61 protein-coding genes and 2 tRNA genes (1 of these 63 running past the window's edge) are annotated in these 56672 nt (G+C 57.8%); 41 read left to right on the top strand and 22 right to left on the bottom strand.

Annotated elements, in window-relative coordinates:
• The 9 genes from pepT to LBR61_03750 all read left to right on the top strand — a co-directional run.
• Positions 1-558: the end of a peptidase T gene (gene pepT, locus LBR61_03790; protein MDR1731195.1), read on the top strand. It extends 690 nt beyond the left edge of the window; the window shows 558 of its 1248 coding nt (coding positions 691-1248); the start codon falls outside the window, past its left edge; the stop codon is at positions 556-558.
• 68 nt (positions 559-626) lie between these two features.
• Positions 627-1421, top strand: a complete 795-nt coding sequence (locus tag LBR61_03785) for a glucose 1-dehydrogenase (GenBank protein MDR1731194.1) — start codon at positions 627-629, stop codon at positions 1419-1421.
• Positions 1422-1579: 158 nt separating this feature from the next.
• Positions 1580-2689 carry a RelA/SpoT domain-containing protein gene (locus tag LBR61_03780; GenBank protein ID MDR1731193.1) on the top strand — a complete coding sequence of 370 codons (1110 nt, stop codon included), beginning with the start codon at positions 1580-1582 and terminating at the stop codon, positions 2687-2689.
• Positions 2690-2903: 214 nt separating this feature from the next.
• Positions 2904-3506, top strand: a complete 603-nt coding sequence (gene plsY / locus LBR61_03775) for a glycerol-3-phosphate 1-O-acyltransferase PlsY (protein MDR1731192.1) — start codon at positions 2904-2906, stop codon at positions 3504-3506.
• A 165-nt stretch (positions 3507-3671) separates the two neighbouring features.
• Positions 3672-4499, top strand: coding sequence for a 30S ribosomal protein S2 (rpsB, locus tag LBR61_03770; protein ID MDR1731191.1), 828 nt, complete (start codon positions 3672-3674; stop codon positions 4497-4499).
• A gap of 31 nt (positions 4500-4530) precedes the next feature.
• Positions 4531-5127: a translation elongation factor Ts gene (tsf, locus tag LBR61_03765; protein MDR1731190.1), complete on the top strand. Its 597-nt coding sequence runs from the start codon at positions 4531-4533 to the stop codon at positions 5125-5127.
• A 250-nt stretch (positions 5128-5377) separates the two neighbouring features.
• Entirely contained in the window at positions 5378-6106 is a 729-nt protein-coding gene (gene pyrH, locus LBR61_03760; protein ID MDR1731189.1) for a UMP kinase, read from the top strand.
• Between the two features lie 128 nt (positions 6107-6234).
• Positions 6235-6792, top strand: coding sequence for a ribosome recycling factor (frr, locus tag LBR61_03755; protein MDR1731188.1), 558 nt, complete (start codon positions 6235-6237; stop codon positions 6790-6792).
• Positions 6793-6869: 77 nt separating this feature from the next.
• Positions 6870-7670 (top strand): protein-glutamate O-methyltransferase CheR, encoded by an 801-nt coding sequence (locus tag LBR61_03750; GenBank protein MDR1731187.1) that lies wholly within the window; start codon positions 6870-6872, stop codon positions 7668-7670.
• 98 nt (positions 7671-7768) lie between these two features.
• Here LBR61_03750 and LBR61_03745 read toward each other — a convergent pair whose 3' ends face one another.
• The 10 genes from LBR61_03745 to rpsT form a co-directional block, all read right to left on the bottom strand.
• A complete protein-coding gene (locus tag LBR61_03745; protein ID MDR1731186.1) occupies positions 7769-8389 on the bottom strand; it encodes a V-type ATP synthase subunit D in 621 nt (206 codons plus the stop codon).
• 16 nt (positions 8390-8405) lie between these two features.
• On the bottom strand, positions 8406-9827 hold the full coding sequence (locus LBR61_03740; protein ID MDR1731185.1) for a V-type ATP synthase subunit B: 1422 nt from the start codon (positions 9825-9827) through the stop codon (positions 8406-8408).
• A complete protein-coding gene (locus LBR61_03735; protein MDR1731184.1) occupies positions 9817-11610 on the bottom strand; it encodes a V-type ATP synthase subunit A in 1794 nt (597 codons plus the stop codon). The genes LBR61_03740 and LBR61_03735 overlap by 11 nt, the downstream gene beginning before the upstream one ends.
• Before the next feature lie 132 nt (positions 11611-11742).
• On the bottom strand, positions 11743-12081 hold the full coding sequence (locus LBR61_03730; GenBank protein MDR1731183.1) for a V-type ATP synthase subunit F: 339 nt from the start codon (positions 12079-12081) through the stop codon (positions 11743-11745).
• Complete coding sequence (locus tag LBR61_03725) at positions 12071-13060, bottom strand: V-type ATPase subunit (protein ID MDR1731182.1); 990 nt, start codon at positions 13058-13060, stop codon at positions 12071-12073. Before LBR61_03725 ends, LBR61_03730 begins: the two co-directional genes overlap by 11 nt.
• Before the next feature lie 22 nt (positions 13061-13082).
• Positions 13083-13655, bottom strand: coding sequence for a V-type ATP synthase subunit E (locus tag LBR61_03720; GenBank protein ID MDR1731181.1), 573 nt, complete (start codon positions 13653-13655; stop codon positions 13083-13085).
• A 15-nt stretch (positions 13656-13670) separates the two neighbouring features.
• Complete coding sequence (locus LBR61_03715) at positions 13671-14147, bottom strand: V-type ATP synthase subunit K (protein MDR1731180.1); 477 nt, start codon at positions 14145-14147, stop codon at positions 13671-13673.
• 31 nt (positions 14148-14178) lie between these two features.
• Positions 14179-16188: a V-type ATP synthase subunit I gene (locus LBR61_03710; GenBank protein MDR1731179.1), complete on the bottom strand. Its 2010-nt coding sequence runs from the start codon at positions 16186-16188 to the stop codon at positions 14179-14181.
• Positions 16175-16501: a cell envelope biogenesis protein TolA gene (locus LBR61_03705; protein ID MDR1731178.1), complete on the bottom strand. Its 327-nt coding sequence runs from the start codon at positions 16499-16501 to the stop codon at positions 16175-16177. The genes LBR61_03710 and LBR61_03705 overlap by 14 nt, the downstream gene beginning before the upstream one ends.
• A 145-nt stretch (positions 16502-16646) precedes the next feature.
• Positions 16647-16916: a 30S ribosomal protein S20 gene (gene rpsT / locus LBR61_03700; protein ID MDR1731177.1), complete on the bottom strand. Its 270-nt coding sequence runs from the start codon at positions 16914-16916 to the stop codon at positions 16647-16649.
• Positions 16917-17228: 312 nt separating this feature from the next.
• On the opposite strand from rpsT, the gene LBR61_03695 reads away from it, so the two are divergent.
• From LBR61_03695 to LBR61_03605, 19 genes are all read left to right on the top strand, one after another.
• Entirely contained in the window at positions 17229-19178 is a 1950-nt protein-coding gene (locus tag LBR61_03695) for an ATP-dependent DNA helicase (GenBank protein ID MDR1731176.1), read from the top strand.
• Between the two features lie 47 nt (positions 19179-19225).
• Entirely contained in the window at positions 19226-19573 is a 348-nt protein-coding gene (locus LBR61_03690; protein MDR1731175.1) for a hypothetical protein, read from the top strand.
• Between the two features lie 22 nt (positions 19574-19595).
• Positions 19596-20516, top strand: a complete 921-nt coding sequence (locus LBR61_03685; protein MDR1731174.1) for a hypothetical protein — start codon at positions 19596-19598, stop codon at positions 20514-20516.
• Positions 20517-20533: 17 nt separating this feature from the next.
• On the top strand, positions 20534-21067 hold the full coding sequence (locus tag LBR61_03680) for a hypothetical protein (GenBank protein MDR1731173.1): 534 nt from the start codon (positions 20534-20536) through the stop codon (positions 21065-21067).
• Between the two features lie 345 nt (positions 21068-21412).
• Positions 21413-22360, top strand: coding sequence for a pilus assembly protein PilM (pilM, locus tag LBR61_03675; protein MDR1731172.1), 948 nt, complete (start codon positions 21413-21415; stop codon positions 22358-22360).
• Positions 22357-22959, top strand: coding sequence for a hypothetical protein (locus tag LBR61_03670; GenBank protein MDR1731171.1), 603 nt, complete (start codon positions 22357-22359; stop codon positions 22957-22959). Before pilM ends, LBR61_03670 begins: the two co-directional genes overlap by 4 nt.
• Before the next feature lie 13 nt (positions 22960-22972).
• Positions 22973-23500 (top strand): type 4a pilus biogenesis protein PilO, encoded by a 528-nt coding sequence (pilO, locus tag LBR61_03665; protein MDR1731170.1) that lies wholly within the window; start codon positions 22973-22975, stop codon positions 23498-23500.
• Between the two features lie 6 nt (positions 23501-23506).
• Positions 23507-24130 (top strand): hypothetical protein, encoded by a 624-nt coding sequence (locus LBR61_03660; protein MDR1731169.1) that lies wholly within the window; start codon positions 23507-23509, stop codon positions 24128-24130.
• A gap of 34 nt (positions 24131-24164) precedes the next feature.
• Entirely contained in the window at positions 24165-25895 is a 1731-nt protein-coding gene (locus LBR61_03655) for a type II and III secretion system protein (protein MDR1731168.1), read from the top strand.
• A gap of 123 nt (positions 25896-26018) precedes the next feature.
• Entirely contained in the window at positions 26019-26591 is a 573-nt protein-coding gene (gene efp / locus LBR61_03650; GenBank protein MDR1731167.1) for an elongation factor P, read from the top strand.
• A 14-nt stretch (positions 26592-26605) separates the two neighbouring features.
• A complete protein-coding gene (locus LBR61_03645) occupies positions 26606-27034 on the top strand; it encodes a transposase (GenBank protein ID MDR1731166.1) in 429 nt (142 codons plus the stop codon).
• A 98-nt stretch (positions 27035-27132) separates the two neighbouring features.
• Positions 27133-27624, top strand: a complete 492-nt coding sequence (locus LBR61_03640) for an Asp23/Gls24 family envelope stress response protein (GenBank protein MDR1731165.1) — start codon at positions 27133-27135, stop codon at positions 27622-27624.
• 120 nt (positions 27625-27744) lie between these two features.
• A complete protein-coding gene (locus tag LBR61_03635; protein ID MDR1731164.1) occupies positions 27745-28224 on the top strand; it encodes a hypothetical protein in 480 nt (159 codons plus the stop codon).
• Between the two features lie 7 nt (positions 28225-28231).
• Complete coding sequence (gene nusB / locus LBR61_03630) at positions 28232-28732, top strand: transcription antitermination factor NusB (protein ID MDR1731163.1); 501 nt, start codon at positions 28232-28234, stop codon at positions 28730-28732.
• Positions 28695-29903 carry an exodeoxyribonuclease VII large subunit gene (xseA, locus tag LBR61_03625; GenBank protein MDR1731162.1) on the top strand — a complete coding sequence of 403 codons (1209 nt, stop codon included), beginning with the start codon at positions 28695-28697 and terminating at the stop codon, positions 29901-29903. Before nusB ends, xseA begins: the two co-directional genes overlap by 38 nt.
• 39 nt (positions 29904-29942) lie before the next feature.
• Positions 29943-30932: an S-methyl-5-thioribose-1-phosphate isomerase gene (mtnA, locus tag LBR61_03620; GenBank protein MDR1731161.1), complete on the top strand. Its 990-nt coding sequence runs from the start codon at positions 29943-29945 to the stop codon at positions 30930-30932.
• A 31-nt stretch (positions 30933-30963) separates the two neighbouring features.
• Entirely contained in the window at positions 30964-32208 is a 1245-nt protein-coding gene (locus LBR61_03615; GenBank protein ID MDR1731160.1) for an adenosylhomocysteinase, read from the top strand.
• A 33-nt stretch (positions 32209-32241) separates the two neighbouring features.
• Positions 32242-33549 carry an amidohydrolase gene (locus LBR61_03610; GenBank protein MDR1731159.1) on the top strand — a complete coding sequence of 436 codons (1308 nt, stop codon included), beginning with the start codon at positions 32242-32244 and terminating at the stop codon, positions 33547-33549.
• Between the two features lie 216 nt (positions 33550-33765).
• On the top strand, positions 33766-34266 hold the full coding sequence (locus LBR61_03605; protein MDR1731158.1) for a hypothetical protein: 501 nt from the start codon (positions 33766-33768) through the stop codon (positions 34264-34266).
• A gap of 123 nt (positions 34267-34389) precedes the next feature.
• Here the strand turns inward: LBR61_03605 and LBR61_03600 are convergent, their stop codons facing one another.
• Positions 34390-35484, bottom strand: coding sequence for a hypothetical protein (locus LBR61_03600; protein MDR1731157.1), 1095 nt, complete (start codon positions 35482-35484; stop codon positions 34390-34392).
• Between the two features lie 127 nt (positions 35485-35611).
• Between LBR61_03600 and LBR61_03595 the strand changes: the two genes are divergently transcribed.
• The gene (locus tag LBR61_03595) at positions 35612-36541 is read left to right on the top strand and encodes a ribokinase (GenBank protein ID MDR1731156.1); all 930 of its coding nucleotides are present in this window, start codon (positions 35612-35614) and stop codon (positions 36539-36541) included.
• Positions 36542-36609: 68 nt separating this feature from the next.
• Entirely contained in the window at positions 36610-37917 is a 1308-nt protein-coding gene (locus LBR61_03590; protein MDR1731155.1) for an EFR1 family ferrodoxin, read from the top strand.
• Positions 37918-38007: 90 nt separating this feature from the next.
• Here LBR61_03590 and LBR61_03585 read toward each other — a convergent pair whose 3' ends face one another.
• The 4 genes from LBR61_03585 to LBR61_03570 form a co-directional block, all read right to left on the bottom strand.
• Positions 38008-38937 (bottom strand): 2-dehydropantoate 2-reductase, encoded by a 930-nt coding sequence (locus tag LBR61_03585; GenBank protein MDR1731154.1) that lies wholly within the window; start codon positions 38935-38937, stop codon positions 38008-38010.
• 66 nt (positions 38938-39003) lie between these two features.
• Positions 39004-40179 carry an amidohydrolase gene (locus tag LBR61_03580; protein MDR1731153.1) on the bottom strand — a complete coding sequence of 392 codons (1176 nt, stop codon included), beginning with the start codon at positions 40177-40179 and terminating at the stop codon, positions 39004-39006.
• Positions 40180-40346: 167 nt separating this feature from the next.
• Positions 40347-40862 carry a GNAT family N-acetyltransferase gene (locus LBR61_03575; protein MDR1731152.1) on the bottom strand — a complete coding sequence of 172 codons (516 nt, stop codon included), beginning with the start codon at positions 40860-40862 and terminating at the stop codon, positions 40347-40349.
• Between the two features lie 3 nt (positions 40863-40865).
• Entirely contained in the window at positions 40866-41189 is a 324-nt protein-coding gene (locus LBR61_03570; protein MDR1731151.1) for a DUF1778 domain-containing protein, read from the bottom strand.
• A gap of 185 nt (positions 41190-41374) precedes the next feature.
• Here LBR61_03570 and LBR61_03565 point away from each other — a divergent pair, with 185 nt between their 5' ends.
• The 5 genes from LBR61_03565 (at position 41375) to LBR61_03545 (ending at position 43705) form a co-directional block, all read left to right on the top strand.
• Positions 41375-42085, top strand: a complete 711-nt coding sequence (locus LBR61_03565; protein ID MDR1731150.1) for a hypothetical protein — start codon at positions 41375-41377, stop codon at positions 42083-42085.
• Between the two features lie 340 nt (positions 42086-42425).
• The gene (locus LBR61_03560) at positions 42426-42653 is read left to right on the top strand and encodes a type II toxin-antitoxin system HicA family toxin (protein MDR1731149.1); all 228 of its coding nucleotides are present in this window, start codon (positions 42426-42428) and stop codon (positions 42651-42653) included.
• Between the two features lie 15 nt (positions 42654-42668).
• The gene (locus LBR61_03555) at positions 42669-43013 is read left to right on the top strand and encodes a type II toxin-antitoxin system HicB family antitoxin (GenBank protein MDR1731148.1); all 345 of its coding nucleotides are present in this window, start codon (positions 42669-42671) and stop codon (positions 43011-43013) included.
• Positions 43014-43270: 257 nt separating this feature from the next.
• Positions 43271-43429, top strand: coding sequence for a hypothetical protein (locus LBR61_03550; protein ID MDR1731147.1), 159 nt, complete (start codon positions 43271-43273; stop codon positions 43427-43429).
• Positions 43430-43432: 3 nt separating this feature from the next.
• A complete protein-coding gene (locus tag LBR61_03545; GenBank protein ID MDR1731146.1) occupies positions 43433-43705 on the top strand; it encodes a type II toxin-antitoxin system YafQ family toxin in 273 nt (90 codons plus the stop codon).
• A gap of 101 nt (positions 43706-43806) precedes the next feature.
• Here the strand turns inward: LBR61_03545 and LBR61_03540 are convergent.
• Positions 43807-43883: transfer RNA gene (locus LBR61_03540), tRNA-Ile, on the bottom strand.
• A 22-nt stretch (positions 43884-43905) separates the two neighbouring features.
• Positions 43906-44097 (bottom strand): ferredoxin, encoded by a 192-nt coding sequence (locus tag LBR61_03535; protein ID MDR1731145.1) that lies wholly within the window; start codon positions 44095-44097, stop codon positions 43906-43908.
• A gap of 209 nt (positions 44098-44306) precedes the next feature.
• On the opposite strand from LBR61_03535, the gene LBR61_03530 reads away from it, so the two are divergent.
• Positions 44307-44404 (top strand) — tRNA-Sec (locus LBR61_03530).
• A gap of 65 nt (positions 44405-44469) precedes the next feature.
• Here the strand turns inward: LBR61_03530 and LBR61_03525 are convergent.
• The 3 genes from LBR61_03525 to LBR61_03515 are packed head-to-tail and all read right to left on the bottom strand — an operon-like array spanning position 44470 to position 47345.
• The gene (locus LBR61_03525) at positions 44470-45501 is read right to left on the bottom strand and encodes a galactitol-1-phosphate 5-dehydrogenase (GenBank protein MDR1731144.1); all 1032 of its coding nucleotides are present in this window, start codon (positions 45499-45501) and stop codon (positions 44470-44472) included.
• A 37-nt stretch (positions 45502-45538) separates the two neighbouring features.
• Entirely contained in the window at positions 45539-46360 is an 822-nt protein-coding gene (locus tag LBR61_03520) for a sugar phosphate isomerase/epimerase (GenBank protein MDR1731143.1), read from the bottom strand.
• Between the two features lie 37 nt (positions 46361-46397).
• Positions 46398-47345, bottom strand: a complete 948-nt coding sequence (locus tag LBR61_03515; protein MDR1731142.1) for a 3-hydroxyacyl-CoA dehydrogenase family protein — start codon at positions 47343-47345, stop codon at positions 46398-46400.
• Between the two features lie 140 nt (positions 47346-47485).
• Between LBR61_03515 and LBR61_03510 the strand changes: the two genes are divergently transcribed.
• The gene (locus LBR61_03510) at positions 47486-48499 is read left to right on the top strand and encodes an alcohol dehydrogenase catalytic domain-containing protein (GenBank protein ID MDR1731141.1); all 1014 of its coding nucleotides are present in this window, start codon (positions 47486-47488) and stop codon (positions 48497-48499) included.
• 27 nt (positions 48500-48526) lie between these two features.
• Here the strand turns inward: LBR61_03510 and LBR61_03505 are convergent, their stop codons facing one another.
• On the bottom strand, positions 48527-49105 hold the full coding sequence (locus tag LBR61_03505; protein MDR1731140.1) for a redoxin domain-containing protein: 579 nt from the start codon (positions 49103-49105) through the stop codon (positions 48527-48529).
• A 172-nt stretch (positions 49106-49277) separates the two neighbouring features.
• Between LBR61_03505 and LBR61_03500 the strand changes: the two genes are divergently transcribed.
• The 3 genes from LBR61_03500 to LBR61_03490 all read left to right on the top strand — a co-directional run bounded on the left by LBR61_03500 (position 49278) and on the right by LBR61_03490 (position 52989).
• Positions 49278-50288: a J domain-containing protein gene (locus LBR61_03500; GenBank protein ID MDR1731139.1), complete on the top strand. Its 1011-nt coding sequence runs from the start codon at positions 49278-49280 to the stop codon at positions 50286-50288.
• On the top strand, positions 50281-51621 hold the full coding sequence (locus tag LBR61_03495; protein ID MDR1731138.1) for a 3-deoxy-D-manno-octulosonic acid transferase: 1341 nt from the start codon (positions 50281-50283) through the stop codon (positions 51619-51621). The genes LBR61_03500 and LBR61_03495 overlap by 8 nt, the downstream gene beginning before the upstream one ends.
• A 147-nt stretch (positions 51622-51768) precedes the next feature.
• Positions 51769-52989: a DUF3798 domain-containing protein gene (locus LBR61_03490; protein ID MDR1731137.1), complete on the top strand. Its 1221-nt coding sequence runs from the start codon at positions 51769-51771 to the stop codon at positions 52987-52989.
• Positions 52990-53082: 93 nt separating this feature from the next.
• Here the strand turns inward: LBR61_03490 and LBR61_03485 are convergent, their stop codons facing one another.
• Positions 53083-54039, bottom strand: coding sequence for a cysteine synthase family protein (locus tag LBR61_03485; protein ID MDR1731136.1), 957 nt, complete (start codon positions 54037-54039; stop codon positions 53083-53085).
• Between the two features lie 633 nt (positions 54040-54672).
• Here LBR61_03485 and LBR61_03480 point away from each other — a divergent pair.
• Positions 54673-56277: a hypothetical protein gene (locus tag LBR61_03480; GenBank protein MDR1731135.1), complete on the top strand. Its 1605-nt coding sequence runs from the start codon at positions 54673-54675 to the stop codon at positions 56275-56277.
• Positions 56278-56672 lie beyond the last annotated feature (395 nt).

Here is a 56672-nt window from a genome sequence, read left to right as displayed (position 1 = left end):
CCCGGCAAGTCCAAGGGGCTGATGCTGAACGCCGTCACCATGGGGCGGGAGTTCTGCGCCCTCTTCCCCCCCGCGGAGACCCCTGAGCATACGGAGGGCTACGAGGGATACTATCACTGCCTCAGCTTTCAGGGAACCACCGAGGCGGCGACGCTGAAGTTTCTCATCCGTGACCACGACACGCCCCGCTTCGAGGCGCGGAAGCAATTCATGGAGAAGGCCGTGAACTGGATGAAGGACAAATACGGCGGAGACCGGTTTACGCTCTCTCTGCGGGACCAGTACCGGAACATGGCCGATAAGGTGAAGGGGCACGAGCACATCGTCGAGACGGCCCTTGCGGCCATGCGTGAGCTGGGTATCGAACCCTTCATCGTCCCCATGCGGGGCGGCACCGACGGAGCGGCGCTCTCCTGGCGCGGCCTGATCACCCCGAACCTCTTCACCGGGGGGCACAACTACCACGGACGCTTCGAGTTCATCCCCGTCCCCTCTCTGGAGAAGGGCACGGAGCTGGTGCTGAAGATTCTGGAGCTGTACGTGAAAAAAGCGGCCTGATTTCGGAGGAATTGCAGAGGGGCGGGGCGGGCTCCGTCCCTCTGAGCTTTAATAAAGGAGGGGCAGAAATGGTGAACGGTGGAAGTGTTGCGGGCGAGGGCGGTTTTGCGAGTCGTTTTTCTCTGGAGGGTGAGGTCGCGCTTGTGACGGGAGGCGCCACGGGCATTGGGTTCGGCATCGCGAAGTCCATGACGGAGGCCGGTGCTAAGGTGGTCATTTCCGGCCGTCGGGAGGAACTGCTGAAAAAAGCCGTGGAGGAGCTGGGCAAATCGGCTGCTTATGTGACGGGAGACGTCACCAGCGCCGGAGAAAGCGGAAGTTTCGCGGAGCGCGTGACGAAGCAGTGGGGCCCCGTCTCCATTCTGGTGAACAACGCGGGCAACCATCACAAGCAGTTTTTCCTCGACACGGCTCTGGAAGATTTCGAGAAGGTTCTGAACACGCATCTCAAAGGGTCCTTTCTCATGACGAAGGCCTTTGCCCCCGGCATGGTGGAGCGCGGCCACGGCAGCGTCCTTTTCATCGCCTCCATGGCCACCTTCATGGGCCTGACCCAGGTTGCGGGCTACGCGGCGGCGAAAAGCGCCATAGGCGGTATGGTGCGGGTGCTCGCCGCCGAGTTCGGAGAGAAGGGGGTTCGGGTCAACGCGATTGCGCCGGGCTGGATCCATTCCGAACTGATGCATAAGGCCGTCAACGACGATCCCCCGCGGAAGGCGAAAATTCTGGGACGAACGCCCATGAACCGGTTCGGCGACCCCAGTGACATCGGAGACGCGGCGGTCTACCTCAGCAGCCCCGCGGCATCTTTTGTGACGGGCGTCATTCTGCCCGTGGATGGAGGCGCCGTCATCGGTTTCTGACCCCCGCGCCGCGAAGCGCCGCCGAAATTCTTTCGAGAATCGCAATTTGACGTTTGCAGAGCCTTTTCAAGCGGCGCTTCTTAAGGTATACTCCACTATAATAATATCCTCGCGACGTTTTGGGGCATATGATTTTCATTCTCGGGCGGTGATTGGGATTGGACAGACATCGTATTGACGAGCTTGGCATCAGTTACGTGGAAAAGCTTTCGCTCTACGAAGAATACTCTTCGCGGATCCGCAATCTGGTGCAGGATCTCGTAGAGCGGGAGGATATAGAAGTATGCAGTATCGAGGGATGGGCCAAGGCTCCCGCCGAACTGGTGAAGTCCCTGAATGCCCATTATGAGGGAGACGCCTCCTCGGGACTGGATTCCATATCGGACCTGGTGACGGTGCGGGTGCTGCTGCGCTTCCCGGAGGACGTGAGCAAGGTGGAGGAAATCGTCTGCTCGGAGTTCGAGGTGGACCTGGAGCATTCCGTTCCCTCCAGCGGGCTGGAAGATCCCTTCCGGTTCGGGTATCCCGCCGTTCTCTACACTCTGACGCTTTCCGAAAGCCGGTCCTCTCTGCGGGAGTGGCGCAAGTACAGAGGGCTTTCCTTCCGTCTGGAGCTGCGCACGGTGCTGCAGGAGGCCTGGGCGACGATCTCGCCTCGGGTGTCCATGAACGTGGACTCCATTTCGGAGAAGAAGCTGAAGCGCAGGCTGGTGCGTCTGGCGGCGCTTCTGGAGGAGGCCGACGAGGGTTTTCTGTCCCTGTGGGAAGAGGTAAAGGACGTGGCTGTTCTGGTCTCGCCCACCCCTGAACCGCGGACGGGGACCTCGGTGTCGGCGGAGCGCACCTACACGGAGGACGAGCTTTACGCCTTTTTCAACGAGGAAAGCGCCGTTTTGACCAAATGGAGCTCCATCGCGGTGAAGGCGGGATTTCCCATCTTCGTGCCGTCCCCCGGTTATCTGAAGGAGAGCTTCGAATATCTGTACAAGGTTTTCCGGGCGGCGGGAATAGATACCCTCTCCGAGGTGCGCCGGTTCCTGACGGAGCTGGACGAAGGAGACAAGGGCCTGCTGCAGCTTCGGACGATTCACGGAGCCTTCGAAAAGGAAAGCAGTTCCTGGAGGGTCGACGCGTTTTCCGCGATTTTCCTTCTGGTGCTGAACCTGAAGTGGGATGTTTTGAAGAACAGAGATCTCGTCCAGCTGGACATCAAGCGGGGTTCCGACCGCATCAGCGGAGTGGAAAGCGCCCAGCGGACGGCGGAATGACCTTTCTTTGCCTTTGGGCGGGTGAAAGAACTGAGGGGAGAGCGAGAGCTCTCCTTTTTTGTGCGCGGCGGGAATTTTGCCGTGATTTGCCGCGAGATTTGCTGCAGGATTTGGGATAAAATTTGGTATAAAATGAAAGTGTTCGAGGCTCATTCCGGGGACGGCGATTCGAGCGTTGTCGCCTTTTATTTTTTATTTCAGGGAGGGGTTACAGGTGAGAAGCGCGATACTGTGGATGACGGTTTCCTATTTTATCGGCTCCATTCCCACAGGCTACCTTGTGGTCAGGCTGGTGAAGGGACTGGATATTCGTACCGTTGGCTCCGGAAATATCGGCGCTACCAATGTAGGGCGCGTTGCCGGCAGAGAGTGGGCCATTTTCGTGACGGTCATGGACATGCTCAAGGGGGCTCTCGCCCTTCTCGTTACGGCCACTTCCGCGTCCATCGCGCCCGGGCTCCTTTCTTTGGCGGGTTTTGCCGTGGTTATGGGACATAATTTCCCGCTGTGGCTGAAATTCCACGGGGGAAAAGGCGTCGCGACCACCTACGGCGTGGTCTTTTTTCTCTGGCCTCCCCAGTCCTTCGCGGTGGCTCTCATGAGCGGCGCGATCTGGTACGCCGTCATGCGGACGACGCGATACGTCTCGCTGGCCTCCATGGCCTCTCTTCTGGCCCTGCCCGTCTTTTTCTGGATGCTGGAGGCTCCCTGGCCCTACATCGTCGTTTCGCTGATTCTTGCCTGTTTCGTCTTCTATCGCCACAGGTCGAATATCGAGCGTCTGGCCCGGGGGACGGAGAATCGGGTGGGCGCGTAAAAACGAGCCCCTCCTCCGGCGATGCCGGGAGAAGTTTTTGTGTTATACTGGGTTGCGTGTTAAATACACACACGGGGGTGTTGTGTCCTCTGAAAGGGTGTCCCGTTTCAGGCGGGATTTTCAGGGGATCTTCCGTGGAGGAAAAACCATCAGGAGGCTGAAAAAATGGCAGTTGTAAGTATGAAGCAGTTGCTGGAGTGCGGAGTTCATTTCGGTCATCAGACGCGACGATGGAACCCCAAGATGAAACCCTATATTTTTACGGAGCGCAACGGGGTTTACATCATCGATCTGCAGAAGACGGTGAGGGGTCTGGAGAAGGCCTACGACTTCATCCGTGAGGTTGCGGCCTCCGGGGGCACCGTGCTCTTTGTGGGAACCAAGCGGCAGGCGCAGGAGACCATTCACGACGAGGCTCTGCGGTGCGGGCAGCACTACATCAACCAGAGGTGGCTGGGGGGTCTCATGACCAATTTCCCCACCATACGCAGACGGGTGGTGCGTATGCTGGAGCTCCGCAAATACGACGAAAACAACACATGGGAAACTTTTTCCAAGAAAGAAGTGGCAACCCTCCGCAAGGAACAGTCCAAGCTGGAAAAATATCTGGGCGGCATCGCTAAAATGGACGGCGTGCCGGACGCTCTTTTCCTCATCGACCCCAGGCGGGAGGAGAACGCCATCGCCGAGGCCCGCAGGCTGGGGATTCCGGTGGTTTCCATCGTGGATACCAACTGCGACCCTGAGGTGATCGACTATCCCATCCCTGGAAACGACGATGCCATCCGCGCCATCAAGCTGATTGCCGGCCTCATGGCCAACGCGGTTATCGAGGGTCGTCAGGGCGAGGACGCCGTCGAGGAGCCGGAGACAAGGGAAGAAGCCCCGGCGGAAGAGGCGGCGCCTGCGGTGGACGTCAGTGAAGATGACATCATTGCCGTCAGAGAGCGCCTGCACGAGGCTTACGATCCGGAAAACACCGAAGACGCCTAGAGCGAGAACAGAGAGAGGGGAGCTTTTATAAATGGCTGAGATTAGCGCAAACGCAGTAAAAGAACTGAGAGACCGCACCGGATCGGGTATGATGGACTGCAAGGCGGCTTTGGCCGAGACGGGCGGAGACGTTGAAAAAGCGATAGATTACCTGCGAGAAAAGGGACTGGCGAAGGCGGCGAAAAAAGCCGCGAGGACGGCCAGCGACGGGCGTGTTTTTCACTACATCCACAACAATTTCAAGGTGGGGGCCCTGGTGGAGATCAACAGCGAGACGGATTTCGTGGCGAAAACCGACGAGTTCAACGAGCTGGGACATGAAATCGCCATGCACATCACTGCCGCGAATCCCCTGTATCTGAAGCCGGAGGACGTGCCGGCGGAGGATCTGGAGAGGGAAAAGGCCATCTACCGTCAGCAGCTTATCGACGAGGGCAAGCCCGCCGACCGCCTCGACAAAATCATCGAGGGTAAGGTGCGGAAATTTTACGAAACCACCTGCCTTCTGGAGCAGGCGTACATTCGGGATCCGGACAGAAAAATCAAGGATTTACTGGTTGATCTCATCGCCAAACTGGGAGAGAATATCGTCATAAAGCGATTCGCCCGCTTCATGATCGGAGAATAGCCTTATCTTGAAAACTAATCTTGAAAAATGAATTCTGAGCTTTTGAGATTATAAAAGAGCCTTATAAGCCTTATATAGGAAGATTGTGTTTTGAACTCCGGCGTGGGCGCTCTTCCGCGTCGGAGTATTTTATGAGCGAAGGACGTCGTTTCCGGGAGAGGTTGGGGGAGACCCCGAAGAGGCGGAGAGAAACAAGAGAGAAAAAATGGAAAAAAGACGCTTTCGCCCGAAATCTCGGAGGTGTTTTGCAATGCCTCGATATAAGCGGGTACTGCTCAAGCTGTCCGGTGAAGTTCTGGCCGGCGATAAACACTTCGGCCTCGATTTCGAGATGATGCGTCGCATTGGCGAGGAAATTGCGGCCGTGCACAACGCGGGAGTCGCCCTTTCCATGGTTGTGGGGGGAGGAAATATGCTGCGGGGCAGGGACATGGAAAAAACGGGCATCGACCGGGTTCAGGCGGACTACATGGGGATGCTGGCAACGGTGATCAACGCGCTGGCCCTGCAGGATGTTCTGGAGCAGCTGGGACTTCCCACCCGGGTTCAGACCGCCATCGAAATGCGGGCTGTGGCCGAACCCTACATTCGCAGACGGGCTCTGCGGCACATGGAAAAGGAGCGCGTGGTGATCTTCGCCGCCGGCACGGGATCTCCCTACTTTTCCACGGACACCACGGCCGCGCTGCGGGCGGCGGAGATGAACGTCGACTGCATGGTCAAGGGGACAAAGGTGGATGGCATTTATGACGCGGACCCCTGCGAGAACCCCTCGGCCCGTCTGCTCTCCGACATCACCTACAGGGAAGCGCTGGTCAGCAATTTCAAGGTTATGGACGCCTCGGCTTTTTCTCTCTGCATGGAAAACAAAATCCCCATTCTCGTCATGAATATACTGAAACAGGGCAACCTGGTCTCGCTGCTGGTTCGGGGAGACCGGATCGGAACCGTCGTCCACGATGAAAACGATGCAGGATGAAAACGACGCTCATGAAAATCAGGTAATTTCAGAACCAACAGCGGATTGCGTAATCGTGTGTACTGAAAAACGTGTATTAAAAAAAGACGAACAAAAATTTATGCAAAAAAAACGGGAGGGCCTGTACAATGCCGAAAACTGAGGTGAAACGCCTGCGGGAAAAGATGGACAGAGCTCTGGAGTTTTTGAAGGGCGAATATCTGGCCATACGCACGGGGCGCGCGCATCCGGGGCTGGTGAGCGACATCAAAGCCGACTACTACGGGACTCAGACGCCTCTGAAGCAGATGGCGAACATCACGATTCCGGAGAACCGCAAAATTTTAATTGCTCCATTCGACCGCAGCAGCCTGAAGGCCGTGGAAAAAGCCATTCTTGCCTCGAACCTCGGGATCACGCCCCAAAACGACGGAGAAGCCATACGGCTGACCCTGCCGGAGCTGACGAGGGAGCGCCGGGTGGAGCTGACGAAGCTGACGGCCAAAAAGGCGGAGGAGACCCGGGTCGTCATGCGCAACCACCGGCGGGATGCCGTGGAAAGTTTGAAAAAGATGGAAAAAGACTCCAAAATCACCGAGGATGAACTGAAGAAATACTCCAAAGAAGTGCAGGACATTACGGATGACTTCATCAAAAAAATAGAAGAAACCGCCAAAGTAAAGGAAAAAGAGATTATGGAAGAGTGACGCATCATACATAAGACCGAAAAACACGGCGCGCGACAAAAATTCGCTTTTTGAGATCCCGGGAGGTGATGACCGCGATGGAGGAATCCAATCTCTATAATTCTCCGGATTACGAGGTTTTTAAGCAAAAACTGAAAAAGATTATAGGCCTTGACCTGAACTCTTATAAGAATCAGATTCATCGCAGGGTTCATATGTTGATGGAACGATGGAACGTTAAAAACTACGATGAGTACTTCAGCATGATTCATGACGACAATCAGAAGCTTCGCGAGTTTTTGGACCATCTGACGATCAACGTGTCGGAATTTTTTCGTAACGATAAGCAATGGTGGAAGCTGCGAGACCAGTTGATTCCGGATCTGGTGAGAAAGCGGGGACATCGTCACCTGAAACTTTGGAGCGCGGGCTGCGCCACGGGAGAGGAGCCCTATTCTCTGGCTATTCTTGCCGCCGTTTCCGGCATCGAGGGCCCTTCGGTTCTGGCCTGCGACATCGATCAGGGCGCGCTTGCCATCGCGCAAAAGGGCGTGTACCTGAAACGCCAGCTTTTGAACGTCCCTTCCGAGTATCTCACAAAATATTTCACCACCTCCGACAGGGGGGAGACGTACCAGGTCACTCCGGACATCAGGCGACGTGTGACCTTTAAGCGGTTCAACATGATCGACGACGCCTTTGGAAGCGGTTTCGACGTCATTCTGTGCCGCAATGTGGTTATCTACTTCACCGCGGAAACCAAGGCGGCTCTGTACAAAAAGTTTTACAACGCTCTGGCGCCGGGGGGTTATTTCCTCGTGGGCTCCACCGAGCAGATTTTTGAGTACAAAAAGATCGGCTTCGACACGGCAGGTCCCTTTCTCTACACCCGCAGCTGACGAACCCCGCCGACCCGACCGACCCCACCGAAGAATGGACGAAAGACGGAAAAATCCCCCTCCCGGCTGTGAACGAGAGGGGGATTTTTATGAATCGATCACTTTCGAACGATTTCCTTGATCTTCATCAGGCGACTCAGGGTCGAACGGTCCTGTTCGTCGAGCTTCATAGTGATGTAGCGGATGGTTTCCGTCAGACTCGGGATCATGACGTACTCCAGGGCGTTGACCCGCCGCCGGGTCCGCTCGATCTCACCCGCCATGAGGCGAATGGCCTTTTCTTTGGCCGCCAGATCGAGAAGACGCAAAATCAGCTTTCCGAACTGCTCCAGCGCCACGTCCAGAAGAAGAGGGACGGAGGCAAAACCATAGTTCACCGCGGAGCCCTCCTGGCTGACGTCGTACTCCGGAACCATAACGCTCATGACGTTTTTCCATTTCACGGCAAGGCTGCACTTCGCCCCGGGAATCATCAGAGCCTGCTCCAGAATTTCCGGAGTCATTTGCGCTCTGGAAAGCACGAAGGAACCGTAACACTCCTTCAGCTCGGCCTCCACCTGCTCGCGCAGAACTTTCCCTTCGCGAGCGCGCTCCAGAAAGGCTTTGATCAGGGCGTCCTGTTTGTCTTTCAGAAGCTTATGCCCCCGTTTAGCCACCACGAGGCGTTTTTTCAGCTTCGAAAGCTCCATTCGGTTGGGGTTGACGTTGATGCGTGCCATCTCCGGCTGCCCCCTCTCAGTTCCTGGCGCCTGTGGAATCCGCCTTTGCTCCGAGCTTTTCGAGTCTTGGCTTCAGGTACTTTTCGATATACGCGTCGCGGATACGCTTCAGTTCCTTCGTCGGAATCATGGTCAGAAGCTCCCAGCCCAATTCCAGCGTTTCCTCGACCGTGCGATTCTCGTACTCACCCTGTCGGATATAACGGTCCTCGAAAATGTCCGAGAACTTCGCAAAAGCCTTGTCTTCCTCGGACAGAGCGCCTTCGCCGAGGATGACCGCCAGTTCCTTGGCCTCCTTGCCCCTGGCGTAAGCGGCAAAGAGCTGGTTCATCAGGTCCGCGTGGTCCTCCCGGGTTTTCTCCTTGCCGATACCCTTGTCCTTCAGACGGGAAAGGGAGGGCAGCACGTCCACCGGCGGGTAGATGCCTCTGCGGTGCAGGGCGCGGCTCAGAATGATCTGACCCTCCGTGATGTAACCGGTGAGGTCGGGGATGGGGTGGGTTTTGTCGTCTTCCGGCATGGTCAGAATGGGAATCTGGGTGATCGAACCCTTCTTCCCCTTGAGGCGTCCGGCCCGCTCGTACATCGTCGCAAGGTCGGTGTAGAGGTAGCCGGGATAACCGCGGCGTCCGGGGACCTCCTTGCGGGCGGCCGAAATTTCGCGCAGGGCCTCGCAGTAGTTCGTGAGGTCCGTGAGGATGACCACCACGTGCATATCGCATTCAAAGGCCAGATACTCCGCCGCGGTCAGGGCGATGCGGGGCGTGGTGATACGCTCGATCGCCGGGTCGTCCGCCAGGTTGACGTAGAGCACGGTTCGCTGCAGGGCGCCCGTTTTGCGGAAATCCTCCATGAAGAAGGAGGCCTCTTCAAACGTGATTCCCATTGCCGCGAAGACCACCGCGAAGTTCTCGTGCCCGCTGATGACGGTGGCCTGACGGGCGATCTGAGCGGCCATCCGGTTGTGGGGAAGTCCACTGGCCGAGAAGATCGGCAGCTTTTGTCCGCGAACCATCGGGTTCAGTCCGTCGATGGTGGAAATACCGGTCTGAATGAACTCGGAGGGGAAGTCCCGGGAGAAGGGGTTCATCGGCATTCCGTTGATGTCGAGGCGCTGCTCCGGAATCAGCTCGGCGCCGCCGTCGATGGGCTCGCCGCGCCCGTTGAAAACGCGCCCCAGCATGGTCCGCGCCACGGGCAGCGTCAGAACTCTGCCCAGGAAGTGAACTTTCGTATTGGAGATGTCGATGCCGCTGGTTCCCTCGAAAACCTGAACCAGCGCCCGGTTGGATTCGATTTCGAGCACGCGCCCCCGGCGTTTTTCGCCGTTGAGAAGCTCGATCTCCACCAGCTCGTCAAACCGCACGTCCGTCGTGTTTTCGACCATCATCAGAGGTCCGGAAAGGCCGGAAACGGTTCTGTATTCCTTAGGCAACATTTGCTTCACCACCTGCCGGGACAAGCCCGTTGATCTGTTCCTTCATTGTATCTCCCAGAGTGTCGATTTTGTCGATCTCCTTTTCCTCCAGATAGCGCATCCTGGCGATTTGCTCCCGGACGGGAAGATTGAAGAGCTCGTTCATGGGAGCGCCCTTTTTGAGGGCATCCATACCCAGATGGTGGAATCGGACGATGGTTCGAAGCATCCGGAACTGTTTATCCATCGAAGCGTAGGTATCCACCTCGTGGAAGGCGTTCTGGTGCAGGAAGTCCTCGCGGAGGGATTTCGCCGTCTCCAGAACCATCCGCTCCTCTTTCGAAAGGGCGTCGATACCCACCAGACGCACCACCTCACGAAGCTGGTCTTCTTCCTCCAGAAGGCTCATGGCCTCGATGCGCAGAGGACTCCACTCGTTGTCGAAGCGGTCGTTCCAATACTCGTCCAGAGTCGCGGTGTAGAGGGAGTAGCTGGAAAGCCAGTTGATGGCGGGGAAGTGGCGCTGGTAGGCCAGGTTCGCGTCCAGCCCCCAGAAGACCTTCGTCACGCGGAGGGTGTTCTGGGTTACGGGCTCGGAAAGGTCTCCGCCGGGAGGGGAAACCGCCCCGATGACGCTGATGGAGCCCTCCCGTCCGTCTTTGCCCTTGACGATGCAGCGTCCGGCCCGCTCGTAGAAGGAGGCCAGACGGGTTCCCAGATAAGCGGGGTATCCCTCTTCGCCCGGCATTTCCTCCAGTCGTCCGGACATTTCGCGCAGAGCCTCCGCCCACCGGCTGGTGGAGTCGGCCATGAGGGCCACGGAATAGCCCATGTCACGGTAATACTCGGCCAGGGTGATGGCGGTGTAAACGGAAGCCTCCCGGGCGGCCACGGGCATGTTGGAGGTGTTGGCGATCAGGGTGGTTCGCTTCATCAGAGGCTGCCCGGACTGGGGGTCTTCCAGCTCCGGAAACTCCAGAAGCACGTCGGTCATTTCGTTTCCGCGCTCGCCGCAGCCCACGTAGACCACGATCTGGGCCTGGGCCCATTTGGCGAACTGGTGCTGAATGACCGTCTTCCCCGAGCCGAAGGGGCCGGGCACGCAGGCCGTCCCTCCCAGCGCGATGGGGAAGAAGGCGTCCACGATGCGCTGTCCCGTGGACATGGGAACGTTGGGAGGAAGGCGCTTCGCCACGGGACGAGGACGACGCACCGGCCACCGCTGGAGCATCTTCACGCCCACAGAGACGCCGTCCCTGTCGAGAATGGCGATGTCCTCTTCAACGGTGTGCTCGCCGCCCCGGATTTCCCGGACGGTTCCCCTCACTCCAACGGGAACCAGGATGCGGTGTTCCACGACCACGGTCTCCTGCACGATGCCGAGAACGTCGCCTTCTTCCACCACATCTCCCACTTTGACCCGAGGTTCAAATTTCCACTTCTTCGTGCGGTTAATGGCCGGAACGCTGATGCCTCTGGAGATGAAATGGCTTTTCGCGGCCTTTTCGATGAGCTCCAGGGGACGCTGAATCCCGTCGTAAAACTGCTCGATGATGCCGGGGCCGAGTTCGACGGAAAGGGGTTCGCCGAGACCGACAACCGGCTCTCCCGGCTTGAGTCCCGATGTTTCCTCGTAGGCCTGGATGGAAGCCAGGTCTCCTTTCAGCTCGACGATCTCGCCCACCAGCCCGATTTCTCCGATCTGTACCACGTCGTACATACTTGCGCCGGACATCCCCTTGGCCACGACCAGGGGGCCGGATATTCGTTCGATAACTCCTTTGATCATTTTTTCGTTGGGCACGTTTATCGCCTCCGCAAGGGCCTGTGAGCCCCTTTTTTTACTGTTCTGCAATTTTGGATCGGGATCCCGCCTCCGGCAATCGGGCGTCTGCCCTCAGAAAGCGGACCCGGTTTCCTTATCGTATCCACCGCGCTATCTTTCCGCAAAAATATCCATGCCTACGGCTTTTTCGACGCTGTTGCGAATCGATGCCAGGCCGGCGCCTGTGCTTCCCATAAGGCCGGGAAGGGGCAGAACGCTCGTCGGATAAGCGTCGTTGATTTCCTCGATTTTTGCGGTGAAATCGATGAACAGGTCCTCCTGGATGAAGACGACGCCATAATTTTCCCTCGCCAGTTTCTCGAGGATATGCTCGAAGTCGCCGCGGTTCGACGCGTTCAAAACCACCGGCTTCACTCCTGCGGCCTGAAACGGCAAAACCATCTCGTAATCGCCGATAGCCGCCATCGGCAGAGAAACGCTATCGGCCATGACCCAGCAACCTCCTTGCAAACTCGCGATTCAGTCCATTTGCGACGCAAACCAGGACGGTCCTGAGATTGCGAACCTCCATATCCTTCTGCAGAAGATAGAGAAGGACGTTTTCCGGCGCGTCCGAAATGTATTTTGCCTTTTCCAGCACCCGGATCAAATAATTGTCGAGGGCCTTCGTGAACTCGGAAAGGCTGACCTGCACGTCCGAATGATCCTGAAGCGTATCAAGGGTCGCGCTGATGCCGGCGTGGGAAATGGATTTTCCCCAGGATTCCAGCGGTTCCCCCAGAAGCTTCGCCACTTCGTCCGGCCGAAGGGTCCCCCCTCGATGGAAAAAGGGAAGGGCCGCCGCGGCGTCGAAACCGAGGCGCTGCAGACGAACGGCGTTTTTCAGGTTTTCCGCGTCCGTTTTGTGCCGCACCCACCGAACGACGGCGGGCATCTTCAGTTTTTCGGCCAGCTTCCGCATGGAGGCGAACAGGTGCTCGTCCAGAAGAAGCTCCACCTGACGGGTGCTTTTCGTCTGATCCCACAGCGTCCAGCAGCGGGGAACAACGTCGTTCAGCCCCCAGGGCAGCAGGCCGTACTCCTCCCCCTCGATCGCGAGAACCATTTTTTCCGTATCCATCGAGCCGAGATGAGAAAGGAGGTCGTAACGCCGCTCTCCGCTCTCTCTGGCCAGAAAAAGACTTTTCAGGATGACCTTTACGTTGTTGAAATCGTAGGGCATTCTGTAAAGGTCGAGCAGTTCCCTGTCCGGGACGAACTGCCTCAGTTCGTCGAAAAGGTGCCACAGCTCCTCGTCGATGATTCGGTCGAAATTAACCTCGTTTCCGCCCGAAAACCACTGAGAATAAGGAGTTTCCCCCAGTGTACGGAGGGCGTCCTCCGTGGTGACGCTGTCGAGGAGTCTCAGAAAAAACGAGGGTTCCAAAAAACGGTTCTCCATCCCCCGGAGCCGCGCCACCGTGTACATGTAGCTCACGGTCGACACCTCCTCAGGAGAACAGCCGTTTGACGACGTCGGCTTCCAGGTCCGGACGGATATCCCTCACCAGCATATCCCATGAACAATTGGTGTCGATATTCCCCTGCTTCAGAACGAATCCTCCCGTGATGGGAAGGCGCTCGCTCGCCAGAGAAAACCCCGTTTTGTGAGATCCGTTGTACGCTTCAAGCCATCCGGCGTCGATGTGCTTCTCGTTTTTGCCGATGAAAAGCGCGCCCTCGCCGGAGATCTGTTCCAGCAGCTTTTGAACGAAGGAGAGGTATTTATCCTTCGGCAGCTCCGAAAGCTGGCGCAAAGCCGCCTCGAAGGACTCGCCGATCAGGCGCTGCTTCACGCCCAGATCCACCTTGTTGGCGTCGAGCTCCGCCACGATCTGGCGGCGTTTGAGGATCTCCGGCTCTTCTTTCGCGAAGCGGTTCTTATACGAGGTCTGAAGTTCCCGTATTTCGTTGTCCGCTTTTTGTGCGACCGCCGACACCTGAGCGTCGTTGTCGCTCTGAATGGCCCTGATCCGGGCCTGCGCTTCCGCGTTTATCTTCGCTTTGATATCGGCCAGTGACATGAAACCTCACCTGCCTTAAAGCTTGATGTAGGTCAGCATGATGATGCTCGTGAGAAGCGAGAGCACCGCGTAGGTTTCCACCATGGCCGGCAGCACCATCGACGTCGCGAAGGCGTCCGGTTTTTTAGAGATCAGCTGAATGGACGAGGCCGACGTTTTGCCCTGAGCGATGGCGGAAAGCCAGCAGACCAGCGCCACGGGCAGACAGGCTGCGAAAATCAGAAGTCCCTGAGCCCAGGTGAGGGCCGCCGGCTGACCGCCCAGAAGTCCCACCTTGTTCAGAACGACAAACACGATCAGCAGGCCGTAAATTCCCTGCGTGCCGGGAAGAGCCTGCAAAGCGAGGCATTTCACAAACTTGTCGGGGTCCTCGGACATGACGCCCGCCGCACTGTCACCGGCAATGCCGATTCCAATAGCCGAGCCGATTCCCGCCATTCCTCCGGCGAGAGCTGCGCCCAACAGAGCCAGAAAAAGTCCCAGTAATTCCACAGTAAGCACTCCTTTCCTTAATTAAGACCCGTTATTTCGAGTCAGTCACCTGTATATACTGCGTCGAAAACATCAGCGGCCTGAAAGCGACGCCGCCGCCCGCATAAAATTTGCTGAAGAACTCCACGTACTGCAGACGCATGGAGTGTACGAAAGCGCCCAGCACGTTCACCGCCAGGCTGAAAAGATGGCCTCCCGCGACGATGACGATGGCGATCAGCCAGCCCACGTAGGGAATTTCCGCGGCCATTCCGCTGAGGAGGTTGATGATCGAGGCGATGACCGCCGACCCCAGGCCCAGCGCCAGAAGGCGGCTGTAACTGAGGATGTCGCCCAGGTAGGACGTTCCGCCGTAAAGGGCGTACAGTCCGGAGCCCACCCGAAGCAGAATGTTCTTCGTTCCCCTGCCCGCGTACAGGAAGATGATGATGGCCCCCGCGCCCGCCATGACAAGGCCCGTCAGGCGAATCAGTTCGGGAGCGGCGCCCGCGGCTCCTGTTCCAAAAAAGATGAGCCCCACCACGAAAAGAATCCAGGACACCTTGCCGCCGACGGCATCCACGGGGTTCCCTTTGCGGAATTCATCGTAAGCCGCGATGGCAAGACCGAACATGAGATGGATAACTCCCAGCAGAAGGGAAAGCCCCAGAATGGCCATGGGGTTCGCCAGAGGATCGATGACGAACAGAGCCTGTTTCAGAGGACGCAGAGGCGCCATGAAGAAGAAGGCGTCGATGAAGTCCCCGAAGAAGCTTCCCGTAACCGCGCCATAAATGAAGGTCGTGACGCTGCAGATGGCGAAGAGTTTGCAAAACTCCCCGACGTTCGCCGGCATTCTGCGGTATTTTTTGAAGAGCATCCAAAGGACGGCCCCGATCACCAGCGCGTAGCCGGCGTCTCCCAGACACATTCCGAAAAAGATGTAAAAGAACGGCGCCAGAAAAGGCGTGGGTTCCATCTCCCCGTAAGGAGGAGGCGAATACAGATAGGTCAGTACTTCGGCGGGTCTTATAAAGGCGTTGTTGCGCAGCAGCACCGGAGGATGGTCGTCCTTCTCCGGGGCGGAGACGGCAAACGCCGTGTTGGGACTGATGGCCTCCACCTGCTTCTGAAGAGCGGGCAGAGCGTCCGCGGGAATCCAGAAACACGTCCGCACCGTGGTGTCCGTCGCGGCGCTGGTGGAAAGAGCGTGATAGCGATCGTGCAAAATACGCTCGTAATCGGAGAGCTTCTGAATCACCGGCATCCATTCGTCCGCCATGCGCTGCAGATTCTCCTGAATTTCCGCCTCGCGGTTTTTGCAGTTCGCCAGACGCGCCGCGATTTTGGCGGATTCTTCCGCAACGGTTCCCGACAGGTAAGACGGCAGATCGATGAAGGACATGCCGCTGCGCAGACAGCAGTCCAGAGCCTGCTGTTCATGTGTACGGGCGTACAGAAGTACGGCCTGGATTTCCTTTGCCTTCGAATCCCGGGCTGAGACGAAAAGCTCCGTCTCGGCGCTGCAGGGCGTCAGTTCCTTTTTGAGCTCCGCCACCCGCTCCGCCGGCAGCGTGCCCAAAACACCCTTCAGCGTTCGGGTCCCTTCTCCAATAACATCCAGCGTATAGGGAAAATCTCCTATTTTGGAGAGCACGCCGGTGTCCGCTTCCAGCTGCGAGACCTCGATTCGCAGCTCGTTCAGGGCTGTTTCCGCTTTTTTGACGGACGAGGCGAGCCCTTTCAAATCCGTCTTTTGCGCTGTTTTCGTCAGCTCCGCCAGAGAGAGAAGAGGTTTCTCTCCCAGCATCCGGTCCACCGACGAGACGGGATCTTTGTAATATCCCCCCAGCGTGTGAAACAGGTATCGAATGTGAGTTTCATGCTCTTCGCACTGCCGCAGTTTCTCGGCGATATTTGCCATCTCCGCGCCAGGTCCCGACGCCGTTTCCGCGTCTTCGATGATCTGACAGACCCCGCTGCGCTGAAGAGCCGCCGCAATGTCTTCCTGAACGGATTTGTGATAGTAAAGTTCTGCTTTTCTGAGCTCAGCCACGCCCATATCTGCTCATCACCTCTTCCGTTATCCACGCCGCAACTCCTGCGACTTTGTCCCTGTGTTTCGCGTAAAACGTCTTAGCCCCTGTTTCCCGTTCGGTTACGATGCTTTTCGCCTTTGCCTCAGCGGTGCGCTCCGCCTGCTGAATTTTTTCCCGGAACTGCCGGATTGCCGACTGCCGGGCCTCCCGGACGGCGTTTTCAGCGTCGGTGGCCGCCTGGTTCAGTTTTCCGGCAGCTTCGACTCCCGCTTCCTGTACGCTCTTTGCAGCTTTTTCTTCCACAGTCTTAATTTCGTCAATAAGATTTGTTGCCAACCCATTCACCCCCTCTCAGGGCGTTTCGAAACACAGCCTCATTATCTCCATCCACTGACACAAAATCAAGTTACGATAACGTAACGGAGACCTTCGCTCTTTCGAGACAGATCTCCGTCGCTATTTTCTTCCCGGGGCGGGGAACTCAGGCTTCCACAAGAGTTTTAAGACGCCTGGCCATCATTTTTTTGCGTCTTGCGGCCGTATTGCGGTGCATGACTCCCTTCACCACAGCTTTGTCGATGACGCTCTGGGCCTCATCGAAGTGTTTGGCCGCCACGGGACTGTCTTTGGCCTCTACCGCCTCCAGCACCTTCTTCACCGCGTTTTTGCAGCGCGTGGTCCAGTAGCGGTTGTAGATGCGATTGCGTTCGGCGACTCGAACCCGTCTTTCCGCCGATTTTTTGTTGGGCATTGGTAAATCACCTCCCTGCTTCTGCTATATATGGTAAAAAGACATTCGAATACATTTTTCCGTCCGTCTCTTTTCCGCCGTAGAGACAAAAGGCATTGTAACATTGGCCCTCACGGGTAGCAAGGCAATTCGCGAAAAATAAATAAATTTTCGCATATCTTTACATGCCTCCATCTTTACATGTTTTCACCTTTACATGCTTTCATCTTACATGCCTTCATCTCCTTTTCATTTGCTTTCATTATAATATAATGCAGTCGACATTTTTCGGGATCTCTCCGGAGCTCCGGCGGGTATCCTCTTCGCATCGAGGTGAAGCGTACCACGAAAAGACCGCTGACGGAATTTTTCACTCCTTCCGGCATTCTGGCCTCCCGTCTCAGGGGATATGAGCACAGGCCTCAGCAGATGAAGTTCACCCTGGCCGTGGACGAGTTTCTTCAGGCTCCCCTTGAGAGGGTCATGGCGGCGGAAGCTCCTCCCGGCGTGGGGAAGACCTTCGCCGTGCTGATTCCCGCCATTTTGAGGGCGGAAGAGGAAGGAAAGCGCATTCTTTTTCTCACGGCCAGTATCGCCCTGCAGGAGCAGCTGATCGAGAAGGACCTTCCCGCCCTGGTTTCCATTCTGGGATGGCCGTTTTCCTACGGAATCTTAAAAGGAAGAAACAATTACGTCTGCCTCAGAAAAGCGGCGGCGCTGTCGGACGGAGATCTGTGGCTTCCCTCGGAGAAGGGCGGCTCCGGTCCGGACTTTCATCGCTGGGTGGAGGAGACGGACTCGGGGGACATGGCCGAGCTGTCCCTGACGCCGTCGCATCCCCTCTGGGGGCAAATCTCCGCCACGGCCCGATCCTGCCTGGCAATGGTCTGTCCCTTTCGCGAACGCTGTTTCGTGACCCGAACGCTGCGCCACGCTCAGGACTGGGACGTGGTGGTGGCCAATTACCACCTCTTTTTTTCTCACGTTCTCGGCGGGCGGGGCTCCTTTCCCGTGCCCTTCGACTGGCTGATCTGCGACGAGGCCCATCGAATGCCCGACGCCGTCCGCAACGCCTCCACGGTGGAGTTCAGCGCGGAGAACGGCGCCCAGCTTCTGCGTCCCCGGACCCTCGCCGCCTTCGACCCCCTGTTCGTTTCCCGGGGGATGGACGGCGCGGCCTTCCGGGAGCGGGCGGAAGAGTGCCGCGGAGCGCTGGATTCCCTGTTCGCCCTGCTGGAGCTCCACTGTCGTCAGGGGGAGGGGATCGTGAAGCGCAGCGAAGAGGTTTATCACAAAGGAGAAGAGCTTCTCTCGAAGGTGGACGCCCTCCTGTCGCAGATTCGAGGGATTGAGGACCACTTCATGGCCGGGGGCTTCGAAAACGGCTCCGCCCTGGGGGAGGCCGCGGCCCTGGTCAAATGGGCGGACGAGCTGCGGGAATTTCGGTCCGCCGCGCTCTGGTGCCTGGAGGTGGAGCATTATCCCTCCTGGGACTACTGGCGGGGGGCGAACGCCCTGATGAGCGCGCCCGTTATCTGCTCGGACATCGTTCAGAAGGCCCTCGCGGCGGAAGCTCCGGAAAAAAGCGTCATGATTTCCGCCACTCTCTCCATCGCCGGGGACTTCACCTTCTGGTCCCGGGAAACGGGGGTGGAGCCCGACAGAACCCTGGTGGCGGAGTCCCCCTTCGACGTCGAAAACCAGATGGAATTTCTGGTGGTGGACGTGGGGATTGCCGTGGCCTCCGAGGGCTACGACGGGAGAATCTGCCGGATCGTGGAGCGGCTCTGCGACGAAAACGGCGGGCGTTCGCTGGTTCTGCTCTCCTCCATGCGCCTGCTTCGGGCGGCGGGGGCCCGGATGAGGAAGCAGGAGCGGAAATACGAGGTGCTGGTGCAGGGCGAGCTTCCTCAGAGAGAGCTGCTGAGCCGGTTTCGGGAGGACGAGACCTCCGTGCTGATCGGCAGCGTTTCCTTTCGGGAAGGGGTGGATATTCCCGGAGACGGCCTGACTCAGGTCATCATTGATCGAATTCCCTTTCCCCATCCCCTCGACCCTCTGGTGCAGGCCAGAAACGCGCTTGAGGGCCAGAAAGCCTTCGTGAAGGTCACTTTGCCCAACGCCAAAATGTTTCTGAGGCAGGCGGTGGGACGCCTGATCCGCAGCGGCACGGACCACGGGCGGGTTGTTTTGCTGGACGGGCGGGTGCTGGACCGCAGGGAGTGGAAAATTCCGGAAAGTTTACCTGCATGTAAATACCGACGTTTATCCGTGAGAGAGTGATTAAAATTACTCTCCGAAAGAGCTTTGATGTTCGGGGAGTGATGGAGATGCGCGGGAAATTCACGGGAGGCAGCCTGGTGGAGGTGCTGACGTCCCTTTGTATCCTGGGATTCGCGCTTCCGGTCTGTCTGGAGGCGCTGGGGATGCTTTTTCTCCTGGGGCTGCGGATCAACGGGTACGCGGACAGGGCTTTCGGGGTGGACTGGTGGTTCAACCGGCTGGAGCGTCCCGTGACCCTGTCCTCCCTGGAGGCGATGCCCCGGCGGGGTCCCTCCGGGAAGCTCCATTTTCAGTGGGAGGCCCGTGTCGGGGACAATGGAGCCGTCGCCGTGACGCTGTACGTTTCGGACGGGCTGAAGTGGGCCGGCCCTCTGGTGGAAAGCCGTGTTTACTGAAAAAGGCCGGGGGGCCTTCTCTTTGACGGAAACGCTGTGCGCGGCCCTGATTACCGCGGCGCTGGGGGCGGCGCTTCTGCAGGGAGGACGGCATATTCTGCTTCTGACCACGCGTCTTTCGAACCGCACCCTGGCCTGGGAAAGAGGACAAAACGCCCTGTCCCTTCTGGAACCCCGGGTGACCCACGCCGGACTGGGCCTTCCGGGAGGGAGCACTCAGGAGCTGAGGCAGGCCTTCGGGGCCGGACAGTCCTCCGCTCCGCCTCCGGCCTTCTGGTCTCAGGGGCCGGTGCAGGTCTGGGAGGGATACCCCACCCTGTGGAATCCCGTCCCGGAAAAAGAAAACGTGCGTCGGGGAAGGGGGCTGGTGCTGCTTTACGCGGTTCCCTCGAGGCTGCAGGCAAAACTTCGGGAGGGACGGCCTCTCGCGATGGAGGCGGGGGTCTCCTGCTCTCTGGAGCTTTTTCCGGCGGAGGCGATGACGGGGGCCGCCGACGGACTTCGGCCCGGTACGAGGGACGACCTCTGGTCCTGGGTCGTCTTTCCGTTTATGAAACTTCCGCTTTATCTGAGCGGCCGGTTCGGAAATACCGTGGTTCTTCAGGCGGCAGTCTCCGCGAAGGCGCCCCTGCTGCCCTGGGATGAGATGCATTTTCTGCGGGGCGAGCGTTTTCAGGTCCGGCACAGCACGCTGTACGGGGAGACGCTGAGGCGGCGCTGGGAAGCGGGGCAGCCTCTCCTGGACGGAATACTGGAGATGTGGTTCGAGTGGACGCCGTCGAAGCGCCTTCTTGAGGCATGGGTCCTGAGCACGGGGGGAAGCGCCGCCTTCGGGACCGCCTCCCGCCCGCCGGAATGGCCCCCTGAAGCGCCCTGGCGGGAGGATTTTGAAGGTCATGACACGGTGGTTTCGCGGGCCTCCTGGGTGGTGAGAAACCTGTGAACGGGATCATAAAAATAATGAAGCGGAAATTTTATGAGAAGAAAAAAGCTTTCGTACTTTTTCCGGTGGTCGCCCTCCTGTTTGCGGCGACGCTTTTGCTGGGGCTTTTTCTTTTTCTCACCGGACGTTCCCTGGAGGTGGCGAAAGGGGCTCTGGAGCGCACCCGCACCCGTTCGGCCTTCCTGTCGATGACGAACGATTCTCTGCGGTGGCTGAACCGGGAGCTGAAAGAGCATCGCCGTCCGAGAGCCTCTTTCGACGGCCCTCTGTCGGATTTGAATTTTCTGCGGGTTTTTGCCTCGGGAGACTCGAATTTTCAGTCGGTAACCGTTTACGATTTGGATTACCCCTGGGAAAAACTGGAAAGTTCTCCTGCCCTGCCGCCGCCCTGTACGGGCGGATACCTGATACGGGCCGTCGTCGCTCGAAAAGGGGAGGTTCCCTTCATAAGCGAGAGCGTTTTCAAAGTTCTTCCCATTCCCTCGACAAACGAAACAACCGATTATGTATTGGAGGAACGCCCTTTTATTTGGCGGGAGATTCGCCGATAAAAATATACAGAGTATTTTTGATTATTTTTACATTATTTTTGCGTTAAAGATATTGCTACAAAATAGGAATTATGTAATAATTATCCAGGCAGTGCAGAGTTGACAGATTAAAACAAAAGTAAATGAAATCGTTTATAGTTTAGAAGTCCAGCAGATGGATTTTTCCGTAACCCGAAAAGTTCCTCCTATGGAACCAGGTGAGGAACGGAAATTTTTTGTTTGGCCTGCGGAAAAATGCGTTAAATGTTTGTGTTGTACGGCAAGTGTGTTAAAATAAATCAATTTAATTCGAAATGCGGGAGTTTCGGCGAGGCATATTGATGGAGGGGGGGCTGCAGATTTTCCATGTTCGCAAAGAAAAGCGCCTCTAAAGGTGGAAGTTATGCGGGGATAGCGCTCCATGGGGATTCTGTGCGTTATCTTGAACTGAGCGGCGGGAGAGGCGCTTTGCGTGTGGTCAAACAGGAAATCGTTCCTGTGGCGCAGGGGGCTGTTGTCAAGGATTCTCTGGTGGGATTGGACGCGGTGGGCGCGGCGCTGGAAAATCTCCGGTCAGCCGTCGGCTCCTTCAGCTGCCCCGTTGTCCTGGGGATTCCCTCAAGAGACGTCATTCTTCGTCTGGTGGAATATCCCAGAATGAGTACTGAGGATGTAAAAGAAGCTCTGCAGTTCGAATTCGATAAATATTTTCCTTATCCTTATCTGGAGGCGGCGGCGGATGTGGCTGAAGTCGAAGTCCCCAGTCCCGATGCCATGGAAAAATCGACAATTCTGGTGGCGACCTGCCGGCAGAGGATCATCACCGACATCGCCAAAATCGCCTCTCGCGCGGGGATAACGCTGGCCGCGGTGGAACCCATGAACGTGGCCTTTTTCAGGGCGGCCATAGGTCCGGATCCCCGTTCGGACAGCTATTTTGTCGTGTTCGTGGAGCCCGAAAGCACTCAGATTATGCTGGGTTATAAGGATAACGGAATTCTTTTTCGATCCACGGCGGTGGATCTCACTTCACGGGAGGCCCGGGAGTCCGACGAGGGAATCATGCCGATTCTCCGGGACGTACAAAACACCATTATTTTTGCGGGAAATCAGTACAGGGGGCTGGAGCCGAACCACCTCATCCTGGGCGGAATCGTGGGAAGAGATTCCCGCCTGGCCATGCTGCTGGAAACGGGCGCTTCAGTGAGTGTAACGCCTCTTGACGTTTGGAGTTTATGGCATACCTCCTCGCCGGCTGGAAACATCAGCGGCTTTGAGGTGGCCTTTGGACTGGCGGTGAGGAATCTGCTATGAGAATACAGTTTGATCTCAGGCCGGCGAGTCTCGTGGCCAGCCAGAAGAAGAAAAGCTCCTTCAATCCCATGCGTCTTCTGGCGTTTTTGCTGTTGCTAATTTTTCTTGCATCCAGCGGTTTTTACCTGGTTAAAATGACCCTTGAAAGAATCCGCCTCGGCGGAGCCATAGAGGAAAAGCAATACCAGGTCGAGGAAATGGACTCCAAAAAGCGGGCTCTGGAGGCGGAAATCAACCGTCTGAAGGCGGAGGAAAAGGTTTTCGCGGATACGCTGAAGATCATGCAGGACGACCTCCCCACGCTGGAGGTTCTGAACGCGGTGGAAAACAGCATGGCCTCCATTTCCGGCATGGCCGCCACCTCCCTTCGGCTGTCTCCTCCCGCGGCGGCGGGCGCGCCGGGTAAAGCCGTACTGGAAGCGACGTCCGTGGAAGACGCGCAGATCGTCCAGCTCACCACGGGGCTCAGTCAGAGCGGAGTGTTTTCCGGGGTGGTTCTGGGAAACTCCACGCTGGACGAAAAAACCGGCAGGGTCACTTTTACGCTGAATCTGGATTTGCGCTCCATGGGCCAAATTCGGGCGGCTTCGGGAAAGTAGGGGAGGGAAAACCGTGAACGACAACAAGGTTACGATACTGGGTTTTCTCTTTTTTCTGTTCTGTGTGGGCCTGATGGGAGGGATCTACGTCCTGAACGGACAGCTCGAAACTCTGCAGGCCGAGTACGACGATCTGGAGCAGCGCAGGGTCAATCTGGAGCAGGACACCCAGGTGCTCATGGATCAAAAAAGAGTGTTTACAAAAGCATTCGACAATTTGAAAAATTACAAGATCAACGTGGCATCGGAGGATATGGGTTTTTACGCGGAAGTGCAGCAGGCCGTGCAGAAGAACGAGATCAACATCCTCTCCACCCGTCAGCAGGGAGAGACCAAAGAGGGCCGGAGTTCCATCTCTCTGACGCTGAAGGGGGACTACTACTCGTTCATGCGGGTGCTGTCCGACTGGAGGAACCTTCCCATCACGGTGCGCGTGGCGAACCTGACGGTGACGGCATCCAAGACACCCGAAACGCGGGGAGAAATACAGGCGGATGTTTTGGTCGAAGCCATCGTCGCCAAGACGCCAGGCAGGAGGTGAGTCGGAATGGAAGAACGGATGAGTTGGGGCGAAGCAATCGGCGCAGCATGGGGAAACCTGACGGGATCCAGCAGTGAGGGAGGCTCTGTTCGTACGATTCGGCTCCTGTTTTTTCTGCTTTTTATCGGAGGTACGGCCTGGGCTGGGTACAATTTCGTAAAAGCTCAGACTCTGCTCGAAGAAAAGGTGTACTATCCGGAAACCACCGCCAACACGGTGCAGGCGGATGAAAAAAGATTAAACGCCATGGTTGCGGAAGTGCAGTCCACCTCCCAGATGCGCACCAACAGCGCCACGATGGTGGACAGCATGGAGGACGGCGGACGTTACGCCTTCGCGGATCCGACGATGTTCCCTTCGGAGGGACCTCGTCCGCCCGTGGCTGATGTAGTGACGCTCGTTCCGCCTCCGGTTGTTGTGGAAATGCCTCCGGAGATCGTGGTTCGGGCGATCATGACGATGGGGAAGCAGCGCGTGGCGGTTATGGATATCGTAGGAATCGGCAATGGTCTGATGGTCAGAGCGGGGGATACTTTCATGCAGAAAAAGGGGCGCGTGGTGCAGATCGCACCCGATAAGGTCGTTTTGCGCTGGGCTGACCATAATTTCGATATTAGACCCAACTTTTGACAAAATTTTGATAACGGGAGATGGGGTAATTTAAATGAGCATATCGACCTGCAGAAAGGTGTTCCTGACGTTGTTGACGCTGGTTGTGGCTTGCGCAGCCTGCACAGCCGACGCGGCCGGCGAGGGAAGGTATGGAGACAACCTGATCGGGCTGCCGTCCTTGTCCGCGTTTCAACTCTATCAGATCGGGGATGCCGACCTTGTGATCAATATATCGGGTAAGCGTCTGCCTCCGCCGGAGATCGTCAACAGCGGCAGCGATACCCTCGTCATATTGCGAGAAGCCCGCTGGGACGAAGGAGACAGAACCATCAACCCCGTGCCGATGGTTACGAGAATCAGCGCCGAGCAAAGGGGCCGCGACGTGATCGTCGCCATACGCACGGAAAAGCCGCTTCAGCTGCAGTCCACCCGGGGCATCGCCCCCTCCGACGCCTACACTCTTCGTCTGACCACCATGGACCAGCAGCAGAAGCTCATTGAGGAGCCCGTGGCCACCCGGCAGCCTCAGACTCTGAGAGTTCCCACGGGACCCTTCGCCGTCACCACGCCCATCACTCTCGACCTGAGAGACGCGGAGCTGAAGGACGTCTTCCGGATGCTGGGCGCTCACCTGAAGAAAAATATCATTATCGATCCCTCCCTTCCTCCCGCCCTGGTGACCATGACCCTCAAAAACACCCCCCTCAGCGAGGCCTTCGGCTATCTCATGAGAACCTACGACATCGCCTACGAGCTGGCGGGCAAGGACACCATCATCGTTGGGACCACCGACGGACTTTCGAAGGTGGCGGGCAAGGAGGAGACCCGGGCCTATCACGTGGCCTACGCCGATCCCGCGGCTCTGTCGGCCCTTGTGGTGAACCTGACGAAGGTCACGGCGGATCGGGTTGTGGTGGATCCCCGTCTGCGCACCCTCTACGTCACCTCCTACCCCTCCAAGCTGGAGGAAGTGGCTCTTGTGCTGCAGAAACTGGACCATCCGGGCAAGCAGATCATGCTTCACGCCCGCATTCTTGAATTTACGGACAACGCCACCCTTGAAGTGGAGTCGGCTCTGAACGCCGTATACGATCACTGGTGGTTCAACTACGCCGGCGGGCAGGCCACGGGCGGCTTCGCGGACGACAACCGGCTGGGGCGGGGAACTCCCACGTCCACCATTCAGCCCGGAACGGGGCTTCTCACCCCCATGCAGGGCGTCTGGCGGGAGTTCGACGTGGCCTTCCGGGCGGTGGAGACCAAGGGCTGGGGCCGGGCGCTGGCCAATCCCTCCGTCATCGTCATCGACGGGCAGGAGGCCAACATCAGCCTGACTCAGGACTATCCCTACATTTCCGGACGGGACGACGCGGGCAACCCAAGCTGGAGCATTCAGAGGGTCGGTCCTCAGATGACCCTCACCCCCACCCTGGGCCGCGACGGCATCGTGACGATCAAGCTCACCATCCAGACCGGCGACATCGTGGACCAGGTCAGCGGAAGTCTGGGCGAGACCATGCCCATCACCGCCAACCGCAGCGTGGAAACCAACGTGCGGGTTCGAGACGGAGAGCCCTTCGTGGTGGGCGGCCTCTTCAACGACAACAAGACCCGCAGCAAAATGCGGATTCCCATTTTGGGGCAGATTCCCCTTCTGGGCGAGATTTTCACCGTCCACAACAACACCCACCGCAAGACGCAGGTCGCCATCGTGGTGGTGCCTTACATCCTGAACACGCCGGACGTGGCCATCGATCAGGAGAGGGTCCTTTCCATCCAGTAGCCTTCTCCATCCGGTAACCCTGGTCGGATAAATTACGCATCTTTTTATGAATGGGCGGGAAGTACGGTATAATACAGCCAGACTTCTCGCTCTTTTTATGGGCAAAAATGGAGGAATTACGGAATGGCTCAGGTAGTGGACACCACCGACTTCTACGTAGGATTGAAATTCAGATGGCAGGACGCCATATGGGAAATCGAGGAATTTGATCATCACAAAATGGGGCGTGGTGGGGCCGTCGTCCGAACGAAACTGCGCAACGTGGAAACGGGGTCCGCTGTGGAAAATTCCTTCAAACCGGGTGAAAAGTTCGAACGCATCATCTACGAGGAAAAGCCGGCTCAGTTCAGCTACAAGGATGGCGACGACTACGTCTTCATGGACCTCGCCACCTATGACCAGCTCACCATCACTCCCGCGGCCCTGGGCAGCGCCGTGAAGTATCTGGTGGATGATATGGAGATCAAAATCGAGTTTTTCGAGGGCAAAATCATGGGGATCGAACTTCCCAAGAGCGTCGAGCTGAAAGTCGTGGAAACTCCTCCCAGCTTCAAGGGCGACACCGTGTCGGGAGGCGGCAAGCCGGCCGTTCTCGAAACGGGGATAACGGTTACGGTTCCCGTTTTTGTGGAGCCGGGTGAGGTCATCGTAGTCGACACCCGTTCGGGGTTGTATCTGGAAAGGGCAAAAAAATAGGAGGTGAGCACATTTTGAACTCCAGGGAAAGGATAGCGTACCTCAGGGGGCTTCTTGATTCCATGCCTGGGGATGAAAAGGTGCAAAAGATCTGCTTCGCCGTGGCGGAGGCTCTCGACGCCCTCGCGGTGGAAATCGCCGAGCAGGGGAAGCGGATTGACCTGCAGAGGGAGCACTACGAAGGTCTTGTGGACGAACTGGATGAACTGCACGATGCCGTTTATGAACTGGAAGAAGCCATGGGAATGGACTCCGAAGAAGATATGGAAGAGGACGGAAGCGGAGACGAGGACGGAGAAGGGCTGGAAGAAGTGACGGAAAGCTACATCTCCATGACCTGCCCGGCCTGCGCCTATTCCTTTTATTATCGGTACGAAGAGGACAAGGAGAACGAAAAACTGATCTGTCCCAGTTGCGGAGAAGAATTCAACCGCTCGCTGTAATAATTTATATATTTTATTTTGCGGTGCTGCGGTGTCGATGAAGTCGAAAGCAATTTCCGGAAATATATAGTTTTGACAGAAACCAGGGAGGAGAAAAAATGGATCAGAACGTCGAGGGTAAAAATGCGGCCGCTGATGCCGCGCAGTTCAAGGGACAGTTCGAGGGGAACATCCATATCTCCGAGGATGTCATCGTAGAGCTGGCGAAGAAGACGATTGCGGGCATTCCCAACATACAGGCGGCCAATATGGGTATTGCCTCAAAATTCGGTATTGGCCGCAAGAGCGGCGACGGGATCCGCGTCACCGTGGAGGAAGGCAAAATTCCGGCCATGACGGTGGACGCTTACATTCTCGTCAGATACGGTCAGCGCATTCCCGACCTGGCCTGGGACGTGCAGGAAAAGATCAAGGCCAATCTGGAGCGTTATACGGGATATACCGTTACGGCGGTGAATATAAACGTGCAGGGCATTTATCTGGACGAGCCCCCGGTTGTCCCCGGAAAAGACGATGACGGAGAAGCTGCAGAGACCGATGTTGTCGCTCCCGCTCCCGCGCCCGCCCCTGAGGATGATAAGGAAAATTGAAATCGATTCGCGTTCAGCGGCGTGTTCTGTATAATTCCCCCCTCAGGATTTGCGCGGGTTTCGGGCGTTTTCGGGAACCCTCGGGTCGGGGCGGGGTATAATCCCTGGGAGTGATGAATCATGTATTTTCTGTGGAAAAGAACTCCTCACGGCAGCATAAGAGTCTCCTGTGACGGGCTTTCCGGTTTTATCGATCGCATACTGTCCGAAAAATCCAGGTGCCGGAGCCTGTCGCTTGCGGAGGGAGAAAGCGCGGCGGTCACGCTTGTGCTTTCCTCGGAGGATTCCGTTTCGAAGGGGGCCCTGATCGAGGAAAGAATTTCGTCCATCGTAGCGCCGCTGGGTTTTCGCGTCAACGTTATCTGGGTGGACAGGGGCGTTCCGGAAACCGAGTGGGTGGAGCTTCTCTCCTCGCTCTACCGGAATCCCTGGTTCTGGATGCTTGTCGCCGTTGTGGTGACGCTGACGGTGGTCGCGGGGCTGAAGGGGCTTTTCTGGACTCTGTTCTGGGGGACGGCGGCCTGGTTCGTCTCCAGACTGCTGATTTCGTTCGCAATAAGAAAAAGGCTGGGGTTCTTCCCGCCCCTCGTTCGAAGGTAGGCCTTTTTTGACGAAATCGTCTGTCGCGCTGAGCCGCCACCGTTCCAGAGAGCTGGCAGTGCAGCTTTTATACTCTCTGGATACCCGCCCCGGCTGCGATCCGAAAGAATGCGAGGATGTTTTTCTGTCCGAAGAGGGTTTCGCTCCGGAAGAGTCCGCCGAGGTTTGTCAGTACCTGCGCTTTCTCGTGGAGGGAACCTGGGGCAGACGTCTGGAAATCGACAACATGATCCGTCAGGTCGTTCTGGGATGGCGTCCTGAGCGTATGTTGGCCGTGGACAGGGCTGTGATCCGCCTGGCGGTTTTCGAGGGGTTCCTGAAGAAACGGGTTCCCCTGGCGGTGGCCATTTCCGAGGCGGTGGAGCTGGCGCAGCTTTTTGGAACCGATGAGTCGTCCAAATTTGTCAACGGCGTCCTGGCGAGGGTGATTCGCTTCATGGAGGGACAGGAAACGAACGGAAACGTGGAAAATGCAGCTTCGAATACCGAGATCTCAACTGACCGTTGACGAGCTGACGGCTTATCTTCAGGGACTTTTCACCTCAGACGCCGCGCTGAAGTCCCTTGTGGTCAGCGGTGAAATTGCAGAGTTCAAAAAACATACGAGCGGCCACTGTTATTTCACCCTGCTGGGTGAAGAAAGCAGGGTCGCTTGTGCTATTTTTAAGCAGTACGCCGGATTCGTGCCCAAATGGCCGGAAAACGGGGACAGCGTCCTTGTGGAGGGCAGCGTCGGGATTTATCCTCAGAGAGGTGTCTATCAGCTTTATGCCCGTCGTCTGGTTCCACTGGGGGCCGGCGCCATCGACCGGGCCCGCAGAGAGCTTCGGGAGCGCCTGGAGAAGGAGGGGCTTTTCTCTCCGGCCCTTAAGCGTTCCCTGCCTCCCTATCCCCGGAAGGTCGCTCTGATCACCTCCGGAACGGGAGCGGCAGCCTGGGACGTGATTCGCGTGGCGGGCCGCCGTTACCCGGCCTGCGCTCTGGTGGTGGTTCCCGCTCAGGTTCAGGGCGTGGACGCGCCCTTCGAAATCCAGCGCGCCTTTTCCAGAATCGCCGGTATTCCCGGGCTGGACTGCGTGCTGCTGGTTCGGGGCGGGGGCAGTCGGGAGGATCTGACGCCCTTCGACGACGAGGGGGTGGTTCGGGCCGTCCGCTCCTGTCCCGTTCCGGTGGTCTGCGGTGTGGGGCACGACGTGGACACGACCCTCTGCGACATGGCCGCGGATCTGAGGGCCTCCACGCCCTCCGCCGCCGCGGAGCTGGTTTTTCCCAACGGCAGAGAGCTGGACGCGGGACTTCTCGGGCTGAGGGATCGTCTGGCTCTGGACCTGAAAAGGCGTATAAACGCGGAGAAAACGCGGCTGGAGCACCTGGAAAACCTTCTGACCCGTCGAATAGCGCGTATCTTTCAGGACTGCGCCGCGGCTCTTGACGTGAGAGAAAAGGCTCTCGCCTCGGCCATGGCCCTTTCTCTGGCGGAAGGTCGCAGGGCTCTGGCGGAGAGGGCGGCGGGGCTGGACGCGCTTTCCCCCCTGGCGGTGCTGACCCGGGGCTTTGTGATCTGCGAAAAGGACGGGCGACGCATTCGGTCGGTTCGCGAGCTGACGGAGGGAGACCGGCTGGAAATCCGTTTTCCTGACGGAACGGCGAAGGCTTTGGTGGACGAAATTTTGGATTAAAAATCTGAATAAATCTGAATCGACAATGGGGGCGAAAACGTGCTGCCGGAGAGCGTGAGCTGGCGTGAAAAAAACGGAGTGCTGGAACTGCTGGACCAACGGGCTCTGCCGGGAGCCGAGAGGAGCGTTGTGTGCCGTGAGCCGGAGGACGTGGCTCAGGCCATCGAAAATATGACCGTGAGAGGCGCTCCGGCCATCGGAATCGCCGCGGCCTACGGGGTCCTCCTGGGGGCCCGCTCCGGACGGAAGGCCGCTTCCCTCGCTCTGGAACGACTTGCCCGCACCCGCCCCACGGCGGTGAACCTCTTCTCCGCTTTGAACCGAATGAAGAAGTGTCTCGAATCCGCGCCGGACGACGCGCTGGAGCGGGTTCTTCTGGAGGAGGCCCGAAGGATCCACGGCGAGGACCTGGAGAACAACCGCAGGCTGGGAGCGTATGGAGCGGCTCTGCTGCCGGATAAGGCGGTGGTTCTGACCCACTGCAACGCCGGAGCCGTGGCGACGGGGGGACATGGGACGGCGTTGGGGATTTTGCGCTCGGCCCGGGAGGCCGGAAAGACGATAAAAGTCTACGCCGACGAAACCCGCCCGCTTTTGCAGGGTTCCCGGCTGACGGCCTGGGAGCTGGATCGGGACGGCTTCGACGTGACGGTGATCTGCGACGGCATGGCGGCGGCCCTGATGAAAAACCAAAGCGTCGACGCCGTTATTGTGGGAGCGGATCGCATCGCGGCCAACGGAGATACGGCGAACAAGACGGGGACCTACATGCTGGCCGTCGCCGCCCGTCATCACGGAGTTCCCTTCTACGTGGCCGCTCCTCGAAGCACTCTGGACCCCGCGCTGCCGTCGGGAGAGCACATTCCCATAGAAATTCGCTCCGACGGGGAAGTGCGCCGCCTCTTCGACGGGAGTTCCATTCCCGAATCCGTCAAAATCTGGAATCCGGCTTTCGACGTGACCCCCGCGGAGCTGATAACCGCTATAATAACGGAAGAGGGTGTTTTCAGGCCACCCTGTCGTTTTTGAGCCTGATATTTTGTGTCTGGAGGGATTTGCGGTGGAAAAATACAGGGTTGCGGACATGGGACTGGCGCCTCACGGGGCGAAAAAAATAGAATGGGCATGGCAGTATATGCCGTCGCTTCGGTTTCTTGAGAAGAAATACGGCGCGGAGCAGCCCTTCAAAGGGGCTACTCTGGCGGCCTGTCTGCACCTTGAGGCGAAGACGGCCTGTCTTCTGCTCACTCTGAAACGCCTTGGAGCCACCGTCGCCGCCTGCGGGAGCAATCCGCTGTCCACTCAGGACGACGTCTGCGCCGCGCTGGCGGAGGGGGGAGTCAACGTTTTCAGCCGCCGGGGCATGTCCACGGAGGAGTATTTCGGCTATGTGCGGAACGTGCTGGACTTCCGGCCCGACGTGGTGGTGGACGACGGGGCCGACGTGGTGGCCATGCTCCATAAGGAGCGTCAGGACCTGCTTCCCAACATTCGGGGGGCCTCGGAGGAAACCACTTCCGGAGTCAAGCGTCTGAAGGCCATGCAGGCCGAGGGGGTTTTGAAGCTGCCCGTGATCTCGGTCAACGACGCCCTCAGCAAGTACCTGTTCGACAACCGCTACGGCACGGGCCAGTCCGTATGGGACGGAGTGATGCGCACCACCAACATGGTGGTGGCGGGCCGCATCGTCGTCGTGGCGGGGTACGGCTGGTGCGGAAAGGGCGTGGCCAAACGGGCGGCGGGCCTGGGAGCCCGCGTCGTGGTGACGGAGATCGACCCTCACAAGGCCTGCGAGGCGCTTATGGACGGGTTCGACGTCATGCCCATGGAGGAGGCCGCGAAGGTGGGAGATATTTTCCTGACTTTGACGGGCAATATCAGCGTCATCGACGGGCGGCATTTCCCGCTGATGAAAAACGGGGTCATTTTGGGCAACGCGGGACACTTCGACGTGGAGATCTGCAAGACGGATCTTCTCGCCCAGGCCGACCACGTGGAACAGCTGCGGGACAACATCGATACCTATGTCATGAAGGACGGGCGGCGCCTGAATTTGCTGGGAGAGGGGCGTCTCACCAACCTGGCCTGTGCCGACGGGCACCCCATCGAAATCATGGACCTGAGTTTTTCTCTGCAGCTGGAAGCCGCCCTTTACGTCTACACCCACAAAATGGCCCCCGGCGTCCATCCCGTCCCGGCTGAAACGGATCGGGCCGTAATGGAGTCCAAACTGGCGGCGCTGGGAATCGCCATCGACACGCCGACCCCTGCCCAGAAGGAATACATGCAAAGCTGGCAGGAGTGAGAGGGCCCTGGATCGAAAGGAGTTTTTCGAGATATGACCACGCTGTTCAAAGATGTGCTGATACTGGACGGAGAGAGGGAAAAGGCGGAACGGGGACATATTCTCGTGTCCAAGGGGCGCATTCAGTCTCTGATGAGCCTTTCCACAACTCCCCCCTCAGCCGATCGGGTGGTGGAGGGATATGGAAAAACGGCCGTTCTGCCGGGGTTCGTCAACGCCCACACCCACGCGGCCATGACTCTCCTGCGGGGGCTGGGGGAAGAAGTGCCGCTGATGGAGTGGCTGCAGAAAAAAATCTGGCCGGTGGAAGAAAAAATGACCGCCGAACACATCCGCCGGGGAACGCAGCTGGCCATTCTGGAAATGGTGAGCATGGGGACCACCTGTTTCGCGGATATGTATTTCGAGATGGACGAGGTGGCTCAGGCGGCGCTGGAGGCGGGGATGCGCTGCGCCCTCTGCCGGGGAATCACGGACGGACCCGCCGGGGCCGACGGAGAGCGGAAAATCGACAAAAGCGTCAGGGACGGTCTGCGTCTTTTCGAAACCTGGCATGGACGGGAGGGCCTGCTGACGGTGCAGCTGGGACCTCACGCTCTCTACACCGTTCCCCTGAAGGACATGAAGACCATCGTGGCTCAGGCGAAGGAGCGGGGAATTGGGATTCACCACCACTTTCTGGAGATCAAGTGGGAGCTGGAGTACCTCCGGAACGAGCTGAAGCTGACCCCCGAGGATTACCTGCGGGAAACCGGTCTGCTGGATACGGTGGGGACGGTACTGGCCCACGGCGTCTGGATGGACCCGGCCTGGGCGGAGGCTCTGGATTTGTCGAAAATCACCATCGTCCACAACCCCAACAGCAACATGAAACTCGCCAGCGGAGTGATGCCGCTGGAGCGGTGGCTGGACAAAAACGTGGGGCTCGCTCTGGGGACGGACGGCGCTTCCAGCAACAACCGGCTGGACATGTGGGACGAAATGCGGAACGCCGTTCTGCTGCACCGGGGCGTGACGCGGGACCCCGTAAGCGTTCTGGCCCGGGATGTGCTGCGCATGGCCACCTTCGAGGGAGCACGGGCCTTCGGCTTCGTCAACACGGGGCTGATTCGGGAAGGCTGGACGGCGGATCTGGTCATGGTCGATCTGGACCGCCCGCACTATGTGGGGGTCAACGAGGAGAACCTTGGCGCTTTCGTGGTCTACGCCGGAACCTCCGCCGACGTTCGGGGCACCATGATCAACGGCAAATGGGCGTTCCTGGACGGCGCCTGGCTCACTCTGGACCGGGACGAAATCGTGGCGAAAGCCCGTGAGGCGCGGGAGGAAATCACAAAATAGCTCGAAGAAGAGGAGGCGGCGGACCTGAGGGATACGAAGCGGTCTTCCGCCTTTCTCAGCCTTATTTCGTCAGGTTTTTTATGAGCCCTGTTGACGTAACAGGCCTTTTTACCTATAATCTGTAACAATCATTTACTTTTAGAAAAATTACTCAATATGTAAAAATTATCAATACGTAATAAAAATTAAAGGACTCATTTAAGGAGGAATGTTTGGATGAAGAAAGTCGCGCTGATCTGTGCGGTGGGGTTGATCCTGAGTTTTGCGGGTGTTGCCGCGGCAGATACATTTGGAGGGGAAGGCAGTGGCAACGACCACTATACCGAATTTTATTATCACCGGAGCGTTCCTGCGCAGTCAGATGGCTACAGTGCTTACGTCAGCGCGTATGGAAGCGTCAGTCACCAGCAGCAGCCGGTGGAAAGGGTCTATCTTCCCGCGCCGGTGTACGTGTCGGCGCCCGTATACGTTCATCTGCCCAAAGCCGTACAGGTTCCTCAGCGCGTTTACGTTCTGGACGACGGAGTTCGCTATTACGCTGGAGCCGCGCCCAAGCCCGCTCCGGTGACCACGACGGCCACAGCGACAGCGACGGCCACCACGGTGACCACGACGACGACCTCCAACACCGTCCCCGCCCCGCAGCAACCGCGTCCCGCCGAGCCCTATTCCTCCGCGGAGCAGCCGACCCGCCAGTATTTCTATTATTCCCGTTAGTTAAACCTCGACAGAAAAGCCTCAGCAGAGCGCAAACGAAAAACACAAACGATAAAAACCACAGGGGAGCTTTCCAAAAGGACTCCCCTGTTATTTTATGGCCTTGCTATTTCATGGAGATACTCATTCCGTCAGGTTATTTTTCAGGTGGACCAGAAAGTCCTGAATGTTGGTGACGATGGGAATGGCGGAGAGAGTGCCCCGATCCCGCAGTTTGTTCACGGCGAACTCCGAAATGTCCACGGAATAAAAATAAACCGGTCGAACCCGTCCCTCCCTCAGAATGTAAGAAGAGGTCATGTTGCCCACGGCGATGGTATGCAGCTGGGTGGCCAGAGCGATGACGGTGGTGGCTTTGCGGGCGTGGACCCTCATGGCGTCCTGAGCCTCGTAGACGTTTCCAAGCACCTCGGGCAGAGGCCCATCGTCCCGGATAGACCCGGCGAACACCGTGGGAACGCCTTTTTTCAGCGCGGCGTGGACGATGCCGTCCGAGAGATTTTTCTCCCGAATCAGGTTTTCGATGGAGCCGCAGCTCCGGGCGGCATTGAGCAGATCCAGGTGATTGTAGTGGCCGTTGGGGCGGTTTTCCTGGGTGTAGATGTCCTGTCCCAGAGCCGTTTGCAAAAGAGCGCCCTCCAGGTCGTGAGTGGCCAGGGCGTTGCCGGCCAGAAGGGCGTGGACGTAACCCTCCTCGATGAGGCGCGTCATGGAGAGCCGTGAATCGTAGTCAAAGGACACGGCGGGACCCAGAACCCAGACGATGTACCCGTGGAGGCGCTCCCAGCGGAGCAGTTCGTACAGATCGTCGTAGTCCCGGGAATAGGAAGTTTCTCTGGACCGGCCGGAGCGAAACTCGAAGGCGTCCCCGGATTCCCGGTCGACAAAGGCGCAGGAGTCCACGTAAATTCCCTCGCTGCCGTCCTCGGTGCGGCCGATGATCACGGCGTCCCCCGGTCGGAGGCGTCGAAACTCCACGATGTCGATTTGAGCCTCGTCTCCGCCGCCGCGAAGAACGGGAACGCAGTCCATACGGCTTCCCTCCGGGAGAATCCAGCGGTTGCCGATTTTGAAAAACTCGGGGAAAATGGACATCGCGTGATAATTTTCTGGGGCGATTCCCTCCTTCTGAACGGGAAGGGTTCGAACCCCGGGAGCGTTTTTGAAACGGGGGGCATCGAAGTCCGGCATGGGATAATCGGGAAGATTGAAAGACATTTTCATTCACCTCGGAAGTATTTTGTGGCCTGTTTGCCTGTACTCCTGATATTATATTCTATATAACATGGTATCATAACACGATATATATTCGCGATTTTGCCTGATTCTTCGAGGAGGCCTGAAAGTGTCGGTTATCGCTGTTGTTGGTTCCCTGAATATGGACCTGGTCATCCGGGCTCCCCGCCAGCCTCATTTGGGGGAAACGCTGGTGGGGGGCTCTTTTGGAATGACAGGAGGAGGAAAGGGGGCGAACCAGGCCCTGGCCTGCGCGCGGCTGGGAGCGGAAGTCTGCATGATCGGCTGCGTGGGTAACGACGACTTCGGCCTGCGTCTGAAGGAGGTCCTGACGGAATCGAAGGTGGACTGCCGGCATCTCCGGGTGGTTTCGGGCGTGGGGACCGGCGTGGCCATCGTTACGGTGACGGAGAGCGGCGACAACGCGATTGTGCTGGCCCCCGGGGCGAACGCCTGCGTGGAGTCCTCCCTGATTACGGAGGCGGCCGACGCTTTCAAAAAGGCCGACGCTGTCATGTTTCAGCTCGAAATTCCCCTGGGAGCCGTGGAGGCCGGACTGCACCTGGCGCGAAAATCGGGCTGTCGAACAATTCTGACGCCCGCCCCGGCCCGGGAAATTCCTCCGGCTTTGTGGGCTTTGGTGGATACGGTGGTTCTCAACGAGAATGAGCTGGCTTTCTACGTGAAGGAGGATCGGCTGGAAACGGAGGAAGAGCTGGTGACCGCCGCCCGGCAGCTTGTGGAGCGGGGGCCCCTTTGCGTGCTGGTCACCCGGGGAGCTCGCGGAGGCCTGGCGGTCTCGAAGAAGGATTTCTTTGACTACGCTCCCTTCCAGGTGGAAGCTCTGGACTCCACCGGAGCGGGAGACGCCTTTTGCGCGGCCTTCACCGTGACTCTGGCGGAGGGGCTGCCGCTTCGGGAGGCGATCCTTTACGCCTCGGCGGCCGGCGCTCTGGCCTGCACCCGGTTCGGCGCGCACCCTTCGATGCCCTGGCGGCACGAGGTGCAGGCGCTTCTCCAGAATAGCCGGAATGGCTGAACTGAAAGGGTAATTTAATTACTGCATACAATAATCGGCAGGAAATCATCAGGATAAGGGGAATGGAAGTGACGGAAGTGACAGAAAACCTGAAAATGGAATTTCGGGAGATGAATCCCGGTCAGGAAAAGGAAGTGAGCGACCTCGTTCGAGAGGTGGCTCGAATCGACGATGGAGAGATGGAACCGGCGGCCCGAACGGCGCTGGAGCGGTATATTGCGCCCTCGGCTCTGGCGGGTCGGGCAAAGATGGGCTATACTCACGAACTGGCGTATGTCTCGGATGTTCTGGCGGGCGTGATCGAGGTGAAGGGGCTGGACCACATCGCCATGCTGTACATTCGTCCCGCTTTCGCCAACCGGGGAATAGGGTCCCGCCTGATTGCCCGGGCGGCCTCCCGATGCGTCGCGGCGGCCCCGAAGGTGAAGTACATGACGGTGGAGGCGGCGGCGGGATCGCTGGATTTTTACGAGCGAACCGGCTTCACCCGCAGCGGCCCCGCCAGAATGGTCGGAGGCGTGTTGTCCACGCCCTGCCGGCTGGCTCTGGGAGGGCAGAGAAGCGATCCCCCCATGAAGCTCCACAGCAGCTCCATCGATCTGTTCGTTTTTTCGGGAACGGGGAATACGCTTCTCCTGTCCCAGGCCGTGGCCGAGGTTCTGCGGCAGGAGGGCGCTTCGGTCCGGCTGCGCGACATGGAGAGCCCCCCTCCCGCGAACTTTCCGGAGGACGTGGCGATAGGGCTGGCCTTTCCCGTGGCCTGCTTTTCCACCTATCCCGTGGTGTGGCGTTTCATCCACGCCCTGCCGGCGGGCGAGGGACGCGAGATTTTTATGCTGGGAACCTGCGGAGGCGCTTCGGGAGGGATGCAGGGCCCTCTTCGGGACGTGCTGAAGAAAAAGGGTTATAAAACGGTCGCCGCGGAGTTTTTTGTCATGCCGGGGACCTACAACAACAAAACGCTGCCCCTGGAGAGAAACGCCGCCAGAATCGAAAAGGCCCTTCTGGGAGCGCGATTTTTCGCCTACGACCTTTTGCAGGGCAGAACGCGATGGGGCGGCGGCATTCCTCTGCTTTCCGCGCTGCTGTACCGATGGGGGCAGACGAGGAAACCCTGGAACTTCTTTTTCAGGCTGTTCCCCCTGGCGGTGGACGAAAAAAAATGCACCCGCTGCGGCCGCTGCGCGGAGATTTGTCCGGAAAAGGCCATCACCATGAACGGCCCTTCAGGGCTGCCCGCCCTGGATGCGTCGCTCTGCCAGTCCTGTCAGCGATGCGTGGGCTTCTGCCCCGCCGCGGCTCTGGGCGTTCCCGGCAAACCCGCCGTTCCCTGGAAAGCCATGTCCTGGGAGGAATTTCGGTCGGCGTTCCGGTAAGATCGGCGGAAGATACGAAAAAAAGATACGAAGGGCCCGCAGGCCGCGGAGGTTCTGTCCCGGCGGCGGGCCCTGTTCTTTTGAAAAATATCAGGCCGTGTTTTTCAGGCTCCTGTAAACGGTCTCGTAGGTGGGAACGGGGACTCCCAGAGCTCTGCCTTCCTCGCAGATCGTCCCGATCAGGGTTTCCAGTTCGGTGGGGCGTCCCTGTTCCTGATCCACCTGCATGGAGGTTTTTGTCCCGGCGGCGAAGGCCCGGGCCTTTTCCAGAGTGAGGTCGGCGATGTCGGGCGGCAGGTCCGTCCCTTTGGCCCGCGCCACGTTTTCGATCTCCCGAATCATGCGGCCGACGGTCTCGAAACTTTCCGGGTCGGTCAAAACTCCGTCCACGGTCCGTCCAAAAAGGGTGGTGACGCCGGCGAAGGGGGACAGAAAAATGAACTTCGACCACATTTCCGTGTCGATTCGTTCCGTCAGGACGACGTCGATGCCGCTTTTTTTCAAAATTCCCTCAAGGGAACCGTAGCGCCTGCGATTTTCCTCCAGGCTCAGGCCCTTTTTGCCGAACAGAATTTTCTGGACCGAACCGACCTGACGCACCACCCCCGGCCTTTCCACGTGAGCGGAGATGTAGATGCACCCGCCCAGGACGTCGCCGGGGAGGTGTTTTTCCAGAGTGGACACGGCGCTGACTCCGTTGAGAAGGGGAATCACGACGGTTTTTTCGGTGGTGAGCGGAACGGCGTCCCGGGCGGCGTCCTCCAGGTGATAGCCTTTCGTGGCGAAGAGGATGCAGTCGGCCTTTCCCGCCTCCCGGGCGTCGCAGGTGGCCAGAGCGGGACGTACGGTGAGGCAGCCGTCCCCGCCCAGCAGCTGGATTCCCGACTCCCGAACGCTTTCCAGCGTTTTCCCTCTGCACCAGAAAACGACCTCGTGCTCCTTTGTTTGAGAAAGCCCGGCCGCCAGACGTCCTCCGACAATTCCTCCAACGCCTCCCAATCCCACAATGATCAATTTCACGACTCTCATCTCTTTTCCTGTTCAGTTTTCTGCGGACTGTCCGCAGAGACAAAAAGGCCGACGGCTCTATAACGCCGCAAGCGCCAACCGCACCTGCAATTCCACTCCAATGGGCAGGGAATCCTCGTCGATGTTGAATTTTGGATGATGATGAGGGTAGTTCGTCCCCTTCCCCTGGTTGGCCGTCCCGACGAAGCAGTACACTCCCGGAACCAGACGGGAGAACTCCGCGAAATCGTCCCCCAGCATGGTCCGCAAATTTTTGTCCGTGACGTTTTCCCGACCCGCCGTCTCTTCGGCTGAACGCACCGCCAGATTCGTCATTTCGGGGTCGTTGGAGAGGACGTTGTTGCCGCATTTGAAGTCCAGATCGAAGGTCGTTCTGTAAGCCCCGCAGATGTGGGCGATCTTTTTGCGAAAGCTCTCCTGCACCGCCTCGGTTCCGTTGTGAAGACAGCGCAGGGACCCCTCCATCTCCAGAGTTTCGGGGATGATGGTGGCCTTGGTTCCGGCGCTGATTTTGCATATGGTCAGCAGGGTCGGCTCCAAAACGTTGAGTTCGCCCGACGTCAGGCTTTTACTCGCTTCGATGACGGCGGCAGCCGCGCCGATGGGGTTGATCGCTTCGTGAGGAGCGCCGCCGTGACCGCCTTTTCCGTGAAGGCTCAGCCTGAAATAATAACTGGAAGCCATGACGGGGCCCGGGGCCACGCCGATCATCCCCGTTTCCAGATGCGACCACAGGTGCAGCCCCAGTACGGAGTCCACCCTGGGCCGTTCGAGAACGCCCTCGTCGATCATGGCCTGAGCGCCGGCGTCCTCTTCGTTGGGCTGAAAGACGAATTTTATGTTTCCCCGGATTCTTTCCCTGTGTCGGGTCAGGATTTTCGCCGCCGTCAGCAGCATGGCGGTGTGGCCGTCGTGGCCGCAGGCGTGCATGACCCCCGGACGCTCCGACTGAAAGGGAAGTCCAGTTTCCTCCGTGACGGGGAGGGCGTCGATGTCCGCCCGAAGCATCACCGTTTTGCCTTCCTCCTTTCCCCGCAGCAGTCCCACGACGCCTGTTCCGGCGCAGCGGGAAACGTCCAGCCCAAGGTCTTTCAGGCAGTTTTCGACAATTTGCGCCGTCCGATACTCTTCGAAGCCGGGTTCGGGATGAGCGTGAAAGTCTCTCCTGAGCCGGATCAGTTCCTCCCGCAGCTCCAGTATTTCTTTTTTCATGACGATTTCTTCTTTCTGCACGACGAATCCTCCTCCGGCCGAATATCGCCCCCGACGGTAAACGCCACAGTCGCGGAGTTATTTTCCGCGATATTCCCGCTCATTGTGGTTCATTCCGAATTTTTAGCGGATTCTATATTAAGAAATCCATGAAACTGCTGAAATACTAGCAATAAGCCCCGAGATTGTCAACGTCCCGCCCGCGCGCCTGCCGTCAGACAATGGTATAAATCCGTTCTGGGCGCGAACAAATGCAACATGTCGTCTTTCAGAGAAGTAAACCCAAACTTGCGATAAAACGCCGCGGCGGCGGCATCTTTCGCGTCCACGACCATTACTGCCCAGGCGGAGGAGTTTGACACGCTCCTGATAACGGCGTTGGCGAGCAGCCGTTCGCCCAGTCCGCGCTTTTGAAAGCGCCTGTCGACCGCGAGCCGTCCCAGTCGTATAGCGGGAACATCGCCGTATTTTCCCAGCTCTTTTTGAAAGGCCGAAGGGAGAATTGAGGCGACGATGCCGGCGTTAGATAATGTATAGTAACCTGCAATGCGCCTGTCCTCGTCGTCTGCGGCCACAAACAGCGCGGCGAGGTTGCGGCGTATATCCTGCCCCGCGTATTTTAAAAGGTATTCGTCAAGTTCCGCCTTTCCGCAGTTGAAGCCTTTCCTGATGCACGTTTTATCGAATGGAATGATTTTCAGCACTGTTCAATACTTTCGCATGGCGGCCAATTCTTCCTGAACGGCCTTGTGAAGCCGTTCGTTTGGGCGTGGCGGGCGCGACAGCATTTCGACGAGTTCCTGCTGTCCGCGCAAAGAAAGAGAGATATGTTCTTCGGTCTCGAACACATTGTCAGCGGCGTTATTGGCGGCCACGATTAAAAAATCCGTCAGGGACTGTCCGCGCAGACTGGCGGCCGTCTGCCAGCGACGTTTGACCTCAAGGGGGACGCGCCCCTGGAAAAAAACCCTGGTTCCGGCTGTACCCGTCTGTTGTTTCACATTCAAAGCTGTTTTCGCCGCTTTCGGCATGACAGTCACCTCCTTTGAATAATTGTAGTGACAGCAGCGATACAAGTCAAGAAGGCGTCCCACCTGCGCGTTCCGCGGCTCGTGTATTTTGCCGTAGATTTTTGCTTAATATTTAACTACAATTTTCATCAAACGTCTCCCTGACTTTCCGGCAGCTCAAACTTCAATGTTTGGAGTGACACGCGATGAGCGATTACTGGTACTGGAACAATACGAGAAAAGCGCGTCAGGCTGCTTTCGTGGGCAACGGAGAACTGTTTCTTGTCGCGTCCTTGTATAGCTGGTATTTCTTTTTTATCAGCCGTTATATGCTTTTTCCTTTTCTTATGGCGTTCATAACTTCAGCCGTTGCGGTCGCGTGTTTTTGGTGTGCGGTTTTCATGCGCACGGACGGGGTGATTGGCGACAGAACGCCGGTTCCCGAGGATTGCAACCCCTGGAGCAACGTACCGGGCGCGCTCGGCTGCGCCGCCACGTTTGGGCTTTTCATCTGCGGCGGTCACGTTCTGCTGTTCTGGTTGTCTTATCGCAGCGGCTATCCGGACTTTTGGACGCCCGCGGTCATTACGACGGCAATTTTCGTCCTGATCATCGCGAGCCTCGTCATCGCCCGAATTGTCGCGCCCGAATCCGATTTCCGCTTATTGCCGTTCGCCAGCCAGTGGCGGAGATTTGACATTTATGTGCGGGAGTACCTCTGGCCCCTGGGCGAAATGCCGGTCTTCAGATCGTTTCTGAAAATCTTCTCAACCACCTGGCTGCTTGTTTCCGCCGCGCTCACAGCGATGAATCTCATCAGAGGCAAACCGTATATCGCGCTTTTCTGCTTCGCTTTTGTCGCCTTGCCGGCTGTCGCTTTTACAGGCATCATCTTTTGGCCAAAAAACAGACGATAAAGTCAGACGCCGAGTTTTATGTCATTCCTCAGAAAATTTCGGGACGTCACGTCGCAAGATCTGGATGGTATAATACCCGTATGGGAGAGGTCATACGGGTGGTTACAGGCTGCCCGATGAGGGGTCTCCACCCTCACCAGGACTTACACCCAGGCGAAGGTTAGAGCGCTTTGATGAGCCGGATCAGTTCGGCGATGGCTGGCAATAGTTGAAGGACAGCTATTGCTGGTTTTATTTTTTCTTCCACGCTATCACCCCCTTTCGGGGGGATGCCCCAGACAGATCCCTCTTTTTATATGGTACTGAATTTAGTATTATAATAATCACGAAGGGGAGCGAAATGCCAGATATTAAAAAGATTATCCAAAAAATGAAAACTCAGCCTAACGGCATTCGCTTCAGCGAAGCTGAAAAAGTTCTTGAAAAGAATGGTTATGTCTTTAAACGTCAGAAAGGTTCACATCGGGGTTATGCCAACGCTGCGGGCAATTTTATCACGTTGGTATATGGATCCCCCGTTCCAAAAGCGTATATTGAAGATATTTTGACGCTGATTGGCGAAAAATAGGGAGAGGATAAAACGATGGATATATCGGAGTATATGAAACTGCCCTATAGCGTGATTATCAGGCACATGAACGACGAAAGCGGCGAATATTATTTCGCCACAGTCAAAGAATTGGACGGATGCATGAGTCACGGAGCCACTGCGGAGGAAGCTGCCTCCAGAATTCGCGAAGCGATGGAACTCTGGATTGAAATGAGGCTGGAAGCCGGTTTTTCTGTTCCTGTCCCCGCCGATGAAAAGAAATTCAGCGGTAAATTTGTCCTGAGACTTCCTAAAACGCTTCACGCGAAACTTGCCCTCGAAGCGGAACGGGAAGGAGTTTCGCTGAATCAGTATGCGCTCTATAAACTGAGCAGTTAAATTTTCGACAAATGTGGTATGCTTTTGTTAACCTCGTTCCGCTCCCTCTCCGTTACGGGAGGCGTAGTTTCGGAGAGCGTAGCGTCAGGGGAGCCCCGTGCCTCGCCTGACGTACCGGGCGAGGTTTCTTGTTCTGGAGACAGCTCGCGAAGCCAGGCCAGTATCGGAGCCGGCGACATTAGAGCAGGATATTCCTCTCAGAAGCGATTTTCTTTCTGATATTGTCATCCAGAAGAAAAGAATGGAGGCGACAGAAAATGGAAATAACAAAAATTAAAAATGCCAACAACGCAACGACGGACATAGAAGAAGAGACTCCCAACCAGGAAACGTTAAAAGCATGTCGTGAATTGAACGAAGGGGGTGGGGTGACTTTTACTTCTCTTGACGATCTCTTCAAATACCTGAAAAGCTGAAATATGAGAACCGTTAAACTGGCGAAAAAATTTAAACATGAATACGATTTGATGCAAAAGCGGGGGAAAGACATAGGCAAATTGGATATTGTGATTTTTTCTCTCGCGATGGAGGGTTGTTTGCCGCCCGGTTTAAAAGATCATCCTCTCAGGGGAAGATTCATCGGATTCCGCAGTTGTCACATAGAAACGGATTGGATATTAATCTACGCTATTGACGACGAGTCTGTGTATCTTTCACGGACGGGCTCACACGCGGATATTTACAGTTTATAGGGCGGCCTTAAGGCTGCGAGCTGATACATGCGGCTGAAAAAGCAAAAACTCCGGACGGGACCGGAGTTTTATTATTTATGGCAACATGCTGTCAATTGTACTGGTGGGCCCACCTGGACTTGAACCAGGAACCTTCCGGTTATGAGCCGGTGGCTCTAACCACTTGAGCTATGGGCCCGATTTTGCAAAAACAGGGGACATTATACCTTTTCTTCTACGCGAATACAACTCACCGGACAGCTGCTTTCCGCTTCCGCAAGACCGGGGGCGTCTTTTTCGGACGACAGAAGCACCGCCAGCCCCGCCGCTTCGTCCAGACGGAAAATTTCCGGACAAACCTGACTGCAAACACCGCACCCGATGCACCGCTGCTGGTCTATAGAAATTTTCATAACACCCTTTCACCTCCACATCGGGCTCCTTCATCAGTGCTCCACACAAGCGCCTTATTTTATTATATCCGCCGGCTCTCGTCAATTTGATGCTCCTGCATGACGTTTTTTGCGGGGGTCGCCCTCCTCCGTCGTCAACAGCGCGACGGGGTATTGCCCCCGCGCTTATGGACTTTTCCGGCGGGATCGTCTAAAATGCCATCTTTAGTGGAGGTGAGATTCGTCTGGTGACGGGCCCGGGCTTCAAACCCGGTGAGAGGCGGTTTGCGCTGTCTCTGGTGGGTTCGATCCCCACACACCTCCGCCACGAACCTCTTCCCCCGACCGTCGGAGATCCCTGTCCTGTTCGAACGCCGCTTGTCCCCCCTGACTTCAATCGGGCTGCAGTACGACCTTGATCAGCCCCGGCTCCGCCGCGTGAAGCCGGTCGAACCATTTTCCGCCTTCTTCCAGGGGAGCGGTTTTGCTGATCAGTTCGTCCACCCGCAGACGACCGCCGCCGATCAGGCCGAGACAGATGTCGTACTCCCCGGAGGAGGAGCAGGTCCCGTAAAGGCCGATCTGTTCCGTAACGCACTTTTGCAGCGGCAGGGACACCTCTTTGGTGACGTTGCCCACCATGACCACCGCGCCTCCCCGATGGACGCAGTTCACCGCCAGAGAGAATGTGGCGGGAATGCCCACGGCCTCGAAGGCGATGTCGGCCCCCTGCGCGCCGGTGATGTCCTGAATGGCCCCCGCCGTGCCGGAGTCGCTGGTGAGAGTGTGGGTCGCCCCCAGCTTTCGGGCCAGCTCCAGCTTCCCGGGGTCGAGATCGCAGACGATGATCTGCGAAGCTCCCGCCGTCGCCAGAGTTTGCGTCAGCATCAGGCCGATGGTCCCCGCGCCCAGCACCACCGCCCTGTCCCCCAGCTTCAGCGGAGAGACGGCGGTGGCGTGAACCGCAATGGACAGGGGCTCCACCATGGCGGCCTGTTCGAAGCTCACCCCGTCCGGCAGGCGATACAGGATGCGCTCCGGCAGAACCACGTACTCCGCCATCGCCCCGTCTCTGCGGTAGTCTCCGCAGGAGACCCCCAGCACCATGCGATTTTCGCAGAGGTTGATCTGTCCTTTTCTGCAGTAATGGCAGGAGCCGCAGTAGACTGTGGAGTCGAAGGTGACGCGGTCGCCTTTGCGCCATGCCTTCACCTCCGGCCCCGTCTCCTCAATGACGCCGGAGGCTTCGTGCCCCATGACGACCGGAGGAATGCGCCGGCCGCTCTGCCCGTCGTACCCGTGCACGTCACTGCCGCAGATGGCGCAGGCTTTGACCCGCAGCAGCACCTCTCCCGGACCGGGGCGCGGCGTTGGAACTTCTTTGTATTCGAGTTTGTAGTATTCCGTCAGAACCAGAGCTTTCATCCTTCACACTCCATTCGAATTGAATTTATGGTGGTTTTCAGGCGGCGTCCCAGGCACTGCGGACGAAGTCGTGAGCCAGGCGAACCCCTTCCAGTCCCCGTCCGCTGGCCTCCTCGATGCACAGCCAGCCGTTGAAGCCGTGTTTCTTCAAAAAGGAGAAGATTTCACGGTTCGGCACCACGCCGTCGCCGATGCCCACGGGGCTGAAACGGCCCTTCTCCGCCATGTCGGTGACGTGAATCGTCGAGATTTTATCCACGATTTCGGGCAGGATTTCCATCGGGTCCATGCCCCAGGCCACGATGTTCCCCGTGTCGAAGTTGACCCGTATGCCGGTGTCCTGAATGCGCCGGAAAATTTGCAGGAAAATGTCGGGAGGGTAGCTGAAGTCGATATAGTCCCAGGCTCCCGGTTTTGCGTGATCCTCGTACACGAGCTCCACGCCGAATTTTTTGCCCCAGGGGTCGATTTTGTGGAAATAGTCCGCCACCAGGTCGACGCCCTCCTCGATTCCCATGCCGGGGTGAGCCTGACCGGCCAAAATTCTCAGGTATTTGACGCCCAGCTCCGAGCAGAGGGCGACGTCCGACGTCAGGTACGCCAGTTCCCGTTCGCGCTGCAGGGGGTTGGGATGGGTGAAGTCGGGGTAGTCCGTCATCATGACGGGAGGCAGCCCGATCTCCGCCAGCTCCTTTTTCAGCGCCACGAGATACGCGGGGGTGCGGTTTTTGAGGAACATGACGCTGATGTCGAATCCGTCGAACCCCAGGCGCTTCGCCTCCCGGGCCCACTCCGGAATGTCCATTTTCCCGCCGCATATTTCACCGAAAAGCGAGACCGGCAAACAACTGATCTTCAATTCGATTCACCTCCGCAGGCTGTTTTTATTGTTATTATTATTCCACATCGATATTCCAGTTGAACATTTTGAAAAAGGGCCGATTTTTACGCGTACGAAAGTCCCCCAGGTCCTTTTTGGTCCAGTCGAAAACGCCCCTGCCGGTTTTGGGGCCCAGGTCTCCCCGCTGATAACGCTCCACCAGGTATTTTTGGGGAGCTTTCGCGTCGCACAGCGTCTCGAAAAGGTAGCTCTCGACGTTGTAATCCAGGTCCAGCCCCACCGAGTCGAAGTACTCCAGAAGCCCGACGGAGGAGTACCTCTGACCGAAGCTGTAGTAGACGGTGCGATCCACGTCCTCCGGGTCGCAGTAGCCGTTTTCCACCAGATACAGGGCTTCCCGAAACATGGCGTGCATGAGGCGATTGCCGATGAAGCCCGGAATGTTTTTCTTCAGCACCACCACCTCGCGCTTCATGGCCTTCAGGAGGTCCACGGCGGTTTGGGTGGTCTCGTCGCTGGTGTGGCGGCTGCGGACGACCTCCACCAGAGGAATCAGATGGGCGGGGTTCCAGGAGTGGGTCACGATAAGGCGGTCTTTGCGGGCGATCCCCTCCGCCAGAATGTCGGGGGAAATGCCGGAAGTTATGGAGGCGAATATGGCGTCGGGCCGGCAGACGGCCTCCAGCTGCCGGTAGACGTCGATTTTGACCTCGGGACGCTCCACAACCGCCTCGAAGATGAACTCGGCGTCGGCGCCTTTGTCCATGCCGACCTCCACTCTCAGGCGCGACAGCGCGGTTTCGATCTGCCGGTCGTTCAGCAGCCCCTGCCCTTTGAGCTCCGCAAAATTGTTCCTGACGCTGTTCAGACCCCTGACGCGCCCCTCTTCGCTGTGGGTCAGCATGAGGGTCCGAAATCCGTTTCCGATACAAAGAGTGGCCGTGTCCGCCCCCATCTGCCCGCTTCCGGCCACCGCAACGAGTTTTATGTCGTTGAACAGCATTGTTTCGACCTCCTGTCTCCATGTTGATTCTCAAAAATATTATTTTTAAAAAGGAGTTTGTTATATTATATATAAAGAAAAATTCAACGCTATAGCGGAAAACAATAATAACGTTCATGCCAATGGGAGTGTAAATCGAAATGAAAAAAGTCGTGCTGGAAGAAACGGGCAAAATTTTCATCGGACAGGAGCCCGAACCCAAACGGAAACCCGGCGAGGCGCTGATCAAACTGAGGGCGCTGGGGATATGCGGGTCCGACGTCAATTCGTACAAAGGGATCAACAGGCTCATCAAGCTGCCCCTGATTCCAGGGCACGAGGCGGCGGGGGAGGTTGTGGAGACGGACGGCGCTCCGGGCACTCCCGCCGTGGGGGAGCGGGTCATTCTCGACCCCTATCTTTACTGCGGAGAGTGCATTTCCTGCAAAAAGGGCCGAACCAACTGCTGCGCGAAGCTGAAGGTTCTGGGCGTTCAGACGGACGGGGCCATGCGGGAGTACGTGACGCACCCGACGCGCCTTCTGCACCGGATTCCCGACAATCTCCCCTGGGAGCACATCCCCCTGGCCGAGCCTCTCACCATCTCCCTGCACGTGCTGCATCGGGCTCAGGTGGGTCGGGGCGACAACGTGGTCATCTACGGCGCGGGGACCATCGGCGTGCTGGCCGCGCTGGGGGCGAAAATCTACGGTGCGCGCCCCATTCTGCTGGACGTGCTGGATAAGCGGCTGGAGAAGGCCCGTCAGCTGGGAATCTCCGATGTGGTGAACAGCGGCGGCGAGGACCCGCTTCAGGCGGTCGCGAAGCTGACGGACGGCGTTATGGCGGACGTGGTGATCGAGGCCTCCGGCGCGGGACCGGCCGTCAGTCAGGTGGTGCACATGGCGGCCTACACCGGGCGGGTGGTCCTGGTGGGCTGGCCAAAAAGCGCCGTCGAGCTGGACACGAGCCTCATCACCCACCGTGAGCTGACGGTGTACGGATCGAGAAACAGCGCGGGGGAGTTCCCGGAGGCGATAGATTTGATCTCGTCGGGCAGGGTGGACGCAAAATCCATCGTCACGGAGGTCATCCCCTTCGACAGGCTGCCGGAGGCCATTCACAGCCTCAGCGTGGACCCCTCGGACAGGCTGAAAATCGTCGCGATGCTGTAAGGGCGTAATGGGCGCGGGGGCGTCCGGTTATAAACGCGCCAGCAGCTCGTCGGGAGTGGGCATGTCGATGAGGTTTTTCGCGTAGCGGGCCTCGACGACGACGCCGTCCTGTCCGACGATGAACAGCGCCGGAAGCTGCAGCTCCTCGCCTTCGTATTTGCCGTGGACGATTCCGGCGGCTTTCACCTTTTCCCTTTTGGCGTTCAGCTTCGCAACCTCGTCGGGGCTGGAGGGGAGGAGTCTTTCCTTGTCGGGAGCCGCCTCGATGGAAAAACGGCTGTAGATGGCGAAATCGGGGTCGCAGATGATGTCGAGGCCCGGGGCAAAGCCGTGTCCCGCCGCCTCCGCTTTGGCCATCTCTTCCAGAACCGTTTCCCGCGGGCTCTGGAGAACCACGAGGACTTGGGCGTTCCGGCTCAAAAATTCGGGGTATTTTTCCGAAATCACCTGAATGTCGTAGCGGCAGGTGGTGCAGCCGATATAACGCAGCACCCAGAATACCGTCTTTTGTTTACGCCGAAGGACCTCCGAGACCTTCAGGGTTTCGCCCTTTGCCGTCTGAAACGTGAAATCCGGAAACCTGTCGCCGGGGTTCAGTTTTGCCATAACAGCCGCTCCTTTGTTTTTGATTTGATTTTTGTTTTGATTTTGGAAGTATTATATCAGGGTCGCTTTTCCATGGAATCAATGTTACCGAGAGACGCGTACCTGTGGTATGGTATCCTTGTTGCGCGTGGAACTGTGGCGCGCAAGTCCGTTTCGGAGGGAGTCCTGATCGATGGCAGAATGTCATGTTCTGTTGGGAGTTCATCCGGCAGCCGCCGGAGATGAAATAGAGGAAGCCTACAGGAACAAAAAACGTGAATACGACCCCGGGCGGTTCGAAGAGGGAACTCCGGAGCGGGAAAATGCCGTTGCCATGCAGAAAAAACTGGATCAGGCCTACAACGACGCCATCATGGCCACCTTTGCCCCCATCCGCGCCTTTTCAGCTCCTCCGGCTTCTTCCGCTCCCGCGGCGCCGGCGCGGCCTGCGGCCTCCGGACCCGTTCCCCCGTCTCCGCCCCGTCCCGCCGCTCCCCGGCCTTTCGGCGCCCACGACGGCGGAGGGTCGTTCACCGCGGCTCCCGTAAGGTCCTCCTGGACCCCGCCTCCGAAAGCCGGCCCCGAACTGGAGGGCCTCGTGGAGGAGGTTCCCGTGGCCTTTTCCGACGAAGACCTGCTGAAAATGGACATCAGCCAGCTCCGAGAGGCCTACATGCCTTCTTCCGGCTCCTCCTCTTCCTATTTTACGCTGGGGATCGAGGACCCGCTGCTGCGCTCCTACGTCTGGATGTTCATTTCCTTTACGCTTTTCGATTTTCTTATGCGGATCCTGATGGGGAACGCCTGGGGCGGCGTCTCCGGACTCGTGAACAATTTTTCGGGGGTGATGAACGCAATGGGAGGGAGTATGCCCGCCGGCATGGCCGCCACGGCTCCACCTCCCCCGCCTCCTTCCGCGATCTGGTCCCTGATCACCTCCATCGTTTCGATGCTCTACCTCTTTGCCTGTTCCCTCGTGGTTCCGGTGGCGGTCCGCTTTTTCGTCGTGGGAGAGCCCATGGGCAGCGACAAAAGGATGATCCGCATTCTCATGGACATCGCCTCCATCGCCGCGGCGCGGCTCATTATGGTTCCGGCCGGTCTGCTTTTCCTGCTCCTGCCCGCGGAGTGGGCCGGTTCGTCGTGGAATCTCATTTTTGTCACCCCTCTGCTCTGTGAGGTCACGCTCAAATACGGTGGATAAACGATTTTCCGCAAATTCGGCTCCGGCCCGGTGGACGGACTCCGGAACCCGGGAGGCCCTGGACGCCTGGAGTTACCGGTTGGCCTTGGGGCTCTACCAGACGGCGGTGGACGTCTTTTTCGCGGCGGGAGGTCTGCGCCGTCTGAAAAAAAAGTACAAAACGGGCGTCGAGGAGCGCATGGGGATTTTCGACTCCGGCGTTCCCCGAAACGCGCTGTGGGTGCATTCCGTCTCCGTGGGGGAGGTGCAGTCGGCCCTTTCGCTGATCGAGGCGGCCCGTCAAAGCTGCTCCCGACCCTGCGTTCTCTCCACCGTGACCCGAACGGGGCGCGTCATGGCGGAAAAACTGACGTCTCACGCGGTGGAGCGCTTCATCTACAGCCCCTGGGACGCCCGGCGCTTCGTCCGCCGCGCTTTGGACCGGCTCTGCCCGGCGGCCTATGTGGCCATGGAAACGGAACGGTGGCCCACCATGCTCTCCGAGCTTCACCGGCGCGGCATTCCGGCTTTTCTCGTCAACGGACGGCTTTCCGACGAAAGCGCGGCCCCTCTCTTGAAAACACGGGGTTTCTGGCGGGGCGTCCTCTCTTGTTTCAACCGTTTGCTGGTGCGCTTCGACTCGGATCGGGAAAATTTTCTGCGGTTGGGGGTCCCCGAGGAAAAAATTGTCGTCACGGGAGACTGCAAAATCGACGCCATGATCCGGCGCAGGGAAAATCTGGACCTTTCGAAATGGGCGTTCCTTCGGGGGGAGGCGTCCGCCCCTGTGCTCCTTGCGGGCAGCACCCATCCCGGAGAGGAGGAGGCGGTTTTGAAGGCCTTTCAGATTCTGCGGCGAAAATTTCCCCGGGCCCGGCTGGTCATCGCGCCCCGCCATCCCGAGAGAGGGCAGTCCGTGGCGCAGCTCGCCTCCGCTTTTGGAGAGGCTCGTCTGCTTTCCGGGCATTCGGAGTTTCGCGATATTCTTGTGGTGGACAAAATAGGGGTGCTGTTCGAGATGTACGGGGTGGTGGACGCGGCTTTCGTGGGGGGCAGCCTCGTCCCCAAAGGCGGGCAGAACCTCATGGAACCGGCGCTGTTCGGCCTTCGGCCCGTCCACGGTCCGGACATGAGGGATTTTCGCGATGCCGACCGGATGGACGCCATGGGGGCGGCCCGGCAGATTCGCGACGCCGACGGGTTGGCGGAGGCCTGGCTGTCCTCTCTGGAAGAAGGCTCCCGGCAAAAGGCAAAAGAAGCCTGCGCCGCCTGGCTGGAGACCGTAGGAGGCGCCTCCGAACGAAGCTGGGCCGTTATCGAAGAAGAAATTCGCGCCCGCCTGAACTCTTCTTAAATCTTAATTCTTAACGCGTTTCGGCCTGTGCGTAATATATCGCTTGACACCGTTCCGACGGTATAATCTATACTGTTTGCAGTGTTTTTATTGTGCTCCAGCTTTTTCATGCTTTTTTCATACTTCAAAGTGAGGAGGAGTTGCAATATGGGGAAGAAAAGTATTTTACGCTTTTGGGGGACGGTTGGAATTTTTCTGTTTGTCCTGCTGTCGGGCGCGGCGGCTCTGGCGGCGGACGCTCCATTTCACATCGGCATCGTGACGGGGACGGTTTCTCAGAGCGAAGACGATCTTCGCGGCGCGGAGGAAATGATCCGGCTTTACGGAGACGCGGATAAGGGGGGAATGATTCGTCACATCACCTATCCCGACAACTTCATGGCGGAGATGGAGACGACGATTTCTCAGATCACCGGACTGGCGGACGATCCGCTCATGCGGGTGATCGTCGTGAATCAGGGCATCCCCGGCACGGCGGAGGCGTTCCGCAGGGTGAAGGAAAAGCGGTCCGACATTCTCTGTCTGGCGGGCCAGTCCCACGAGGACCCGAACGTTATCGGGCCGGTGGCGGATATGACGGTCAACGCCGACTTCATCGCCCGGGGCTACATTCTTGCCCTGATCGCGAAGGAAATGGGCGCGGACACCTTCGTCCACATCTCCTTCCCCCGCCACATGAGTTATGAGACTCTGGGCCGCCGCCGGGCCATCATTGAGGAAGCCTGCAAGGATCTGGGGATTAAATTTATTTTCGAGACGGCTCCCGACCCCACCAGCGACGTGGGAGTGGCTGGAGCCCAGCAGTTCATCCTCGAAAAAGTTCCGGCCTGGATCGATCAGTACGGCAAAAAGACGGCGTTTTTCTGCACGAACGACGCCCACACGGAACCTCTGATGCGTCAAATCGCCCAGTACGGCGGCTATTTCGTGGAGGCCAGCCTGCCTTCTCCGGTTATGGGCTATCCGGGCGCTTTCGGCATCGACCTCAAGGGCTACGCCGGAGACTGGCCCGCGATTCTGAAAAAGGTGGAGGAAACGGTGGTTGCGGCGGGAGCCGGCGGACGCATGGGGACCTGGGCCTACTCCATCGGATTCTCTCACTCCGCGGGGCTTGCGGAGTTCGGCAAAATGGTGGTGGAGGGAAAGGCCAAAATCACCGACACGAAAAAACTGCTGGAGGCCTACGGGAAATTCTCTCCCGGCGCGAAGTGGAACGGCAGCAGCTACGTGGACGCCGCCACGGAGAGAACCATGAAGAACTTCTTTATGGTCTATCAGGATACCTACGTCCTCGGCAAGGGCTATCTGCACGTGGCCGAGGCCACCGTTCCGGAAAAGTTCTATAGTATCCGGAAAAGCAGCAACTGATGCCAATTTGAAGTAATATACAGAAAGGCCCGCCTCTTTTCACGGAAGGCGGGCTTTTTTTCGTTTTTATCGTGAATTTTGGGATCTGTGAGTCTAGGGATAAAGGTCGGTGCTCAGGTACTTCAGGCCGCTGTCGCAGATGACGATGGCCACGGTTTTTCCCTTCTCCTGACCCTCCAGCAGCTTTCTCGCCGCCGCCGCGTGGGCTCCCGCGGAAAATCCGCAGAAAATTCCCTCGATGCTCGACAGAAGGCGCGCGCCCTCCATCGCCTCGTCGTCGGTGACGCCGACGCATCCGGTAACCAGCGACCGATCCAGGAAAGGAACTTCCCGACCGTATCCGCCGCCCTGAATGCGATGTCCCGCCCCGGGCTTCGGCTTTTCGCCGCTGTAGTAAGGAACGTTGGCGGGTTCCACGACGTAGCAGCGGACGGCGGGGTTGTGTCTCCGCATGGCGGTGGCGATTCCGGTAAAACCGCCCCCTGTCCCGATAAAGTCGGCGATGGCGTCGATTTTACCCTCCGACTGCTCCCACATTTCGTCGCCGGTGGTCTCCTGAGCAAGGGCGTTGTCGGCGTTGTGGAACTGTCCCACGCAGAAGGCTCCCAGCTCTTTGGTGAGGCGCTCCGTCTCCGCCATGACCCGCTCCATGTCGGGCAGGCTGACAGCTCCCGGTTTGGAGCCCGGCGCCTGGTCCACAAGGACGACCTTTGCCCCGAAGGCCCGGGAAATGCGCACCCGTTCGATCGAATTGCCTTTCGACATGACCGCGATAAAAGGGTATCCCAGAAGTGAGCAGACCAGCGCCAGCCCGTTGCCCGTGTTGCCGCTGGTCTCCTCAATAACGGTTTGTCCGGGTTTCAGAAGACCCTTCCGCTCGGCCTCCCGAATCATTCCAAGGGCGATTCGATCTTTTTTGCTGCCCGACGGGTTCAGGTGATCCAGCTTCGCGAGAATGCGCCCTTCCAGCTTCCAATGCTTTGTCAGCCGTTCGAGGTCCACCAGAGGGGTGTTGCCAATAGCCTCCAATACACTTTTCATCACTGCCATTCAGTATCTCTCCTCTCTCAGGATTTATGGGCCGCCTTCAAATGCCTCAGCCGCTTCATCGTACCTGAGTTTTCGATGATTTTCATCGTAATCGCAGATAAATCTGTCATCAATGGTACTCTAAAATGAGATGAAGTCAATGTTTATAAATTAAATAAAAATTATATGATATGTAAAAATTAAATTTTAAAATTAAATTCCTGATGACTTTACATTCAGATATGGGCGGTCGGACCTTTTGCGTTTCTTCACCAAAACGCCATATAATTCTCACCAGACTCTCATAAAAATATCATTTATAAATCATAAAAAAGCCGTAATCTTCTCGCCAAGGGGGAAACACAATAGATTGGCAGTTGCAGCTGGAGTTGTCACACAGGTTGAAATTGAGCCGGAAGTCCGGCGTTTGTGACGGAGAGGGGCGATATGAGGAAAAATCTTTTCGCAAAATTTGTTTCACGCGCTTGTGGGGCAGTTGTGGGAATTTCAGGGAATCAAAAATCAGAGCGTAAATGGACTGCCTCCCAGGGAGGTCCAGGGGCCGGTCGCCCGAAGATTTGTAAAGGGAAGCCCGCCCCTTCGAGCCTCAAAGAATTTCTTTTTTAGTGTGACTTTGGGAAAGGATCATACGAAATGAAAAAGGGAAAATTGTTTCTGATTTCAGTGACGGTGCTTCTGAGTCTCGCGCTGACGGGCGGGGTGAGCATGGCAGCCACCGGCTACACTCAGCAGTTCCTGATGGAGAACTCCGGCACGGGATGCTACCTGTCCGGCCCCGAGTTCGACTGGCGGGGAAACTGGTACGTCATGAAGCGCGACCCGGCGCAAACGACGAGCTACCTCTACCGAAACTACTCGCCCGGCAACGATTCCACGCCCTTCATCACCATAGCGGGGGCCGTGGCGAGCTGGGGCGTGACCTCGGATCGGGATTGCAGCTACCTGTACTACAAGCTGTTGGACAAAGCGGGGCTCTACCGCCTGCCGCTCCGGCAGGGGGCGACGAGCGCGGAATACAAGGAGTTCGCCTTCGACGGAAGCACGTTCCTGTTCGACACCGTCGTTCTCGCGGAGGACCCGAACGAGTTCCTGCTGATGTCGCCGCGGACCGGGCTGAACCTCACCATCGGCCTCTTCTCCTACGACGGAGGCGTTGAACCGAGCAAGACCTGGACCTGCACCCTGCCTTCGGAGTGGGAGACCAACTACAACGCCAACACCGACCTGACCACTTATCACGTGCAGTTCGAGGCGACGACGGGCAGGGTATGGGTGAGAGCGAGAAAAACATACACCGGAACCAGAGGAAGGAACGCTGTCAACCAGTGGTTCTTCACAAAGAAAATCTCGGAGGCGTCCGGGCCGCTGGACGCTTACGACCCCGCGGTGGAGATCCCCGGATGGAGCTCGGGAGGGTTCAAGGAATTGTACCTGGGGCGTTACGCCAGAATCATTCAGGAATACAGCGACGCCAACCCGGCCAGCGGAACGCACCTGAGCCTGACGGGGTACGACCCCGTCTCCAGAAAAGCTGAGTCTTACTCTCTGACCCAGTGGACGACCCTGAACGGCTCCACGGCACCTCTGGACGACTTCTTCTGGACGGGCGGAACCGGCGGAAACAGCGCGATTCATTATCGCGGTTTTACGATGGACGCGCAGAAAAACCTGTACGTGATGAAGCACCGATACATTTACTCCGCGTCCCTCGGAACATCAGAGTCTCAGTGGCGCTCCAACTTCTCCCGCTTCGCCCGCTACACGCCGCCTTCGGGCGTGACGCCGCAGAAGCCCGCCTGTGACTCCTCCATCACCAACCACACGTTCCGAGACCCGAACAACGTGATTTTGATCGCCGTGATCTTCGACGGGCCCGCGGACTACCGCGCCATCAGGAGCCGGTGGCGGATATTCAGAAAGTCGGACCTGGTTGTCCCCATTTACGACGTGGAGCAGGACGGCCCGACCAACAGCCACACGGTTCGCGTGGGGGTGCTGACGGACGGCGGCGAGTACGTCTGGCAGGTGTCCTACGACTGGGAATACTCCAGCGTCTATGAAACGATTCGCGGCGCGACGGCCTGGTCGGACCTGGCCTCCTTCTCAGTGAGCATCAGCGGTGGCTCCGTCTCCGATCCTTCGTCGCCAAAAGGCGGCGGCGGCGGGTGCGACGCCGGACTGGGATTTGTTCCCCTGAGCCTGGCCGGCCTGTTCCTGTTCGGAAAACGCCGCGGATAATTTAAGTAAGAGAATTTAATTATCAGACGATAAATGGAAGGACAGCGGTCTGCGCCATCCAAGCCCCGAGGGCGGCTTCGCTCCCGGGGCTTTTATTAGAAGGTACTTTAAAGTACCTATATAACTTTTAGATACCTTTTTGACCCTGGCGTATTGGAGTATTGGAGTTGAAAGTAAAGTCTTTCGCGCCTTGACAGATCCCTCACTGACGGCCTATCCTTTTCGGTGAAACATCAAGAAAGGGAAGGATCCTGCACTGACATGGAACGACTCAACGGGGATCTCTCCTTCGAGAGCCTGAGCCCGGAGGCTCGGCGGGAGTATGAGAGACGCAAAAAAGACAATACGCTGCCGAAGGAAATCGACCGGCGGCGGGACCGGTACTTTAAATTTCT

The organism is Synergistaceae bacterium (assembly GCA_031272035.1).
Lineage (GTDB): Bacteria > Synergistota > Synergistia > Synergistales > Aminobacteriaceae > JAISSA01.
This window is presented reverse-complemented; position numbering and strand designations above follow the sequence as displayed.

Excerpts from the sequence above, each read along its gene's own strand:
- LBR61_03505 (MDR1731140.1), bottom strand. The coding sequence starts at position 49,105 with ATGGCAAAACTGAACCCCGGCGACAGGTTTCCGGATTTCACGTTTCAG.
- LBR61_03555 (MDR1731148.1), top strand. The coding sequence starts at position 42,669 with ATGGATATATCGGAGTATATGAAACTGCCCTATAGCGTGATTATCAGG.
- LBR61_03605 (MDR1731158.1), top strand. The coding sequence starts at position 33,766 with ATGAAGAAAGTCGCGCTGATCTGTGCGGTGGGGTTGATCCTGAGTTTT.
- LBR61_03710 (MDR1731179.1), bottom strand. The coding sequence starts at position 16,188 with ATGGGCGTGGCTGAGCTCAGAAAAGCAGAACTTTACTATCACAAATCC.
- LBR61_03720 (MDR1731181.1), bottom strand. The coding sequence starts at position 13,655 with ATGTCACTGGCCGATATCAAAGCGAAGATAAACGCGGAAGCGCAGGCC.
- LBR61_03485 (MDR1731136.1), bottom strand. The coding sequence starts at position 54,039 with ATGGCAGTGATGAAAAGTGTATTGGAGGCTATTGGCAACACCCCTCTG.
- tsf (MDR1731190.1), top strand. The coding sequence starts at position 4,531 with ATGGCTGAGATTAGCGCAAACGCAGTAAAAGAACTGAGAGACCGCACC.
- xseA (MDR1731162.1), top strand. The coding sequence starts at position 28,695 with ATGCAGCTTCGAATACCGAGATCTCAACTGACCGTTGACGAGCTGACG.
- LBR61_03610 (MDR1731159.1), top strand. The coding sequence starts at position 32,242 with ATGACCACGCTGTTCAAAGATGTGCTGATACTGGACGGAGAGAGGGAA.
- LBR61_03490 (MDR1731137.1), top strand. The coding sequence starts at position 51,769 with ATGGGGAAGAAAAGTATTTTACGCTTTTGGGGGACGGTTGGAATTTTT.
- LBR61_03745 (MDR1731186.1), bottom strand. The coding sequence starts at position 8,389 with ATGGCACGCATCAACGTCAACCCCAACCGAATGGAGCTTTCGAAGCTG.
- LBR61_03680 (MDR1731173.1), top strand. The coding sequence starts at position 20,534 with ATGAAGCGGAAATTTTATGAGAAGAAAAAAGCTTTCGTACTTTTTCCG.
- LBR61_03480 (MDR1731135.1), top strand. The coding sequence starts at position 54,673 with ATGAAAAAGGGAAAATTGTTTCTGATTTCAGTGACGGTGCTTCTGAGT.
- pilM (MDR1731172.1), top strand. The coding sequence starts at position 21,413 with ATGTTCGCAAAGAAAAGCGCCTCTAAAGGTGGAAGTTATGCGGGGATA.
- LBR61_03550 (MDR1731147.1), top strand. The coding sequence starts at position 43,271 with ATGGAAATAACAAAAATTAAAAATGCCAACAACGCAACGACGGACATA.
- LBR61_03740 (MDR1731185.1), bottom strand. The coding sequence starts at position 9,827 with ATGTTGCCTAAGGAATACAGAACCGTTTCCGGCCTTTCCGGACCTCTG.
- LBR61_03545 (MDR1731146.1), top strand. The coding sequence starts at position 43,433 with ATGAGAACCGTTAAACTGGCGAAAAAATTTAAACATGAATACGATTTG.
- LBR61_03510 (MDR1731141.1), top strand. The coding sequence starts at position 47,486 with ATGAAAAAAGTCGTGCTGGAAGAAACGGGCAAAATTTTCATCGGACAG.
- LBR61_03725 (MDR1731182.1), bottom strand. The coding sequence starts at position 13,060 with ATGTACACGGTGGCGCGGCTCCGGGGGATGGAGAACCGTTTTTTGGAA.
- LBR61_03640 (MDR1731165.1), top strand. The coding sequence starts at position 27,133 with ATGGATCAGAACGTCGAGGGTAAAAATGCGGCCGCTGATGCCGCGCAG.
- LBR61_03635 (MDR1731164.1), top strand. The coding sequence starts at position 27,745 with ATGTATTTTCTGTGGAAAAGAACTCCTCACGGCAGCATAAGAGTCTCC.
- LBR61_03515 (MDR1731142.1), bottom strand. The coding sequence starts at position 47,345 with ATGCTGTTCAACGACATAAAACTCGTTGCGGTGGCCGGAAGCGGGCAG.
- LBR61_03660 (MDR1731169.1), top strand. The coding sequence starts at position 23,507 with ATGGAAGAACGGATGAGTTGGGGCGAAGCAATCGGCGCAGCATGGGGA.
- LBR61_03785 (MDR1731194.1), top strand. The coding sequence starts at position 627 with ATGGTGAACGGTGGAAGTGTTGCGGGCGAGGGCGGTTTTGCGAGTCGT.
- rpsB (MDR1731191.1), top strand. The coding sequence starts at position 3,672 with ATGGCAGTTGTAAGTATGAAGCAGTTGCTGGAGTGCGGAGTTCATTTC.
- LBR61_03535 (MDR1731145.1), bottom strand. The coding sequence starts at position 44,097 with ATGAAAATTTCTATAGACCAGCAGCGGTGCATCGGGTGCGGTGTTTGC.
- LBR61_03600 (MDR1731157.1), bottom strand. The coding sequence starts at position 35,484 with ATGTCTTTCAATCTTCCCGATTATCCCATGCCGGACTTCGATGCCCCC.
- LBR61_03670 (MDR1731171.1), top strand. The coding sequence starts at position 22,357 with ATGAGAATACAGTTTGATCTCAGGCCGGCGAGTCTCGTGGCCAGCCAG.
- LBR61_03690 (MDR1731175.1), top strand. The coding sequence starts at position 19,226 with ATGCGCGGGAAATTCACGGGAGGCAGCCTGGTGGAGGTGCTGACGTCC.
- LBR61_03565 (MDR1731150.1), top strand. The coding sequence starts at position 41,375 with ATGAGCGATTACTGGTACTGGAACAATACGAGAAAAGCGCGTCAGGCT.
- rpsT (MDR1731177.1), bottom strand. The coding sequence starts at position 16,916 with ATGCCCAACAAAAAATCGGCGGAAAGACGGGTTCGAGTCGCCGAACGC.
- LBR61_03525 (MDR1731144.1), bottom strand. The coding sequence starts at position 45,501 with ATGAAAGCTCTGGTTCTGACGGAATACTACAAACTCGAATACAAAGAA.
- LBR61_03750 (MDR1731187.1), top strand. The coding sequence starts at position 6,870 with ATGGAGGAATCCAATCTCTATAATTCTCCGGATTACGAGGTTTTTAAG.
- LBR61_03730 (MDR1731183.1), bottom strand. The coding sequence starts at position 12,081 with ATGGCCGATAGCGTTTCTCTGCCGATGGCGGCTATCGGCGATTACGAG.
- LBR61_03655 (MDR1731168.1), top strand. The coding sequence starts at position 24,165 with ATGAGCATATCGACCTGCAGAAAGGTGTTCCTGACGTTGTTGACGCTG.
- LBR61_03560 (MDR1731149.1), top strand. The coding sequence starts at position 42,426 with ATGCCAGATATTAAAAAGATTATCCAAAAAATGAAAACTCAGCCTAAC.
- LBR61_03500 (MDR1731139.1), top strand. The coding sequence starts at position 49,278 with ATGGCAGAATGTCATGTTCTGTTGGGAGTTCATCCGGCAGCCGCCGGA.
- pyrH (MDR1731189.1), top strand. The coding sequence starts at position 5,378 with ATGCCTCGATATAAGCGGGTACTGCTCAAGCTGTCCGGTGAAGTTCTG.
- LBR61_03570 (MDR1731151.1), bottom strand. The coding sequence starts at position 41,189 with ATGCCGAAAGCGGCGAAAACAGCTTTGAATGTGAAACAACAGACGGGT.
- efp (MDR1731167.1), top strand. The coding sequence starts at position 26,019 with ATGGCTCAGGTAGTGGACACCACCGACTTCTACGTAGGATTGAAATTC.
- frr (MDR1731188.1), top strand. The coding sequence starts at position 6,235 with ATGCCGAAAACTGAGGTGAAACGCCTGCGGGAAAAGATGGACAGAGCT.